The sequence below is a fragment of the Tropicimonas sp. IMCC6043 genome, from assembly GCF_004146235.1.
Classification (GTDB): Bacteria; Pseudomonadota; Alphaproteobacteria; order Rhodobacterales; family Rhodobacteraceae; genus Tropicimonas.
Genome location: NZ_SELO01000027.1, coordinates 1 through 50020, shown reverse-complemented (window position 1 = coordinate 50020; position 50020 = coordinate 1). Strand labels below are relative to the sequence as shown.

The window sequence follows — 50020 nt, the reverse complement described above, 5'->3', positions numbered from 1 at the left end:
ACGGTGAAAATGCTCCCGCCCCCCTGAAATCAGAACAGAAAGGGCCGATACTGGGCGACTTTTGCTCCGCCCGCAGCGAGAAACATCCCCGCCGCTACCGTGGTCGACTATTCCACTGCCGTTCTCAGGCTTGGAATACTTCAATGGAGATGTAATTGTTCACGGTTATGAGTCAGAGACAGGTCTGGATTGGTTCGGGGCCAGCGGCTCACCGATGTATGTGAAGGATGGCGGAGAGTATTTCATTGTGGGAATCCACTCTTCAGACGAATGGGCAACCTATATCTCACCGGCGGCATTTTCCGAGATTCAAGATTGGGTCATTGCCAATGATGAATTTGGAGGGCCCGCCCCGGATCCATCCCCTGTTTCCCTGCAAATAGTTTTCAACGGAACAAACAATGCCGACACGATTCATGGGAACGGCAAAGACAACGTGATTCGGGGCTACTTAGGAGACGACTTTATATATGGAGAGGATGGTAACGACACGCTCTACGGTGAAGGCCATGACGACACGCTGTACGGCGGCAATGACGACGACAAGCTTTTCGGAGGCTGGGGCGTAGACGTCCTGCGCGGCGGCTTGGGCAATGACTACCTGAACGGCGGGGATGGATCCGACACTCTGTATGGCGACGGCTATTGGGACACGCTTTCCGGTGGTAATGGGAACGACTGGCTGTATGGCGGTGTTGGCAACGATACGCTCTACGGTGACGGCCATAACGACACGCTCTCCGGCGGGGACGGCGCCGATCGGCTGTATGGCGGTTGGGGCATGGATGTTCTCTACGGTGGCTTGGGCGATGACTACCTGAGCGGCGGGGATGGCGCCGACACCCTATATGGCGAAGAAGATTGGGACACGCTCTCCGGCGGCAATGGCAATGACTTGCTGTATGGCGGAACTGGAAACGACATCCTCTACGGCGACGGTCTTGACGACACGCTCGTCGGCGGCGAGGGCAACGACAAGTTGTACGGCTCCTGGGGCCATGATCGTCTGTATGGCGGCAGCGGCGACAACATGATCTACGGTGAGGAGGGCTTCGACGTTGTCTACGCCGGCAGCGGCAACGACTATGTTGATGGCGGCAGTCAGGTCGATCGGATCTGGTCCAATGATGGCAACGATTATGTCAATGGCGGCACTGGCGACGACATCCTGGCGGGAGGTGACGGCGACGACAAGTTGTTCGGGCAGCTGGACAATGACAAGCTGTATGGGTCGAACGGAAACGACATTCTGCAAGGTGGGGCCGGCTCCGACCAGCTCTATGGTCAGGCGCATGACGATGTTCTTCGTGGTGAAGCTGGAAACGACCTCCTGATTGCAGGCTGGGGGCAGGACTACCTGAACGGCGGCGATGGCAATGACCGGCTGCTTGGCGAGACCGACAACGACTATCTGGTCGGCGGGTCCGGCTCGGACCAGTTCGTATTCCGGCCTGACGAAGGGAACGATGTGATCGAGGACTTCGAGGACAATCTGGACGAGATTATCATTTACGACTCGCTGCTCACGAAATCGGAAATTTTCGACGCAGCGGTGCAGGTCGGCAATGATGTCGTGTTCAACCTTGGCTCTGGAGCTGTAGCTGTCGAGAACATCACCAAGGCCGATCTTTGGGATGACCTTCAGGTCGTCTGACTTGTTCGGTGCCTTCTGCGTACATTCCGACCGTTTCACCAGGCTTTGAGTTACGGCGGAAGGATTCCGAATATCGCTACCCGTCTCAGGCCGCGAATGGTCTTGTCAAGATCGTAGGGCCTATTGGGATATGGTGCGAACAGTCCCGGGGGCGGTGATCCGGTCGACACCTAAACTGTAACATACGACTGATGGCTCTGCACAGTTGACTGGCTTCACGTTGTAATCGGTCATTGGCTACCTCAGTCGACTTCCTCAACGAGCCCGCGCATCGAGCGGAGAAGCGCAGACAGAGCCCGCCGCTCGGCGATGGCGTCGGCGGCGTAGAGGCCATGCTTGCGCGCGTTGTCATTCCCGATCGGGGCACCTGGTGACTTTCCCCGTGCATACGGCAGCGGCCGTTCGCCATCGCGGGGGACCGGCACGGGCTCCCGGACCGGGTCTTCGCCCCACAGCGGGGGCTCAGGTGCATGGGCAATCTGCTTTGCATGGGGTTGTTCCTCGATCTTGCTGTGATCCCCTCCCCCCGGTCGCTCCACTGTGCCGACCACGGCCTGGCCGCCGGCGTGGACGTGGACATGCTCGACCGTGACCTTCTGCTGGCCCTTGCCGCGATGCTTGTTCAGCGCGTCCAGCAGAGTCGCCCAGGTGCGGGAGAGCTTGTTCGCCTGGTTCAGGTTTTCCTTGCGCCCCTCGAAGGTCTGCTCGCCGATCATGGCGCGGCGGTAGCACTCCATGGCAGCGTTGTGGGCCGCGAGGAGTTGTGCTGCCATCATGCCCTCCAACTCGTCCCTGGGTGCGATCCCGCGCAATCCCGCCACCATGGAACTCGCCAACCGGTCACGGTCTGCCGCGTCCGCGTTGCTCATCCAGAGCGACCCGGCCACCTGGTTGGTGAGCATGCTGTTCCAATTGTCGGACAGCGACCCACCGAATTCCTTGAGTTTGCCCTTCCGGTCCTCCGGATCATCGGGATCAACGGTAATTGACTCGTTGCCCTTGGGTTTCCTGGTTTTCGTCATTCCACTGTCTCCCATTCCCGTGTCAGCCCATTCCAGAGCCGGCCGTCCGGCCCGTGCCGCTCCCATTCCGACAGCCGCCGCCACGCTTCGAGCGAGACGACACGGCCTGTCCAGGTGAGCGGGCTGCCCGCGACGGAGACGCCATGCGGCAAGGTCTCGGGGGTTGCTACATCCGCTACTTCTGCAACACGCCGCGCCGCGCAGTGCGGGATGGCTTCGGCTTTTGGGGTCGAGAGCGTTGCTACACCCGCTACATTCGCTACACGGACGGGCTTTGTAGCGGTTGTAGCGGTTGTAGCGGTTGTAGCAGGGGGCTGGGCTTCTGTGACGGATTTCGTCCCGCCCTCGATCTCGGCCAGCGCGGCATTCACGTCAAACCACATCGCTGCCGTCCCTCACGATGCGCCACGCCAGTTTGCGCGCGCTTCCCCTGACAATGGTTCCCGGTGCGAGCAGCGCAATCCAGCCATGACGCTCGAGGATCGCCAGCGCAGCGGCTGCCTTCGGAGTTTCGCGAAGCGCGTTCGGCCCGTACTGCACCACGTCGCGCACCGTCACCTCGGGATGCGACCAGATTTCCAGGAGCCAACGCCGCAACGTATCCGCCCGGTCGATTTCCTGGGACACGTTCGCCGCGTCGGCCAACCGCACCGCTTCGGAGAGATGGAACTGCGCAAGCGCGATGCCATTGGCCATGTCCTGCGCGGTGACGGCGGGCGCATTCAGGTCATGCCAGAGGGCCAGCACGCCTGCGATGCGCGCCGCCTGTTCCGCCACCTTCGACGCGTAGCCGCTGACATGCGCCAGGTCGCCGCCGGGAGCCTGACCGGCCTCGATGGCATCCGCGAGGCCGATCAGCAGCGCACGGGCCTCTGGCGAAAGCGGCAGGTCGCGAGGCAGGAGTTCGCGGGTGTCCTCGTCAAACGGCATCGGCGTTTCGAGAATGTCCCGCAGCCGGTTCCTGTAGACGGCAAGCGCCGCGTCATCACGCCGGGCGTTGGCATGAAGTCGGGTGCCGATGGTGCTGGGCGGCTCGCAGATCAGAAAGCGCGGCAGGAAACCGGAGTCCGACGCCAGCCGGTCGGTCATGAAGGCGCGGACGATAGTGGGTTGCGCCATCAGGTGCACGGCCAGCCGCCGCCCGTAGAGTGTGGCGTGCCCATCTCCGGCTCGGGTGCGGCGGATCGGGTTGCCCTGCCAAAGGTCATTCAGCGCGGCCAGTGTCTTTTGCCGGTTGTCGCTGTTCATCGCATGGCCGCCGAGGAATTGTCCTCCCTCGTCGCTGAATATCCCGAGCGACGGCTGCCCGGTTGCAAAGAGCCGGGTCAGACCCTCGAAGGTCGGTTCGGTCACGGTCCTGTCAGCGGCGGGCGGCAAAGGTGGCTCCGACCCCAGCGCGTCCAGGTCGGCGCGCGCGGCCAGTTTGCGTTCGCCCTTGCCTTTCTTCGCCTCAGAAAGGATGCGGTCACGCTCACCCTTCCAGAGCGCCTGCGCATTCTGCCAGCTTGCGATTTCCGCGCGCTGGGCGTGGGCCTGCTCGCGCTCGTGGTCGCGCAGCGCCGCCATGAGCGGCGCGTCGCAGCTTGATTTTCGCTCGCCGGATCGGGCGATGGTCAGCAGGTAGAGAGACAGCGGGCGTGGCCCGCCCAGGGTCTCGACATTCGCGAAGCCCTGCACGGCCAGCGATGCCACGGCCAGAGCCGATGCCGCCGGGATTGCGACCGGCGCCTGCGCCATGCCTTGCACCGCTTCCACGGCGGCGCGCAGTGGCCCGAGGCTGGCGACGGGATAGACTTCGCCGCGCGCAATCTCGCGCAGCAGCGGTTGCGGCCCCTCGGCCATGAAGGGAATTGGGTCGGGGGCGTTCATGCGGCGTTCCCCTTCATGGTCAGGACATCGTTCCAGTCGCATCCCTTGGGGGCAGGCAGGAGCGAGACCTGCCAGCCGAGCGCGTGCGCCCGTTCGGCCGGGGCAATCGCGGCATTGCGGCCCGCGTCATCGCCATCGGGCGCGATGGTCAGCCGTCCGGGTTCGGGCGGAAGCTGCACCGCCCGCATCCCGGAAGTGGAGAGCGCCGCCCAGATGGCCGCAGGCGCGCGCAGGAGACCGAAAGTGAGGCTCAGGGCCGTTTCTATGCCCTCAGCTACCGCCAGAGAACCCTGCGCCTCAGTGAGTCGCACGGCGCCGCCGGCGACGGTCCCCAGCATCGCCTTTGCAGGCTCGATCTGGGCTTTGCCGCTGCCGTCGTCCCGAAGGTAAGTCCGATGAACCGCGAAGCGCTCGGCCCCGTCCACCCGCGCCACCAACGCCGGAAAGCGCTTGGCGCTCGGGTGCCAGCAGGCCGGATGGAAGCGCAGGCTCTCGGGCAGGTCGCAGGTGATTCCGCGGCCCCGCAGGTAGCGCTCCGCGACCGTGCCGCCGATGGGCCGGGCCTCCCGCCACAGGGCGAGGGCCTGCCGCTGGCGCTTCTCGGCCTCGGCCCGGTGCTCAGCCTCGCGCTGCGCGATGACAAGCTGGTCCGGGGGCGCGTAGCCGCAGCCGGCGACACTTGCGGCTGCCAGGATGTCCGTGAAGTCGCAGCCGGACTTCTTGCAATGGGCCAGCAGCCGCCCGTTGCCGCCATCGGCAAGCGTGAGGGCGTCCTGATCTCTCCGGCCTTCCGGTTGGCAAACGGGACAGGGCGCTGTGCCGTAGCGGCCATGCCACTTGCCGCCGAGCGTGCGGGTGATGGAAGAAGCGTCCGTCATATTGCGCGCTCCCCATCGTTTACGGCCGCACAGGCGGGATTTTCGTCAGCCTCGACAGCGCCGGGCATGGCGATACCCGTGCAAGCGGGTCCGGAATTTCCGGCGCCCTGACGCGCCAGATTGAACCCCTTCGGCACGGTGCCCATGCGCAGAGGCCAGAGCGGGCAATCGGTCCGGGAGCATTTTCGCACCTTTTTCGCGTCCATGGCGCAATCGAGGCATTTCGCCCGGATGGCCTTGAGGCCGACCAGAAGGGGCTGGCCGATCCAGTTAACGGCCGGGATCTCGCGCGGGTCGCGGCCAATCAGTTCGCCGCCGTCGCTGGCGAACGGAGAGACCTGGAGCAACGGGCTCAGGAAAGCCACCTAAGCACCCGTGCTCTCGCGACCGTTCATCCAGGCAATGATGTCGCTTTCGCGCCATGCGACCGCACGCTTGCCGAGCCGGACCGGTGTCGGGAACTCGGGGTCAAAGTGCGGGCTGCGCGGGTCCATCTTGGCGTAGATGGAGGACCGGGAGAGGCCGGTCATTTCTTCGACCATCGGTCGGCGTTGGAAGCGGTCGTGCGGTTGAGCAGTGTTCGACGTCATTAACATCTCCAGCTGTCCGCCCGGAATGGTTGCGGGCGGTCGAATTGAGTGCCAGTCTGGAGGTGGACGGGAATCCTTTCAGTCCACCTGCCCCTTGGCGGCTCGGCAAAGCCGCTGGGGGGCACATCTAGGGGCACGTTCCTAGGCGTGCGCAAACTGTAGAGTCCGGCCCGATGCGGGTCAAAATGTATAAAATTGGGGATATGACGTGGGGGGCGCAGGCGAATTCCATATGCTGGATTGTGCCGTTTTAGGACCGCCAACATGTTGTGAGGATTGCGTTTTTTGCGCGGCATTGGTGACTTGCCGGTGTGGGAATTCTGCACTCCCGTCGCGGACAGGGTCAGCCAATCCTCGTAACCTTCGCGTCCGATTCGGATAGAAACGCCGCCCAACTCTCCATCATATTCCGCCGTTTCTCGAACACGTCGGAGCGGGCATAGGCTTGCTCCACAGCATCGCCGGTCTTGTGAGCCAGCGCGGCTTCGGCGACCTCGCGGGGGTAATTCGTCCGTTCCTGTGCCCACGTCCGGAAGGACGTGCGGAAGCCGTGAATGTCGGCGTCGAAGCCGAGTTCCTTCACCAGCTTGGACAGCGTCATGTCGGAGAGCGCCTTGCCGCGCACGCTCGGGAACACGAGGCCGGAGCCGTCCCGGAGCTTCGCCGCTTCCCCGAGGATTTCCATCGCGCGGCCTGACAGCGGGACGCGGTGCGGCCGCTGCATCTTCATCCGCTCGGCAGGGACTTCCCAGGTCGCCGTGTCCATGTCGATTTCATCCCAATGTGCCATCCGCACTTCTCCTGACCGACTCGCCGTCAGGATAAGGAACTCTATCGACAGCTTGGTCGCCGTCCACGCCTTCGATGCGTGAACCGTCTCGATGCATCCGGCAACCTCGGAGTAGGCGAGCGCCTTGCGGTGTTTGGGCTTCCGCTCCACCTGAGGCAACGCGAGCGCGTCGGCCGTGGAGGGATTGCCGGAACACATGCCTTCGGCAATCCCCCACTTGAACACATACGAAACCCGGTAGACCAATTTCCGCGCGACATGCGGCACCTTCTCCCTCGCCGCGAGGATGGCTTGCCTGATGTCCGCGCTGGTGACGTCTGGCAAAGGCACCGATCCGAAATGCGGGAAGATGTATGTTTCCAACGTGGACAGGAACGCCGCCCGGTCTTTCGGATTCTTCCAGGTCGGAGAAAGCTCGGCATGAGTCTTGCGGGCGGCCTCTTCGAAGGTCAGGACGGCTTTCGCTCGGCGCTTCTCCCGCAACGGATCGCCGCCGCTGCGTACCATCCGCTTGTTTTCCAGCGCCTGTTCGCGGGCCTCGGCCAGAGTGACGACGGGCGGGCTGCCAAGGCCAAGTTCCCGGCGCTTGCCGCGAATGGTGATGCGCTGAAGCCAGAACCGCCCACCCGTCGGCTTCACCAACAGGAACAACCCGGTTCCCTTGCCATCGTGATACTTTCCGGGTTCGGTGACCAATTTGACGAAAGCTGCGGTCAGGGCCTTGGGCTTCGCTAGCGTGTCGGTGGTCATACTGTCCCCTCAATCGTCCCTCCTGAAAATGGTGGAACAAGTCGGAACCTGCAAGAGTCCGCGGGACCAATCAGCCGGAAACAACGTTGTTTGACAATGTGCCGGCGAAAGTCTTCGGAAGCCTCCGGAATAGATTATGGCGCAGTCGGGGTCGCCACCGGGCCGTTTTCGCGGAGGCGGTCGGTTCCGGAGCGGCGAATCATCCGGACAGAGGGACTCTTGCCGTTTCAACGGAGAGGCGCGGGGGCGTCGGGCTGGCGCGCCCCAGTTGCCTTTGCCCCTCCGCGACACCACATTCCATACGAACGAAGCGAACGGGACTCGAGAGACCCGCAAAATGATCGACCGGATCGGGACGATGCTCCCGGTCCCGCGGCAGGCGGAAACGCCACAGCCCCCGGCCACGGTGCGCCCCTGCTCCGGGCCCGAGCCAGAGGACCACATGCCATGAGCTGGAACCCGACCCTCGCCCCCGATTGCCCGAATGCAGCGGGGCTCGACGCGATCGAGACCATGATCATCCCGCGCGCCCGCGATATCGGCGGCTTCGAGGTGCGGCGCGCGCTGCCCTCGCCGAAGCGGCAGATGGTTGGGCCCTTCATCTTCTTCGACCAGGTTGGGCCGGCGGAGTTCATCACCGAGGGCGGCATCGACGTGCGCCCGCATCCGCATATCGGGCTCGGCACCGTCACCTATCTTTTCCAGGGCGAGTTCGAACATCGCGACAGCATCGGGACGCATCAGATGATCCATCCCGGCGCGGTCAACTGGATGCTCGCGGGGAGCGGCGTCACCCATTCGGAGCGCACCAGCGCGGAGACCCGCGCGGCGCGCCACAAGCTCTTCGGCATCCAGACCTGGGTAGCCTTGCCGGAGGACCGGGAGGACATGGCGCCCGATTTCGAGCATCACGCCAAGGAGGCGCTGCCGATGCTGAGCGATGGCGGCGCGGAGGCACGGCTCATCCTCGGCACCGCCTGGGGCGAACGGGCGCCCGTTACCATGCAGTCCGAGATCTTCTATGCCGACGTGACGCTTGCGCCGGGCGCGCATCTGCCGCTGCCCGACGATCACGAAGACCGCGGCATCTATGTCATCGAGGGGGCGATCGAGATCGCCGGCGAGAGCTTCGAGGCCGGCCGCATGATGGTGTTCCGCCCCGGCGACCGGATCTCGCTGCGCGCCGGGCCGCAGGGCGCGCGCGTCATGGCGCTGGGCGGCGAGACGCTGAACGGCCCGCGCTATATCTGGTGGAACTTCGTCTCCTCCTCGCCGGAAAAGATTGAGGCGGCAAAGGCCGCCTGGTCCCGGGCCGACTGGCAGGACGGGCCGTTCCGCCTGCCACCCGGAGATGACGCGGAGTACATTCCGATCACGCCCGAGCTCGAGCGGCTGAAGCTCAAGCGCTGATCGCGCCGGGGCTACGGGTCCGACCGGGACTCGGGTCGGGCGGTTGCTTCCGTTTCGGGCGCATCCGGAGTCCCGTCCGTGCCGGCCGGGTCCGCCTCGGGAACCTCTAGCGGCTGCGCCTCGTCCTCGCCGGCGGACAGCGCCACGGTCTCCGGCGTCGCGGCCCGCGCGGGAATGCTGACCTGGAAGGCGGTCTTCTCGTCCACCGGCACCGCGGCGTTGCGGGAGATCCGCCAGAGCGTGAACCCGATGATCAGGACATGCGCGCAGATGGTGGTCAGGAACAGCCCCTGCGGGCCGACCCGGGTCATCATCATGCCGGCCAGCAGGGGACCGAGAATCGATCCGAGACCGAAGACCATCAGCAGGCCGCCCGATACCTGGATCGACGTGCCGGGGGGCGCGTGGTCATTCGCATGGGCGACGATGATCGGATACATGGCAAAGATCGCCGCACCGAACAGTCCGACAAGCGCGAGATTCGCGGCGCGGCTCTCGGGGGCGAGCAGGACAAAGCACAGATCGGCCGTGAGCGCGACCACGGCGGTGGCCACGAGCGCCTTGCGGCGATCCATGCGGTCGCTGGCAAAGCCGATCGGCACCTGCGCCAGCGCGCCCGCGAGGACGGGGATACTGGCGAAGAGCGCGATGGCGGTGAGGGTGAGGCCGACCCGGCCGGCATAGACCGCCGAGAGCGTGCCGAAGGAGGCGTTCGAGATCCCGACGAGGAACACCGCGACCACGGCCACCGGCGAATTGCGCCACAGCGCCCGCGGGTCGAGCCGGACCGAGGTCAGCGGCGTGGGCGAGGCGGAGGTCGAGAGCGCGGTGGGCACCAGCGCCATGCAATAGACGATCGCACCGATCGCGAAGAAGGTGAAATCCGTAGTGACGCCGAGCGACACGGACATCTGCCCGGCGGTGACCGCGGCAAGGTTCACCATAGTGTAGACGCCGAAGATCTTGCCGCGTGTTCCCGGTGTCGCCCGGTCGTTGAGCCAGGATTCGACGATCATCGCGGCGCCGGCGAAACAGAAGCCGGAGATGGACCGGACCGGGATCCACGCCCAGGGCGCGACGATCAGCGCCTGGATCAGGATCGACACCGCCGCGAAGGCGCACATGACGCCGAAGGTCCGGATATGCCCGACCGCGCCGACGAGCCGCGGCGCGACGAGGCAACCCGCCACGTAGCCGATCGCCCATCCGGTGCCGATCAGGCCGAGCGAACTCGCCGAGAATCCTTCGGCAGAGCCACGGACGGGCAGGATGAGGCCGTGGATGCCACCCGCGAAGAGCAGGAGCGCCGAGCCGAGAAGGAGTGCGGAAATCGGGACAAGCTGTCGAACCATGTGGCGCAAAATACTGGTTCGGCGGGAAATGAGAAGAGCGACTCGCGGGGCGCGGACATGCCGCCGCGTCGCGCTGCCCGGATGCCGCTCCGCGCGGCCGTTCGGCGTCACGCCACGGCGGCGAGGTCCTCCGGCAGGTGGCGGCGCTCCAACGTTTCCCGCCGCCAGGTGCTGGCCGAAAAGTCGTCGTCGCGCGTGTAGATCGAGGGCGTGGCGAGCACGCGGAGCCCGGCGGCGCGGGCGGCGCGGACGCCGTTCTCGCTGTCCTCGAAGGCGATGCAGGACGCCGCCGGCAGGCCGAGCCGAGCGAGCGCAAGCTCGTAGACATCCGCCGCCGGCTTCTTGTGGGCCACCTCGTCGCCGGCGGCGATCACGTCGAAAACGTCTTCGGCCGGCGCGTTCCAGCAGGCGCGGCAGAGCGTGTCGACATTCGGCCGGTTCGTGGTCGTGGCAACCGCGAGTTTGAGCCCCGCCCGGCGCGCGCCCTCGACCAAAGCAGCGACGCCGGGGCGAAGCGACAGCCCGCCCGCGCCCAGCAGCGCCGCGTATCGCCCGGTCTTCTCGGCATGCAGCGCCGCGATGGTGTCATTGTCGGGCCGGCTCTGGCCGAGATCGTCGCGATGCCGCCGCATCCGTTCCTTGCCGCCGGTGGTCTGGATCAGCGCGAAATAGTCCTCGCGGCTCCAGTGCCAGCCGAGACCCGCGGCGGCGAAGGTCTCGTTGAAGGCGATCCGGTGGGTCTCCTCGGTCTCGGCAAGCGTGCCGTCGACGTCGAAGACCAGCCCCTGAAGCCGCATCGCGCCGGCCTCAGGCGGCGTCGCGCGCGCCCTCGGCGGCGGCGCGGATGGCGCGGATATTCGCGCCGTAGACCGAGGGGCTGTCGACCGAGCCGTCTTTGAACACCGCCGAGCCCGCGACCAGCACATCCGCGCCGGCTTCGGCCACCAGCGGCGCCGTGGACGGATCGCAGCCGCCGTCGATCTGGATATGGATCGGGCGGTCGCCGATCATGCTCCGCACCCGGCGGATCTTCTCGAGCTGGGAATGGATGAACTTCTGCCCGCCGAAGCCGGGATTGACCGTCATCACAAGCACCATGTCGACCATGTCGATCAGCGGCTCGACCGTCTCGACCGGCGTGCCGGGGTTGAGCGCCACGCCGGCCTTCATGCCGGCGCCCCGGATTGCCTGAAGCGTGCGGTGGATGTGCGGGCCGGCCTCGACATGGGCGGTCAGCATGTCTGCGCCAGCCTCGGCATAGGCGTCGATATAGGGATCGACCGGCGCGATCATCAGGTGAACATCCATGAAGGTGGTCACATGGGGACGGAACGCCCTCACGGCAGGCGGGCCGAAGGTGAGGTTGGGGACGAAGTGGCCGTCCATCACGTCGATATGGACCCAGTCGGCGCCCTGCGCCTCGATGGCCTGGATCTCGCGGCCGAAATCGGCGAAATCGGCGGAGAGGATCGACGGGGCGATCTTGATGGAGCGATCGAAACTCATTCTGCGGTTCCCTTCTCGGTACGGCGGTCGATGTCGAGCCCGCCGCGGAAGACGCGGCTGGCGCGGATGTCTGGATCGGTGATCGTGGAGAGCGCCTCGGCGTCGAGCGGGCCGTTCGCCTCGTTGAAGAGCCGGTTGGCCTGCCTCAGGCGCGCGCGGTCGAGCGCGTTGCGCATCGACCGGGCATTGGCGAAATGCGGCTGCTGGCGGCGCAGCGCGACATATTCCGCCATCGCCTGCCGGGCATCGTCGTCGAGCCGGTAATTCTGGTCCCGGAGCATCACCTCGGCAATCTTCAAAAGCTCGGCGTCGGTATAGTCGGGAAAGTCGATATGATGCGCGATCCGCGACCGGAACCCCGGATTGGCAGCAAAGAACTTGTCCATCCGGTCGGCATAGCCGGCCATGATCACGACGAGGTCGTCTCGGTTGTTCTCCATCACCTGCAACAGGATCTCGATCGCCTCCTGTCCATAGTCGCGCTCGTTATCGGGCTTGTAGAGGTAATAGGCTTCGTCGATGAAAAGAACACCCCCCATCGCCTTCTTGAGCACTTCCTTGGTCTTCGGAGCGGTGTGCCCGATATACTGGCCGACGAGGTCGTCGCGCGTCACCGTCACCAGGTGCCCCTTGCGGACATAGCCGAGCCGATGGAGCAGGCCGGCCATCATCCGCGCCAGCGTCGTCTTGCCAGTGCCGGGATTGCCGGTGAAGGACATGTGCAGCGTCGGCGTCTCGTGGGCGAGACCCATCTCGCGCCGGGCACGGTCCACCAGCAGGAGCGCCGCGGTCTCGCGGATGCGCTGCTTCACCGGCGCCAGCCCGATCAGGTTCTCGTCGAGCTCGCGCAATACCTCGGCGACGCCCGAGGATTCATACTCGGCGGCGAGATCGACGGTCTTGGGGCGCTCCGGGGCGGTTTCGATCTCGGCTTCGGTTGTCATCGCGCGCTATCCTTCGCTCTCGTTTCGGTGACGCGGCCCGCCGCGGCGGGCCGCCTTGCCAGGGGCGGGCGGCGAGGGAGGCGCCGCCCGGCGGGCCTCAGCCCCGCACGTCCCAGGCGTATTTCTGCGAACGGCCCACGAAGTCGGTGCGCTGCATGTGGATGCGGGGCTCCTCCTTCGGGCGGTTGACGATGAAGGACATCTTCACCGATTCCACGCCGCGGGTGTCGTCGAAGGCGATGAGTCGGATATAGGCGTCCGGATGCGCGTTGCGGCACGCATCAAGCTCCATCATCACCCCCTTTGCGTCGCGCAGGTCGAACATCGGGTTGCCCCACATCTCCCAGTAGGTGTTGCGCGGATGCGGGTCGTCGGTGAATTCCACCCCGATCGCCCATTCGTTCCCGAGGCAGTATTCCACCTGCGCGGTGATCTGGACATCGTCGAGATCGGGCAGGAACGAGAAGCAGCCTTGTGTGATACGCATCGTGTGTTCTCCTTGCTTCGCCGGTCACATCGCGGGGGTTTCGAGCGGCACGAAGTCCGAGGTGTCGGTCGAGGTGTAGTTGAAGGTGATGTTGCCCCAGGTGTCGAGCGCAGCCTCGAGCGGCTTGCACCACTTGGCGGCCTCGCGCAGGACCTCCGGACCCTCGTTGGCGATGTCCCGGTCCTCGTTGCGGGCCAGCACCATCGCCTCGAGCGCCACCCGGTTCGCGGTCGCGCCGGCCTCGATCCCCATCGGGTGGCCGATCGTGCCGCCGCCGAACTGGAGGACCACGTCGTCGCCGAAGAGCGTCAGGAGCTGGTGCATCTGGCCGGCATGGATGCCGCCGGAGGCGACCGGCATGACCTTCTTCAGGTCGCCCCAGTCCTGTTCGAAGAACAGCCCGCGCGGCAGGTCGATCTCGTTGCGGCTCTCGCGGCAGACATTGTAGTAGCCCTGCACGGTAAGCGGGTCGCCCTCGAGCTTGCCGACGGCGGTGCCGGTATGCAGGTGGTCAACGCCGGCGAGGCGCAGCCACTTGGCGATCACCCGGAAGCTGATGCCGTGGTTCTTCTGGCGCGTATAGGTGCCGTGGCCGGCGCGGTGCATGTGCAGGATCATGTCGTTCTGCCGGCACCATTCGGAGATCGACTGGATCGCCGTCCAGCCGATGATCAGGTCGACCATGACGATCACCGAGCCGAGCTCCTTGGCGAACTCGGCGCGCCGGTACATCTCCTCCATCGTGCCGGCGGTGATGTTGAGGTAATGGCCCTTGATCTCGCCGGTGACGGCGGAGGCGTGGTTGACGGCCTCCATGCAGTAGAGGAAACGGTCGCGCCAGTGCATGAAGGGCTGCGAGTTGATGTTCTCGTCATCCTTCATGAAGTCGAGCCCGCCCTTGAGCCCTTCGAAGACCACCCGGCCGTAATTCTTGCCCGAAAGCCCGAGTTTCGGCTTGGTGGTGGCGCCGAGCAGCGGCTTGCCGAACTTGTCGAGGCGCTCGCGCTCGACGATGAGCCCGGTGGGCGGGCCCTTGAAGGTCTTCACGTAGGCGACCGGGAAGCGCATGTCCTCGAGCCGCGCCGCCTTGAGAGGCTTGAAGGAGAACACGTTGCCGATGATCGAGGCCGTCAGGTTGGCGATCGAGCCTTCCTCGAAGAGGATCAGGTCATAGGCGACATAGCAGAAATACTGCCCCTCCTGGCCCGGCACCGGCTCCACCTTGTAGGCCTTGGCGCGGTAGCTGTCGCAGGCGGTGAGCCGGTCGGTCCAGACAACGGTCCAGGTGGCGGTGGAGCTTTCGCCGGCCACGGCAGCGGCTGCCTCGATCGGGTCCACCCCCTCCTGCGGGGTGATCCGGAAAAGGGCCAGAAGGTCGGTGTCCTTGGGCTCGTAGTCACCGTCCCAATAGCCCATCTGGGCGTATTTCAGGACACCGGCGGCATAGCGCTTTTTCTTGTCCTTGATTTCCTGCGGATTGGAATGTTCGTTCATTTCCGGTCTCCTCCTATCTGGTGTCTCAGGCGGCACGGGCGGTGGCGATCTGCGGGTCAAGCGCGCCCGAGGCGTAGCGCTTGGCCATGTCGTCGAGGGAAATGCGGGTGATCGAGCTTGCGTGCCCGGCGGTTCCGAAGCGCTCGAAGCGGTCGCGGACGAGCGCCTCCAGCTCCTGCATCGCCGGGATCATGAACTTGCGCGGATCGAACTCGGCGGGGTTCTCGGTCGCAACCTTGCGGAACTGGGCCGTCATCGCCATGCGGCAGTCGGTGTCGATATTGACCTTGCGCACGCCCATCTTGATGCCGCGCTCGATCTCCTCGACCGGGACGCCATAGGTCTGCGGCATCTCCCCGCCATGGGCGTTGATCAGGTCCTGAAGCGCCTGCGGCACCGAGGAGGAGCCGTGCATGACGAGATGCGTGTTCGGCAGCTTTTCGTGGATCGCGGCAATCGTGGCCATCGAGAGGATGTCGCCGTCGGGCTTGCGCGAGAACTTGTAGGCGCCGTGGCTGGTGCCGCAGGCGATGGCCAGCGCGTCGCACTTGGTCGCGGTGACGAAATCCACCGCCTCGTCGGGGTCGGTCAGGAGCTGCTCCTGGCTCAGCTTGCCCACGGCGCCCGAGCCGTCTTCCTCGCCGGCCTCGCCGGTCTCGAGGCTGCCGAGAACGCCGAGCTCGCCCTCGACCGAGGCGCCGACCGCATGCGCGGCGCGGGTCACGGCGCGGGTGATGGCGACGTTGTACTCGTAGGAGGCGGGTGTCTTCATGTCCTCCTCGAGCGAGCCGTCCATCATCACCGAGGTGAAGCCGCGGCGGATCGCCGTCAGGCAGGTGGCCTCGTTGTTGCCGTGGTCCTGGTGCAGGACGATCGGGTTCTTCGGGAACATCCGCGACAGCGCCTCGACCATCGAACTCAGCATGATGTCGCCGGCATAGGAGCGCGCGCCGCGGCTCGCCTGAAGGATCACCGGCGCATCGTAGGCCTCGGCCGCGCGCAGGATCGCGAGGCCCTGTTCCATGTTGTTGATGTTGAACGCCGGGACGCCGTAGCCATGCTCGGCGGCATGGTCGAGGAGCTGGCGAAGGGTAATCAGGGGCATCTTGGGTCTCCTTCGGGATCGGGCGGGCAGGGTGCAGGCCGCCGGTGCCGGCGGGGCCGCCGGCCTGTTGCGTGGGATCGGGTGAGCGTGTCGGGCCCGCCGCGCCGGGGTGCGGCGGACGCCGGGATCAGGGAATGGGCGCGAGAACCCGCGCCTTCGCGGCGGCGGCGACCGCCTCAGCGGTGATGCCGAAATGGCGGTAGAGTTCTTCGGCCGGCGCCGAGGCACCGAAGCCCGTCATGCCGATGAAGCCGTCGTCGCGGTCGAGGAAGAGGTCCCAGCCCTGACGGATCGCGGCCTCGACGCCGATCCGCGGGGCGCAGCCGCGCACGGCGTCGCGATAGGCCGCGTCCTGCTGCGCGAAGAGCTCGAAGGAGGGCGCCGACACCACGGCGGCGCGGATACCTTCCTGCTGGAGCAGATCCGCCGCCTCGAGTGCCATCTGCACTTCCGATCCGGTGGCGATCAGCGTCACGTCCCGCCCGCCCGGCGCCTCGTGCAGCACATAGGCGCCACGGGCGACGAGGTTGGCATCGACATGGGAGGTGCGGAGCGTCGGCAGCCCCTGCCGCGAGAGGCAGAGCAGGGTGGGCGTCGCCTCGGATTCGGCGGCGATCTGCCAGGCCTCGGCAGTTTCCACCGCATCGGCCGGGCGGATCACGGTGAGGTTCGGCATGGCGCGGAGCGAGGCGATGGTCTCGACCGGCTGGTGCGTCGGGCCGTCCTCGCCGAGGCCAATGCTGTCGTGGGTCATGACATAGGCGACCGGCAGGCCCATCAGCGCCGAAAGCCGGATGGCCGGGCGGCAGTAATCGGCAAAAGCGAGGAAGGTGCCGCCATAGGTGAAGAAGCCGCCATGCAGCGCGATGCCGTTCATCGCCGCGGCCATGCCGTGCTCGCGAATGCCGTAATGGATGTAGTCGCCGGAATAATCGTTGCGGGCGACCGGGCGCATTTTCGAGGTGATGGTATTGTTGGAGCCCGTCAGGTCCGCCGATCCGCCGACGCTGTTGGGCAACGTGCCGTTGAGGATCTCGAGCGCCATTTCGGACGCCTTGCGGGTCGCGACTTTCGGGGCGTCGGCGGCGAGCCGGGCCTTGTAGGCGCCGAACACGGCATCGAGCGTGCGCTTGTCCGGGCCGGCAAGCGAGGCATCGAACGCCTCGGCCTTCGGGTGGCCGGATTTGCGGGCCTTCCAGGCAGCGCGGGCTTCGGCGCCGCGGGCGGCGACGGCGCGCCAGGCGTCGCGGACCTCCTCCGGAACCTCGAAGGGCGGCAGGCTCCAGCCGAGCGCGTCGCGGGTCGCCGCGACTTCCTCCTCGCCGAGCGGCGCACCATGCACCTTGTGGCTGCCCGCCTTGTTGGGCGCGCCCTTCCCGATCACCGTCTTGCAGGCGATGAGGGAAGGGCGGTCCTCCGCCCGTGCCGCCTCGATGGCGGCGGCGATGGCTTCCGGGTCATGCCCGTCGACCGCCTGGACATGCCAGCGCGCGGCCTCGAAGCGCTTCATCTGGTCCATCGAGGTCGAGAGATCGGTCGACCCGTCGATCGTGATGCCGTTGTCGTCCCAGAAGACGACCAGCCGGCCGAGCCCGAGATGGCCAGCGAGGTCGATCGCCTCGTGGCTGATCCCCTCCATCAGGCAGCCGTCGCCGGCCAGCACATAGGTCCAGTGGTCGACCAGCGCGTCGCCGAAGCGGGCATTGTGCATCCGCTCCGCGAGCGCCATGCCGACGGCGGTCGAGATCCCCTGGCCGAGCGGGCCGGTGGTGGTCTCGATCCCCTTGGCGTGGCCATATTCCGGGTGGCCGGCGGTGCGGGAGCCGAGCTGGCGGAAATTGCGGAGCTGCCTTGCGTCCATGTCGTCATAGCCGAGCAGGTGGTTGATCGAATAGACCAGCATCGAGCCGTGGCCCGCGCTCATCACGAAGCGGTCGCGGTCGGGCCAGGTCGGGTCTGCCGGGTCGATGGTGACGAAGCGGTTGAAGAGCACGGTGGCGACGTCGGCGAGGCCCATCGGCGCGCCGGGATGGCCGGAACTCGCCGCCTGGACGGCGTCCATCGAGAGCACGCGGATGGCACTGGCCATCACCGTTTCCCGGGCGTTCGGAGGGGTCTGAACGTTCATGGCGTCCTCCTCAGGCGCGCTTGGATTCGTTGACGAGGCGCAGGATCATCGGCGTGAAGATTAGCTGCATGGCGAGGTCGATCTTGCCGCCGGGGATGACGAGGCTGTTGGCGCGGGTCATCCAGCTGTCGTGGATCATCGACATGAGGTAGGGGAAGTCGATGCCGCGCGGACTCTTGAAGCGGATCACCACGAGGCTCTCGTCGGCGGTCGGGATCCAGCGGGCGACGAAGGGGTTCGAGGTGTCGACCACCGGGACGCGCTGGAAGTTGATGTCGGTCTCGGAGAACTGCGGGCAGATGCAGTTCACATAGGCGGTCATGCGGCGCAGGATCGTGTCGGTCACGGCTTCGGTGGAGTAGCCGCGGCTGGCGCGGTCGCGGTGGATCTTCTGGATCCACTCGAGGTTGATGACCGGAACCACGCCGATCTTCAGGTCGGCGATGGCGGCGAGGTTCACCTCGTCATTGACCACCGCGCCATGCAGGCCCTCGTAGAACAGCAGGTCCGAGTCATCGGCAAAGGTCGCCCAGTCGGTGAAGGTTCCGGGCGCGGCGCCGTAGAGCTCCGCCTCGCGGTCGTCGTGGATGTAGTGACGCGTCTCGCCCTTGCCCGTCTCGCCATAAGTGCGGAACACGTCCTCGAGCTTGGCGAGCTCGTTGGCCTCGTAGGAGAAGTGGCTGAAGGTCTGGTCGCCGGTCTCGGCGCGACGGGCAAGCTCGGCCTTCATCGCAGCGCGGTCAAAGCGGTGGAAGGCGTCGCCCTCGATCGCTACGGTCTTGATGCCCTCGCGACGGAAGATCTGGTCGAAGGTCGTCTTGACGGTCGTGGTTCCGGCGCCGGAGGAGCCGGTCACGGAGATGATCGGGTGTTTCTTGGACATGTCTTACTCTCTGATCAGGCGCGGAACAGGCCACGGTTGCCGAAGAGCGCGGACACCTCGTGCTCGGGCAGGTCATGATAGGTGGCGACGCGGTCTACCTTGTCGGCGGTGCCGAAGACGAAGGGGGTGCGGGCGTGTAGGCTCGGCGGCACCTTGTCGAGGATCGGTACCATCGCGTCGGTGGCCTTGCCGCCCGCCTGCTCGACCAGGAACGCGATCGGGTGGCATTCGTAGACCATGCGCAGGCGGCCCTGGCCGTAGCCCGTCCGGTCGTCGGAGGGGTAGAGGAAGATGCCGCCGCGGGCCATGATCCGGTGGGTCTCGGCGACCAGCGACGCGACCCATCGCATGTTGAAATTCTTGCCGCGGGGGCCGTCGATGCCGGCGATGCAATCGTCGATATAAGCGCGCACCGGCTTCGACCAGTGGCGGTAGTTCGAGGCGTTGATCGCGAATTCCTTGGCCTGGGCAGGGATCGGGTCGAGCCGAGGCACCTCGCGGAACGATCCGGCCCGGCGGTCGAGAACGAATTCGCGGACGCCGGCACCGAACGTCACAACCAGCAGTGTCTGCGGCCCGTAGATGAAATAGCCCGAGGCGATGATGCCGCGCCCGTCGCGCAGGAAGGTTTCGGGGCCGGTCTCCAGCGCCGGCCGGAGGCAGAAGATCGTGCCGATCGACACGTTGGCATCGATGTTCGAGGAGCCGTCGAGCGGGTCAATGGCCAGCCCCAGCGTGCCGTCCGCGTCGATCTCCTCGACATCGTCGCGCTCCTCGGAGGCATACCAGCGAACGCCGGTGCCTCTCAGGGCCTCGCGGAACGCGTCGTCGGCGATCACGTCAAGCGCCTTCTGCGCATCGTTGTCGGCATTGGAGCCGACCTCCGCGCCGAGGTCGCCGCCCAGCGGTCCGCGCGAGATGCGGTCCGAGAGCGCGACGGCCACGCCGCAGAGCGCGGTCATGGCGTCCTTCAGTCTCTCGGGGATCGGGGCCCCCGCAATTGGTTCCAGCATTCGAACCGGCCTCCCTGCCCAGTTCCAGAGTTGCTTTGATATTCATGAAAATGAATGATAAGAAAACTTCGGAATACTTACTCAGTTGTCAGGAAAATTTATGCATCGCCGGGATCAGATGACCCTTCGCCAGTTGCGCGCGCTGAAGTCTGTTGGTGCGCTGCACAAGGTGACCGCGGCCGCCGAGGCCCTGAACCTGACCGCGCCGGCTATCCACAATCAGTTGAAAAACTTGGAGGATATCATTGGCGCGCCACTGCTCGAGCGCGAATCCAAGGATCGCGCCGTGCTGACGCTGCACGGACAGGCGCTGGTGCGGGCCTATGAGGAGATCCAGGCGACCTTTGACCGGACCTTGGCCGAGATCGATGCGCTCGACCGCGGGCTTTCGGGCAGCGTGCGGCTCGGCGTGGTCAGTACGGCGAAGTATTTCGCGCCCAGAATCATCGCGCTGCTGGCACGGGAAATGCCCGAGGTCGACGTGCAGCTCGAGATCGGCAACCGTGGCGAGGTGGTCGAGGCGATGGCGCATGGCGCGTATGACCTCTGCGTCATGGGGCGGCCGCCGCGCGAGCCGCTCGTCGACGCGGTGCCGGTGGGGCCGCATCCGCATGTCATCATCGCCCGGCCGGACCACCCTCTCGCCGGCCGGACCGGGCTCAAACCCTCCGACCTCGCGGGCGACCGCTTCGTGATCCGCGAGCCGGGTTCCGGCTCAAGGATGCTCGCCGAACGTTTCCTCGTCGATGTGACCGACGGGCTTCCCGTGGCCACCATCGCGATGTCGTCGAACGAGACGATCAAGCAGTCGGTGCTTCAGAATCTCGGCATCGCGGTGATCTCTGCCCATACCGTCGCCTACGAGCTCGCGGTGGGGCGGCTCGTTGTGCTCGACGTGAAAGGGATGCCGATAAACCGGACCTGGTATCTGACCGGATCGCCGGACCGGGTGCGAAGCCCGGCGGTGGAGCGGGTACGCGACTGGCTGCTGGCGAACGCGCATCGCTACCTGCCGGATCTCTCCGGCCAGAAGGGCACCGCCTGATTCCGGGGCTCACGCGTTGCCTGCGTCGGGTTCCAGAACAGTCGCGGCCTCGTCGAGGATCTCCTCGAGGCGGGCCTTCGACACAGGCTTGAAGATGTTGCGCCCGACGGTGAGGTCGCGCGCCGAGGCGATCATCCGGGCGGCGATGATCGGGGCATCCGCGCCGCCGGTCATGAAGCGCACGAGCAGCCGCCGGTCGAGATCGACAATCTCCTCGATCGCCTCGATCCCGTCGAGCACCGGCATGTTGATGTCGAGCAGCACAAGCGCGGGACCGCGCTCCTCGCGCAGAGTGTCGAGAAGCTGGCGTCCATTCTCGCAGGTGACCGCGTCCCAGCCGGCCTGCCGCGATACGACGGCTACGAAAGTCGCGAATTCGTGGTTGTCGTCGGCGATATAGACTTGTGGCACCGTCTTCTCGGCGTTTCCTGCGCCGCTCCAAATCCAAATGGCCGCGCGGCGCACGGCCCTCCATCGCTCCGTCCCGACGAGGCAAACCGGCATTCCAGTCCCGTCGGGAGAGATCCCCTTATGTTACCGAAATGCTGGGTCATTTCCAGAGACGCCGCGGCGGCTGCGGCAATCGATCCGGTGTGTCCGGCTCGGATGTGAACAGCAACGAGCGTGTCGCGCGTCCTGCCGCGACGGTGTGGCCGGACGACCCGAGCGACGCAAATGGAAACGGCCCGCCCCTTTCGGGACGGGCCGCCAAAACATCCTGGGAAGGCGTTACTCGTTGCGGCCGTTGTCCGAGGACTGGATCGACTTCAGGCGGACCAGTTCGGCCAGCGAATACTCGGCCGGATCCACATTCAGCGAGGCGGCAAGCTGCGCCCGGCCGGCGGACACGCCGCTCTTGGTCGAGGCGCTGAAGCCGTCCCGCACGCTGCCGGTGTCGAGAAGCGCACGCGCAGTGGCCTGTTCGTTGTTTTCACGGGCACTGCGGAGGGCGGCGATGGTGGCAACGCTGCTCGATCCGTCAAGGCCCACCGACGCTGCGAACTGTGCCGGGCTCGGCGTGGCGCCATCGGTCACGGTGCCGGCGAGAATCGCGTTGGCCTGGGCCTGGTGGCCGTCTTCGAGCGCGGACCGGAGCTGGATCAGCTCGGCGGTGGAATAGGCGCCCGGGGCGACGCCGAGCGAGCCGGCGATTTGGTCGGAGGCCAGTGCGGGGCCGGCAAGTGCCAGGGCGAGGGCGGAGGTAAGAGCGATACGGGTCATGGTCGGTCCTTTGTTCTGTCTTGTCGTGTCGCGATCTCGCGACGTGATTGAGTTCGTGGCGTTGCGCCTTCGATGACTGACAGGTAGGGGGACGGCCGCAGAGATTGTATTGCGAAACCTTGCCGTGGGTTTTGCGCATTTCTGCACATCACTGGCTCGTGATTGCCCTTGTTCTGCAAATTAGAAGACAGGGTGCGTTTGCCACTTGGCCTCTGCAAGGGCGGGTCTTTGGGACGCTCGACGGCGACGAGGCCGAGCTGACCGGTCGCGGTGAGCGAGAGGACGGCGCGGTCGCGTCTCTGTGGCTCCTGATAGCGGCGGATTGCCGACCGCGTGGCTGGCGATCTGCGGGCGCTCCTCGAGCCGGGCAGAGGGGCGGGTTTCACGCCATGGCGCGGTTCCGCGCCGGGACAAACCCGCTGTCAGGCGGGCCCGCCGGGCTCGAACCCTGGGTCGAGCAGCGCGTCGAGCATGTGCGAGATGTCCTCGATCTGTTCGGCGACCACATGGACAACCTCCTGCTCGCGCTGGATCCGGCCGGTCACCCGAAGCATCCGCCCGGCGATCACCGCGCGGCGGAACCGCTCGTAGACCTTCGCCCAGACCACCACGTTGCAGACCCCGGTCTCGTCCTCCAGCGTGACGAAGATCACGCCCTTGGCGGTGCCCGGCCGCTGCCGCACCAGCACCAGCCCGGCGACGCAGACCCGCGCCCCGCCGGGCGGCAGGTTCAGGAGGCCCGCGGGCAGGCAGGCGGGCGGGCGCGGCCAGTCGTCGGGGCGGGGTGCGGGCACGGGCGGATAGCTCATGAGAACAAATATAGAACGAATATCGCGCCCCGCCAAGCCGTGCCGGCGGCCGGTTCGGCTCTGGCAATGACCCGGCGCATGGCCTATGTCAGCGGTTGGAAACGCCCAAGACGACGGCAGAAGGAAGGACGAGACCCGTGCCCAAGATCACCTATGTCGAGCATTCCGGGAAGGAACATGTCGTGGATGTCGCCAGCGGGCTGACCGTGATGGAAGGCGCGCGCGACAATGGCATCCCCGGGATCGACGCCGATTGCGGCGGCGCCTGCGCCTGTTCGACCTGCCACGCCTATATCGACGAGGCCTGGGCCGACAAGCTGCCGCCGGTGGAGGCGATGGAAGAGGACATGCTGGACTTCGCCTACGAAACGAAGCCGGGCCAGTCGCGGCTGACCTGCCAGCTCAAGGTGACCGACGCGTTCGACGGGCTGGTCGTCCGGCTGCCCGAAAAGCAGATCTGATCCATGCGCGGGGCGGCCCTCGCCCTCACTCTGGCGCTTGCGTTCGCAGCGCCGGCCCTTGCCTGCAACGGGCCGATCACCCGGGCGGACTACGCGCAGCCGACGGGGCGCTACCCGCATGGCGTCCTCGGCGACGCGGAGGAATGGGGCGCGCTGCGCCTGACCTGCGGCGGAAAGCGCGTCACGCTGGTCCTGCCCGAGGATCTCGTTTTCGAGGATATCGCGCCGCGCCTGGCCGATCTCGACCGAGACGGGCAGCCCGAGGTGATCGTGGTCGAGAGCCACCGCGACCGCGGCGCACGCCTGGCGGTCTGGGGGCGTGGCCCGGAGGGCGTCGGACGGCGCGCCGCCACCCCCTTCATCGGCACCCGCTTTCGCTGGCTCGCGCCGCTCGGTGCAGCGGATCTCGACGGCGACGGGACGCTCGAGGTCGCCTATGTCGACCGCCCGCACCTCGCGCGGATCCTGCGCGTCTGGCGCTACGAGGACGGCGGGATGACCGAGATCGCCGCCGCCCCCGGTTTCACCAACCATAGGATCGGCGAGACCGACATTGCCGGCGGTATCCGGACCTGCGCCGGCGCACCGGAGATGATCCTGACCGACCCGGACTGGACGGCGATCCTCGCGGTCCGGTTGCAGGACGGCCGGCTGGTCGCGCGCGAGATCGGCCCGCACCGCGGACGCGCCTCCTTCCGCTCCGCGATGGCCTGCCGCACGCCGTGAGATTTCGGCCGCCTGCGCCATTGGGTCCGCGTGACAAACCCCTGACGATCAACGAGGATCGGCCCGGCAAGACGGCGCCCGCCCGGGCGGAGTTTTTGCCTTTTCCGAGACGGTAGCGGAGGTGCCATGACCTGTCTTCTGGGGATCGACAGCGGCCTGACGGTCACCAAGGCCGTCCTTTTCGACGCGGATGGAACAGCGCTGGCGGTGGCCCGTCGCGAGGTGCCGCAACTGATGCCAGAGGCGCGCCATGTCGAACGCGACATGGACACGCTCTGGCGCGAGAGTGCCGCGGCGATCCGTGAGGTGATCGAGCGGAGCGGCCGGTCGGCCGGCGAGATCGCGGCTGTCGCAACCACCGCGCATGGCGACGGGATCTACCTGCTCGACCGCGCCCGCCGCCCGCTCGGCGCCGGCATCCTGTCGCTTGACAGCCGCGCCGGCGACGTCATCCGCGACTGGGTCGGAGACGGCACGTCCGACCGCGCGCTGGACCTCACCGGCCAGTCCCCGCATGTCGCCGCGCAATCGGCGCTGCTCGCCTGGATCCGGCGACATCAGCCCGAGCGCTTCGCCGCCATCGGCACCGCGTTCAGTTGCAAGGACTTCCTGCGCTTCTGCCTGACCGGCACGATCGGAACCGATCGCACCGAGGCCAGCTCCGCCTTCACCGATTACCGCAGCCAGGACTATTCCGACGACGCGCTCCGCCTCTATGGCCTGGAGGCGCTCGCGCACGCGTTGCCGCCGGCCTCGCATTGCGCCGAGATCGTGGGCCACGTGACGGCGGAGGCCGCGGTGGCAACCGGGCTCGTCCAGGGCACGCCGGTTGCAGCGGGCATCCACGACGTCACCGCCTCCGCGCTCGGCATCGGCGGACACAAGCAGGGCACGGTGGGGATCATCGCCGGCACCTACTCGATCAACGAGGTGGTCTCGGACGCTCCGCGGATCGACGCGCGCTGGTTCTGCCGCAACGCGGTCGCGCCGGGGCTCTGGAACAGCCAGGCCATCTCGCCCTCCTCGACGACCAATTACGAGTGGTTCCTCACCACCTTCTGCGCCGCCGAGCGTGCCCGCGCCGAGGCCGAGGGCAGCAGCATCCACGCGGTGCTGGCGCCCGAGATCGAGGCCGCGATGGCGCGCCCCTCGACCCTGCTCTACCAGCCCTTCCTCTTCGGGTCGCCCTATGGAGAGATTGCCTCCGCCTCATTCCTCGGGCTGCATGGCTGGCACACGCGCGGCGACGTGCTGGCCGCCCTGCTCGAAGGAATCGTCTTCAACCACCGCCACCATGTCGACGCTCTGCGCGAGGGCTTCCCGGTGACGACCGGGCATCTGACCGGGGGGGCTTCGCGAAACCCGACCGTGGCCCAGCTCTTTGCCGACGTCATTGGCCTGCCGATCCTCGTGACCGAGACCGACGAGGCCGCCGCCTGGGGCGCGGCGCTCTGCGCCGGCGCGGCCGTGGGGCTCTACCCCGCCTTCGACGCGGACCCGCGGGACCTCGCCGCGATCACCAGGACCTATCTGCCAGATCCCGCCCGGCAGGCCCATTACGATGCCCGCTATGTGGTCTATCGCGAGATCGCCGACGGGTTCGCGGAGACCTGGGAGAAGCTCGACGCGCTCGGCCGGGGGACGGACGGCGCAGGAAGGACAGCCAGATGACACGGACGGATTTCGACGTGGTGATCCTCGGCGCGGGGGTCAACGGTGCGGGCTTGTTCCGCGACCTTTGCGAACAGGGCGTGCGCTGCCTCCTCGTCGACAAGGGCGATTTTGGCTCGGGGACATCCGCGGCACCATCGCGGTTGATCCATGGCGGGCTGAAATATCTCGAGACAGGCGAGTTCCGCCTCGTCGCGGAATCGACGCTGGAGCGCAACCTGCTGCTGCGCAACGCCCCCCATCTGGTGAAGCCGCTGCAATGCGTCATGCCGATCTATTCCTGGACCAAGGGGATCGGCGCGGCCATCCGGACCTTCTTCGGCGCGACGACGGCGCCGCGCAGCCGCGGGCGGCTGCTGATCAAGACGGGGCTATGGCTCTACGATTTCTACGGCTCGCGCGAGAAGGTCATGCCGCGCCACGGGATGATGGGGAAGGCCGCGGCGCTCGAAACGCTGCCGTCGCTGACGCCAGCCATCGTCGCCGCCGGAACCTATTACGACGCGACGGTGACCGCGCCCGAGCGGCTCGTGCTGGAACTCGTGAAGGACGGGCTGCGCGCCTGCCCCGGGTCGCGCGCGATGAACTGGACCACGCTGTCGAAGGAGGCGGACGGAACGCTTGTATTCGCAGGCCCGGATGGCGAGACGCTCGAGACCTGTCCGAGGCTCGTCGTCAACGCCGCCGGCCCCTGGATCGACCACGTCAACGCGGCGCTTGGCCATGAAACGCAGCTGATCGGCGGCACAAGGGGGTCGCATATCCTGCTCGATCACGACGCGCTGCTGGCCGAGCTCGACGGGCGGATGATCTATTTCGAAAGCGACGACGGGCGGATCTGCCTCGTCTTCCCCTATCACGGCCGCGCGCTGGTTGGCTCGACGGACATTCCCGACGACGATCCAGATAAGGTCGCCTGCGACGACACCGAGATCGCCTATTTCCTCCAGGCGCTGCGCAGCCTGCTGCCGGGACAGACGTTTTCGGAGGAGCAGATCGTCTATGCCTATTCGGGCATCCGCCCGCTGCCGAACTCCGAGGGCACCGCGCCCGGCCTTATCAGCCGCGACCATTCCGCACCGCGGCTTGAACCGGAGCCGGGCCGGCCCTGGCCGGTGATCTCGCTGGTCGGCGGCAAGTGGACCACGTTCCGGGCATTCTCCGAGGAGATCGCGGAGCAGGCCGCGGACCTGCTCGGCACGGAACATGCGGTCTCGACTCGCGCGCTGGGTATCGGCGGCGGGCGCGACTTTCCCGCAACGCCGGAGGCGCGCGCTTCCTGGGTCGCGGCGGCGGCACGGGAGACCGGGGCCGCGCCGGAGCGGGTCGGGCTGTTGCTCGACCGATATGGCACGGTGGCGCGGGAGGTGGCCGCGCATGAAGCGGCTTGGGACGGAAACCGGCCGATCGCGCCGGAGGCGGATGTGACCGAGGCCGAGATCGACTGGATCGCACGCGGCGAAATGGTCTGCAGGTTGCAGGATATCGTGCTGCGGCGGACTCAGCTCGCGGTGTCGGGGCGGCTGACGGCGGAGGGGCTCGATCGGATCGCGGCGGTGGCCGCCGCCGCGCTCGGCTGGGACGAAGAGCGGGGCGCGCGGGAGATGGCGGAGACGCGGGCGCTGCTCGAGACGCGGCACCGGGTGCGGCTGGGGTGAGGAAGGGGCGGAGGTTCCATCTTCCGCCGATTTGCATCACTCCGGAAGAGGGGGTCGAGCCGGACCCGAGGCGCGGAGCAGCGGCCGCAGGCCTCGACGCATCGCTCCGATGCTTTTCGGAAACCTCGTGACAAAGCGACCTGAAACACTGTCGGATCGCCGCGCCGCGGCCCTGCGATGGCACGGCTCCGCGCCAGGTTTAGCGGCGGATCGCAACTCCCGCCCCTAATCCTCCGCCAGCGCCCGTGCGGTGCGTTCGTCCGTGATCAGGCCCGAGAGCCAGCCGCCCCTGAGCACGGCGCGGATCGCCCCGACCTTGTCCGGCCCGCCGGCAAGCGCGACGATCTGGTCGTCGCTGTCGGCTCGGAACGCCACGGAGAGGGTGCGGGCCGAGAGCGTCGTGTCGATCCGATTGCCCTCCGCGTCGAAGAAATGACCGAGCAGCTCGCCGACGCCGCCGGCCTCGGCGACCTCCTCGATCTCGCTCTGTTCGATCATGCCGGAGGCGACGAGCTGGGTCTCGCTGTCCACCGTTCCGATCCCGACGAATTTCAAAGGCGCGGCCTGCGCCATGTCGAACACCTCGCTGACGCCGCGTTGCGCCAGCAGCACCTCGCGGTCCTCGGTGGTGTTGGCAAAGAACGGAACCGGCATCACATAAGCATGCGCGCCGGTCTTCTCCGCCAGAAGGTGCATCACGTCATGCGGGTTGGCCGCGAAATTCCGGGTCAGCCCGCCGAGCAGCGAGACGAAGCTGCACCCCTTCGCCGCGAAGCGCGGCAGGGTGCGCACGACGGCGGCGAGCGTTCGGCCGTGACCGATGCCGATCACCGTGTTTTCGCAGGAATCGAGCCGGCGGCGGATGAAGGCTGCGCCCGACATGCCGAGCGTGCGCAGCGGCAGCCCCTCCTCGCCGAGATCCGGCGCGACGCGGCAGATATCGAGGCCGTAGCGCTCCGACAAGCGCGCCTCGAGTTCGATGCATTCGATGATATCGCCGTCGATCGTGACCTTGACGGCCCCCTCGGCCACGGCCCGCGCGATCAGGCGGTGCGCCTTGACAGAGGGCAGGCCGAGCTTCTTGGCGACCGCCGACTGGGTCAGCCCGCCCACGTAATGCAGCCAGGCCGCGCGGATCGCGAGGCTGGCCTCTCCGGGCTGTATCTCTCTCTCGCGCGCCATGGCTCCCCCTTTCCGGGATCTGTGGCTACCCCTCAGACCTTGAGATCTGCCACCCCGGTATCGATATGCGGTGCCCAGAAGGCAACGCTTTCAGCGATCTGCGGCACGACCTCGCGGTCGTTCGGTTCGCGCTCCTTGAAGCTCAGCTCGAGGCAGATCTCGTTGTCCACCGCGCCTCCCTCGGCGAAGGCGGCCAGGAGTGGTTCCGGCTGGATCCGCCCCTTGGCGTTGAACGCGGCGGTGAAGGGGCGGTGGCCGCCCTTGTCCATCAGGCTCTGCTTGATGTGGATGATCGGCGAGACCTTGGGCACGGCGCGCGCCCAGGCATAGGGGTCGTAATCGTCGGGGTTCGCGGAGGTCACGTCGCCATGGTCGATATCGGCCATCATCCACATCGGGATCGCCATATCCGCCGCTGTCAGACGGTCCTGCAACGCCATGCAGCTCTCGATCGTGTCGCCGAACTCGCGGCCGACGCTCATCGGCTCCCAGAAGACGAAATCGAGCCCGGCGGCCTTTGCGTGTTCGGCGACCTCGGCCCAGGAGTCGATGGCGATCTCGATCAGCTCCTCGCGGCGCTTCGAATCGTCGAAATCCTTGAAGGTGAAGATGGCGAACTGCGTGCCGACCGAGTGGCCGCCGAGATCGCCGGTGATATCGGCGAAGGTCTTGAACCAGTCGATGTAGTAGCGGCGAACGTCCGGATCGGGGTGGCCGAAATGGTTGAGCCGGCCATAGGGGCCAGTCATGCCCGAAGTCACGCGCGCGCCCGTGCGAGCCAGCGCCGCCTGCATGTCGCGCGTGAGCCGGCGGATCACCGGCGCAGGCCAGGAGGGGTTGATGAACTCATGCGTGAGCTGGATGTCGCGCAGGCGGATGTCGCGCGCGATCGTGTCGATCAGGTCTGCCGGTTCGGCGAAGCGGTTCACCAGCGGGTTGGTGTTGAGCGAAAGCGTCAGTCCCATGTCAGGCCGCCTCGGCCACGTGTCCGTCGAACCATTCGGCGAATCGTGCCTGCTCGTCCTTGGTCAGGTGCAGGATATGCTTGGTTCGACGCCACAGGATGTCTTCGACCGTCTTCGCCCATTCCTCTCGGATCAGGTAGCGCGCCTCGGCCTCGTAGAAATCACCGCCAAAATGCCGCCCCAACCCCTCGACCGACGTCGCCTCACCGACGATCCGGGTGATCCGCGTGCCGTAGACCCGCGCGTAGTGGCGCCGGAGCGACATCGGCATCCAAGGGTAGTCGTATTTCAGCTTGTTGCGGAAGCTCTCGAAATCGGCGTTCTCCATGTCGCCGCCCGGCATCGGAACGCCCAGTGTCCAGTCGCCGCCCATCTTCGGAAAGAACTTCTCGATCCGCTTCAGCCCGCGCTCGGCGAGCTCGCGATAGGTCGTGATCTTGCCGCCGAAGATGTTGAGGAGCGGCGCGCCGCCGGTCTCGTCGATATCGAAGACGTAGTCGCGGGTCACCGCCGAGGGGTTGCCTTTGCCGTCGTCGAAGAGCGGGCGGACGCCGGAGAAGGAGACCAGCACATCCTCGCGGCGGAGCTTTTCCTTGAAGTAACGGTTGCAGGCGTTGATCAGGTATTCGATCTCGCTCTCCTCGCAAACGACATCGTCGGCATCGCCTTCGTAGTTGATGTCTGTCGTGCCGATCAGAGCCTTATCGCCCTCGTAGGGGTTGATGAAGATCACCCGCTTGTCGGTGTTCTGCACGAGGTAGGCGTTATGGGTGTCCCAGAATTTCGGGACGATGATATGCGAGCCCTTGACCAGCTTGATATTGCGTCGCGAGTTCGAGCCGGCCACGCGGTTGATGACGTCCATCACCCAGGGGCCGGCGGCGTTGACGACCATCCTGGCCTCGAATTCCCGTTCCTCGCCGGTCATGCTGTCCCGGGTCTTCAGCCGCCACACGCCGCCCTCGCGCCGCGCCGAGATGCAGGGAGAGCGGGTCAGCACCGTCGCGCCGCGCTCGGCGGCGTCCACGGCGTTGATCAGCACGAGCCGCGCATCGTCCACCCAGCAGTCGGAGTATTCCAGCCCGCGGCGGTATTTGTCGACGATCGCCGCGCCTTCGGGGTCGCGCCGCATGTTGAGCCGCCGCGTGCCCGGGAGCCGCTTGCGCCCGCCGAGGTGGTCGTAGAGGAAGAGGCCGAGGCGGATAAACCAGAATGGCCGGTCCTCGGGCGAATGCGGCAGCGCGAAGCGCAGTGGCCAGATGATATGCGGCGCGGCGTTCATCAGAACTTCGCGCTCGATCAACGCCTCGCGCACCAGTCGGAACTCGTAATATTCGAGGTAGCGCAACCCGCCATGCACCAGCTTGCCCGAGCGGGAGGAGGTTCCCTGGCCGAGGTCGTCCTTTTCGCAGAGCACCACGCTCAGGCCCCGTCCGGCGGCATCGCGCGCGATCCCGGCGCCGTTGATGCCACCGCCGATCACGAATAGGTCGACCTTAGGAATGTCCGTCATCTGCTTTCTCCCGTCGCCGCGCGTGACCGCGGCCTGTCTGTTCGTCCGTGACCTCAGCGGCCCGGCGCACGGCTGGCGGCGAGCTCGTCCCAGACGGGTTCGAGGCCGATCCGCGCCGCGCGATAGGCGGCAAAGAGGGTGTCATAGGTACCGACCAGTTCGGGGTCGGGGGGCTCGGGCGCACCGAGCAGCGGCGTCGTCCAGTCGGCGATACAGGCATCCATCGACGGGTATGCGCCGATCGCCACGGCGGCCATCATCGCGCAGCCGGCCGCGCCGGCCTCCTCGCGCGCGGAGACGCGGACCGGCGTGTCGAGCGCGGCGGCGAGCACCCGGCGCAGCGCGGCCGACCGCGCCGCGCCGCCGGTGATTCGCAGCTCGCGCGGCATGTCGCTCATCGCCGCGTAGCAGTCCCGCGCCGCCATCCCGAGCCCCTCGATCACGGCGCGCAGGAGCACCGGGAAACGGTGGTTGGCGTTGAAGCCGGTAAAGCCGGCCCGCGCGTTGGCGTTGACGAAGGGGCCGCGTTCGCCGGCCTCGGAGATATAGGGGTGATAGACCACACGGCCGGGCCGCGACCGCGCCATCCACTCGTCGATCCGGGCGACCAGGTCGGCATGGCTTGGGGTCTCGCCGAACTCGCCGACAAGGTCCGCGGCGAGCGCCAGCGCCCAGTCTAGATTGAGCGTCGCGGCCATGTTGGTCTGCACCTGAGTCACGAGGTCCGGCACCGGCAGGCAGATCACGTAGCCCGTGCCCTTGGCGTTGAGGGTCACTTCCGCCGGGGTCACCGCGCGCATGTGGACACCGGTCGAGCCGATCGTGGAACAGGCCGCGCCCGGCGTGCCGGTATGGACGCCGGCGCCAAGCGCGGTCATCACCATGTCGACATAGCCGAGCGAGACCGGCGTGCCGGCGCGCAGCCCGGTCGCGGCGGCCGCCTCCGGGCTGAGCGGGCAGGTTACCTCGCTGCCGTCGAGCACCTCCGGCAGCAGGTGGCGGCGATGCGCGAGGCCGAGCGAGTCGATCGCGGTGTCGGAATAGGTCCGGGTGCGGAAATCACCGAAGGTGAAGCTCATCTCGGACGGGTCGGTGGCCCGAACGCCGGTAAGGTTCAGGAAGAGCCAGTCCTTGCAATGGAGCGCGACGTCCGCGGCATCGAGCAGGTCCGGGAAATGCCGGTCCATATGGGCGATCTGTGCGCCCTGCTGGCAGGTGTTGAGGCCGGTGCCGGTGGCTTCGAACCGCGCCCGGTCGGTCGGTTTCGCCGCCAGTTCGGCGACGGTCGGCGCGGCGCGGGCGTCGAGCCAGATCCAGGCGTCGGCCACTGCCGCGTTGTCGCGATCCGCGAGCCAGGTGCCGTCGCCTTGCGCGGTGACGGCGATGGCGGCTGTGCGGGCGGCGAGGTCCTCGACGGTTTCCGCGAGGCCCCTCAGCGCCGTGACGCAATCGTTCCAGGTGCGCGGCATCGACTGGGTGACGGCGCCGTCGCCGGTCGAGTCGTAGGCGTTGCGCACCGCGGAAATGCCGATCTGCCGGCCCGCCAGATCAAAGGCCACCGCCTTCAGCACCGAGGTGCCAGCGTCGATTCCGATGATGATGTCGCTCTTCGCCATCGCCCCTGATTCCTCCCCGACCGCCGCCCGCATCGCGGCCGGTGATTCGCCGTGTCCGGAGGCCCCGTATCGCCTCAGTCCGCAAGGCCCGGTTCGCGCCGGACCTGGCCGGGAACGGCTGTCTTCTCCTGACGAAGTCATAGCACGTTTTCTCGCCTTGGGTGATTTTTTTTGCAGACAGAGCAAAATTTTTCATTTATGGTTCGATCAACCGGAGGCGGCCCATGGCTGCGAACCGGGGCCCATCACGACGCCGTGCGGAGGAGTAAGGCGGCCGTCGACCGGGTCGGGGAGGAGATCGGCCGTGCCGTGGGAACGAGGCGGACGGCCCTCTCTGCGAGAAAGGTTTTCGCCGCCATGTCAGGCGGTTGGGGAGGCGGGCCCGGTGTTTCCGGCGGCTCGTCGCGCCGCGATGTAAGGCACTCGCGGGGCATCAAGAGGGGACAGTTCGACATGGCGGCAACCGATTCCAACGCGCGCAGGGCCTCCAGTTCCGGTCGCACCAGGTGGATCCTCGGGGCCGTGATCGTCCTCGTCCTGGGCGCGATCGCCTTCGATACCAAGGTTGTCACCATCGGCGGCGAGGAGGATCTGCGCCAGCAGGCGTTCAACCCCGATCGCTATGGCACCGAGCAATTCCCGCGTATCCGCGACGACGTCGTCGAGCGCGCGCCGGATGCCGCCCAGCTCGCCACCGAACTCGCTGAGGACAAGAAGGCGACGATGGCGAAATACGGCACGCCGACGAGCATCGGCGCGGTGATGCCCGTCACCTTCACCGGCGTCGTGGGTGAGGGCAAGTCCGGCATCTTCGACGTCAGCGTCGCGGGCCTGCCGGAGGGCTCCAAGGTTCGGGTGCAAACCGGCCCCGCGATCAACGGAACCGACCTGCGCGATTTCCCCGGCGACATCGCCTTCGGTCAGTTCAAGAACCAGATCGAGTTCCAGAACGCCGGCTCCGGCATCAACCGGGCGATGGCGGCCGAGGTGCTCGACGGGCTCGACCGCGACGCGCTGCCGGGCAAGACCGTGACGGTGAGCGGCGTCTTCAACCTGATCAACCCGAAGAACTGGCTCGTCACCCCCGTCGCATTCGAGGTGCAGGGATGACCCGGCAGGGCGAGATCGACATGGCCGACGGCACACCGGTGGCGGGCGACGTCGTCCTCTCTGCGCATGACGTCTCGAAATCCTGGGGTGCGGTGAAGGCGCTCAAGAAGGTGAATTTCGAGGTCCGCCGCGGACAGGTGACCACGCTTTTCGGCGAGAACGGCGCCGGAAAGTCGACGCTGATGAAGATCCTCTCGGGCGTTTATCAGCCGACCTCGGGCGAGCTGAAGCTGGAGGGACGTGTCATAACGCTCAACTCGACGGTGGAGGCGCGCGATCTCGGCATCTCGATCATCCACCAGGAGCTGAGCCTCGCGCGCAACATGAACGTGCGCGACAACATCTTCATGGGGCGCGAGATTCCCGGTCCCGCCGGCGTCGATTTCGCCGAGGAGGAGCGCCAGACCCGGGCGCTCATGCAGGAGCTCGAGGAGGATATCGATCCGCGGACGCCGGTCGAGGACCTGCGGTTGGGCCAGCAGCAGATCGTCGAGATCGCCCGCGCCCTCTCGGTCAATGCCCGCATCCTGATCATGGACGAGCCGACCTCGGCGCTCTCGGCCTCCGAGGTGGAAGTCCTGTTCAAGGTGATCCGCGACCTGAAATCACGCGGCGTCTCGATCGTCTACATCTCGCACCATCTCGAGGAGGCGTTGCAGATCACCGACCACGCGGTGGTCCTGCGCGACGGCAACATGACCGCGAAGGCGCCGCGCGCCGAGATCGACCTCGAGTGGATCGTGCGCAACATGGTCGGCGAGAATTTCGACCTTGGCTCGCCCCCTTCGGGCTACGAATTCGGCCCGGTTGCGCTGCGACTCGAAAACCTCTCGGTGCCGGCACCGGGGCGCCAGGGCTATTCGGTCGTTGACCGTCTGTCGCTCGATGTGCGCCAGGGCGAGATCGTCTGCATCTACGGGCTGATGGGCGCGGGCCGGACCGAGCTCATGGAATGCGTCGCTGGGCGGTTGGCAAGCTCCGGCGGGCGCGTGCTGCTGCATGACGAGGATCTCGCCGGGCTGTCGATCGCGCAGCGGATCGCCAAGGGCCTTGTGCTGACCCCGGAAGACCGGCAGCGCGACGGGCTGGTGCAGACCATGACGGTCGGGCGAAACCTTTCGCTCGCCAGTATCGGCGCCTTCACCCGCGGCCTCTTCACCTCGCGCAAGGCCGAGGAGGCGATCATCGACAAGACGATCCGCGAGGTCACGATCAAGACCAGCGGCGGCGGTGCCGCCATCGGCTCGCTCTCGGGCGGCAACCAGCAGAAAGTCGTGATCGGCAAGATGCTGGCAACCGGCCCCGGCGTGGTGCTGCTCGACGAACCCTCCCGTGGCATCGACATTGGCGCCAAGGCGGAGGTCTTCGGCCTTCTGGCCGAGGGTGCGAAAAAGGGGCTGGCGGTGCTGTTCTCGACCTCCGAGGTCAACGAATGCCTGTCCATCGCCCATCGCATCATTGTCATGCACAAGGGCCGGATCTCGGCCGAGTTTGGCCCGGACGCGACCAAGGAACAAATCATGGCCGCGTCGGGAGAGGTCGACCTCCGGCAGCACCTGACCGAGACCTTCGGCCTCGAGATCTGTGAAGTGGTGAGCGACCTACACCAGAACGAGCTTCCGCTCGGGCCGCTGGGGCAGGCCGGCGGGGCGTTCATCGCCGAGCAGATTGCGGCCACGCCCGGGCTGGTGATCGGCGCCGGCCATGGCCGCACCCTGCTTGCCTGCGTCGAGACGATGCCGGCGCGGCGTGCTCCGAAGCTGAAGCTGGTGTCGCTGATGGGCGGGCTGACGCGCAGCGCCGATGCCAACCCGCACGAGATCGTCCACCGCATGGCCGGGCTCACCGGCGCGGCGGCCGAGGCGATGCCGTTGCCCTTCATGGCCAACAGCGAGGCTGATCGGGCGGTCCTGCTCGGTCAGAAGGAGGCGAAGCGCGCCTATGATCTGGCCGGTGAGAGCGACCTGCTGCTGGCGGGTATCGGCACCACGGCCGGCGAGGCCGAACTGGTGACGACCGGGATGATGGAGCCGGACGAGATGCAGTCCATCGCTGACGCCGGCGGCGTCGGCGAGTTGCTCGGCCATTTCTTTGATGCCGCCGGACAGCCGGTCGAGACGGAGGCGACGCGGCGCGTCATCACGCTGCCGCGCGATGTCCTGCGCACCCGCCGGATCGTGGCCATCGCCGGCGGTCGCATCAAGGTCGAGGCGATCCGCGCCGTCCTGAACACCGGCCTTCTGAACGGATTGATCATCGACGAACCCACCGCACGCGCCATCGTCGACATGGACCGGGACACCGGTCCGTCGGCGCCGCACTGATACGGAGCACGCACCATGACCGACGTCACGACAGACAAGAAGCGCGCGGGCGGTGGCCTTTCGGCGCTGTTTGGCGACAATTTCAGCCTCGTGCATGTTCTGCTCGAGGGCCGCGCCTTTTTCGCGCTGATCGCCATCATCGTCACCTTCTCGTTCCTGTCGCCCAACTATGCCACGATCGGCAACTTCCTGATCATGGCCAACCACGTGGCGATCTTCGGCCTGCTGGCGATCGGCATGATGCTGGTCATCCTGAATGCGGGCATCGACCTCTCGGTGGGCTCGGTGCTGGGCCTTTCCGGCGTCTTCGCGGGGTTCCTGCTGCAGGGTGTGGAACTGCAATGGGCCGGTGTCATTCTCTATCCGCCGGTCTGGGCCGTGGTGGTCCTGACCATCGCGCTCGGTGCCTTCGTCGGCGCTGTGAACGGCGTGCTGATCGCCTATTTCAAGGTGCCCGCCTTCGTGGCCACGCTCGGCTCGCTCTATGTTGCGCGCGGCGTGGCGCTGCTGATGACCAACGGGCTGACCTACAACAACCTCTCGGGCGATCCCTCGCTCGGCAATACCGGCTTTGACTGGATCGGCTTCAACCGTATTGCCGGTGTGCCGATCGGCGTCATCATCCTCGCGATCATCGCGGTCGCCACCGGCCTGCTGCTTACCCGCACCGCCTTCGGCCGCTGGCTCTATTCCTCGGGCGGCAACGAGAATGCGGCCGAGCTTTCGGGCGTGCCGGTTAAGCGCGTGAAGATCATCGTCTACATGCTCTCGGGCGCCTGTGCTGCCATCGCCGGTCTGGTGCTGAGCTCGCAGCTCACCTCTGCCGGCCCGACCGCGGGCTTCACCTACGAACTGACCGCGATCGCGGCGGTCGTGGTTGGCGGCGCCTCGCTGATGGGCGGGCGCGGCACGGTGCGCGGCACCATGCTCGGCGCCTTCGTCATCGGCTTCCTGTCTGACGGCCTCGTCATCATCGGCGTCTCGTCCTACTGGCAGACGGTTTTCACCGGCGCTGTCATCGTGCTCGCCGTGATGCTGAACTCGATCCAATACGGCGGAAGGGCCGGCCGCTGAGCCGGTGCCCCGCCCCGATACCACCAGTTTTCGCGCCCAGGAGGTCGGAGGAGGCCCCGGGCGCGGAAAGCATCGCCGGACACCCGGTGTTTCGCAACCAAGAGGGAGAGGACCCCAAATGATGAAGATTACCAAACGCACGCTGCTCGCCGCCGCTGCCGCGCTGCCGCTGATGGCCGGCTCGGGCTGGGCAGAGGGGCTTATGTCGATCATCGTGACCGACCCGGCGAACCCCTACTGGTTCACTGAGGGCGAGGTGGCCAAGGCGACCGCCGAGGAACTGGGCTACGAGGCCAACGTGTCCGCGCACAAGGGCGACACCAATGTCGAGAGCAACCTGATCGACGCCGCGATCACCAACAAGTCGGCCGCGATCATCCTCGACCCGGCCAATGCCGACGGTTCGATCGGTGCGGTGAAGAAAGCCGTCGACGCGGGCATCCCGGTCTTCCTCGTCAATGCCGAGATCAACGAAAGCGGCCTGGCGATCGGCCAGCTCGTGTCCAACAACGCGCAGGGCGCGGCCATGGGCGCGGTGCAGTGGGTCGAACTGGTCGGCGACGAGGCCAAATATGTCGAGTTCTTCGGCAACCCGGCCGACAACAACGCCGCCACCCGCTCGAACGGCTACGAGACGGTGATCAGCCAGTATCCGGGCCTCGAGAAAGTCGCCGAGGAAGTGGCCAACTGGGATCGCACCCAGGGCTACAACAAGATGCAGTCGATCATCCAGGCGAACCCGGACTTCACCGCCGTGATCTCCGGCAATGACGAGATGGCACTTGGCGCCATCGCCGCGCTCAAGGAAGCCGGCATGCTCGACAAGGTGACGGTCGGCGGGTTCGACGGTTCGCCCGATGCCGTCGAGGCGATCAAGGCCGGCGAGATGGCCTATTCGGTCCTCCAGCCGGTCGCCGTCTTCTCGGCAGAGGCCGTCAAGCAGGCTGACTACTACATCAAGAACGGCACACCGATGGTCGCCGAAGAGAAGCAGCTTTTCGACTGCCTGCTGATCACCCCGGACAACGTGGACAAATACACCGGTCCCTTCGTCCTCTCCGAGTGATCGCGTCTCACCGAAACAAGATCGAAAGCGCCGGGCTTCCCGGCGCTTTTCTTTTCCGGCAGCCGAATGACGGCGTCAGCGCGACGAGAAAGGCCCCGACGGTTCTGCCGTCGGGGCCTTTTCGATCATGTGTCTGGACTCGGGCAGAGGGCGGATCACGCCGCCAGATTCACGATGGTGTGGTAGCCGAGATCATCGCTGCTGCCGCCGGTGGCGGCACGCAGGAATTGAAGGCCCAGGATCACCGGGTTTCGCGGGCTGGCCCAGATTGCGGCCTCCCGGAATGTCAGCCTCAGAAGAATTGCGCGCTCGGCCTCGACAGGGCTCTCGCCGTCGAAGAATGCCGAGGCGACCGGAGTCCAGAGTTCCGTCAGCCGGTCCTCGTTCTCCACCTGCTCGATCGGCCCGACGAGGCTCAGATAGATGTCCTGCGCCTTTGTCGTGACGGTGAACCGCGCCTCCGCGCCCTGGCCGACCGCCCCGACAAGGTCGGTATAGCGGTCGGCGATGAACCAGAGCTGGCCGCCGACGCGATCCAGATGGTGCGTCATCGGCTGCGGATGCAGGTCGCTTCCCTCGACGTGGAGCATGCCGGCGCGCGTCGCGTCGAGCGCGTCGAGCACCGCCTTCTCCGGGGATTGTCGAACGGAGTCGAGATCGGCCATGGCTCAGGCCTCCGCCATCCAGCGATCAACCGCCTCCCGGGCCTCCTCCTTGGTGTTGCCGTATTTCGTCTGCAACAGGCCCTCGAGCTTCTCGCGGTCGCCCTTGGCCTCGGTCAGTTCGTCGTCGGTGAGCTGACCCCATTTCTCGAGCGCTTTGCCCTTCATTTCCTTCCAGTTGCCTTGGATCTGGTCCCAGTTCATTGTCTTTCCTTTCGGTTTTCGTTGTCGGGACGCCGGCCCCGCGACGGGGCGGCGTGCCGTTCCTGTGTCGGTTCGTGTGATGCCGGTCTACGCGGCCGCGATCGAGCGCAGCATCCAGGCCGCCTTCTCGTGGAACGCGGCGCGCGCGGTGGCGAGGTCGGCGGTGACCGCGTCCTTCCGTGCTTCCGCGATCTCGATCAGCGCACGCAGCCTGTGGGCGACGCGCTCGTGATCGCCGGCAAGATCGCTGGCCATGTCGCCGGCCGACGGGGTGCCGTCCAGATCGGTGATCACCGAGGTCTCGACGATATCCGCAATCTTCATCGGCGCGAGGTGGCCCAGGGCTCGGATGCGCTCGGCCAGCACGTCGGTGGCCTCGAACATGTCGCCATACTGCTCCTCGGTGAGGTTGTGCATCGCGTAGAAGAGCGGACCCTCCACGTTCCAGTGATAGGCGTGGGTCTTCAGAAGCAGCGAATAGGTGTCGGACAGGATGTCGGCGAGCCCCTTGGCGATCGCCTCGGAGTCGCGGATCCCGGTTTTGACGTCGGTGTCGGTTGGGATGATCTTGAGCGCTTCGCTCATGATGTACCTCCTTTATCAATTATTTTGGTTTTCGGGACGCAACTCGCCGGCCCGGCCCAAAGGGCCGAACGGCGAGATCCCGGATTTCGATGGACTGGTGCGGCCGGTCGGACCGCGGGGCGTTACGGCGTGCGGCCGCGCAGCGCCCGGGCGACCATGGCGACGGCAAACAACACCAGGAAGATGACGAACAGGATCTGCGCGATGCCTGCCGAAGCGCTGGCGATGCCGCCAAAGCCGAAGACCGCGGCGATCAGTGCGATCACAAGAAATGTCAGGGCCCAACCAAGCATGGCGTTTCTCCTTCGGTCTGTTGAGTTTCCCTTGCGGGCTGTGCAGTGACAACGGAGCGGGCGGGGGATTGTTCCGGATTTTTTCCGAAGCCAGTCGGACGGGCGACGCCGACATGGCCAATTTCAACCTTTTCTTTCCCGTTTCCGTGGCTATAGTCGCCGGCATGACGTTGATCCGGCATATCCCTCTGGCCGCTGCCCCCGCGCAGCCGTGCCCGCTTGCCGGCCTCCTTCTCCTTAGCCGCCTCTGAGCGTGCCCTTCCGGCGCGTCCGCTCAGAGGATCTGGCTACCGCGCCTCGGATTGAAGGACATCAAGGACCCAAGACATGACTGACACCCAAGACCGCGTCGTGATTTTCGACACGACCCTGCGCGACGGCGAACAGAGCCCGGGCGCGACCATGACCCATGACGAGAAGCTGGAAATCGCCCAGATGCTCGACGAGATGGGCGTGGACATCATCGAGGCCGGCTTCCCGATCGCCTCGGAGGGCGATTTCGAGGCGGTGCGCGACATTGCCGAGGTGACGCAGAACGCCGTGATCTGCGGCCTCGCCCGCGCGAATTTCAAGGATATCGATCGCTGCTGGGAGGCCGTGCGCCATTCCGAGCGGCCGCGCATCCACACCTTCATCGGCACCTCGCCGATGCACCGAATGATTCCGAACCTGAACATGGACGAGATGGCCGAGCGGATCCACGAGACGGTCACCCATGCCCGCAACCTTTGCGACAACGTGCAGTGGTCTCCGATGGACGCGACGCGGACCGAGCATGATTACCTGTGCCGAGTGGTCGAGATCGCCATCAAGGCCGGCGCCACCACGATCAACATCCCCGACACGGTGGGCTACACCGCGCCGCGCGAGAGCGCGGACCTGATCCGGATGCTGCTGGAACGTGTGCCGGGCGCCGACGAGATCATCTTCGCAACCCATTGCCACAACGACCTCGGCATGGCGACGGCCAACTCGCTGGCCGCGGTTGAGGCGGGCGCGCGGCAGATCGAATGCACCATCAACGGGCTCGGCGAGCGCGCCGGCAACACTTCGCTGGAAGAGGTGGTGATGGCGATGAAGGTCCGCAACGACATCCTGCCCTACACGACCGGGATCGACACCACGAAGATCATGAACATCTCGCGCCGCGTTGCCGATGTCTCGGGCTTCCAGGTGCAGTTCAACAAGGCCATCGTCGGCAAGAACGCTTTCGCCCACGAGAGCGGCATCCACCAGGACGGGATGCTGAAGAACCCGCTAAACTTCGAGATCATGCGGCCCGAGGATGTGGGCCTGTCGGCGACCAACCTGGTGATGGGCAAGCATTCGGGCCGCGCGGCGCTGCGCGCCAAGCTGCACGATCTGGGCTACGACCTGGGCGACAACCAGCTGAAGGACGTCTTTGTCCGCTTCAAGGAACTCGCCGACCGCAAGAAGGAGGTCTATGACGACGACCTGATCGCGCTGATGCGCGACGCCGGGAGCGAGGTCGACGACCACCTGAAGGTGAAATTCCTGCGGGTGATCTGCGGCACCCAGGCGCCACAATCGGCGGACTTGGTGATGAGCGTCGACGGGGTGGACCACATGGTCTCGGCCTCGGGCGACGGGCCGGTCGATGCGACCTTCAACGCGGTGAAGCAGATCTTCCCGCACAACGCGCATCTGAAGCTCTACCAGGTCCACGCGGTGACCCGCGGCACGGACGCGCAGGCGACGGTTTCGGTGCGGCTCGAGGAGGACGGGCGGATCGTCACCGGCCAGTCGGCCGACACCGATACGGTCGTCGCCTCGGCCAAGGCCTACGTCGCCGCGCTCAACCGTCTGATCGTGCGGCGCCAGAAGACAGGCACCGATCAGAAGGAGATCACCTATCGCGACGTGGTGAGCTGAGGCCCAGCACCAGACTACCTTTCATGAGAGGAGACCGCGCGACGCGCGCGGTCTCCTTTTCTCATAAGCTCGGCTCATCAGGCTTGGATGAAAGACGGTGCGGGATCTTGGATCTTCCGTCAGCTCAAGCGGTGCCCCGGAGCTGGGGCTCTCCTCGAAGACGTCGCGAGGGTCTGCGATGAGGGTCGGCTCGTCGAGCGCGCCGGCATCCGGCGCCGGCGTCCCGGCGCAGACCTCCGGGTGGCAGAGCCACGCGAATTGTTGAAAGATGCTCCAAGCTTGCGGTGGAACCGGGGAGAGGCCCATGCTCAAGGACATCAACCTCAACGCGATGCGCCATTTCGAGGCGGTCGCGCGGCTTGGCCGGGTGTCGAAGGCCGCTGCGGAGCTTCAGGTAACGACCTCGGCGGTGAGCCAGCAGATCCGGCTTCTGGAACAGCAGTTCGGCGTGCTTCTGTTCCGGCGCGACAACCGCCGGCTGGTGCCGACGGAGGAGGGCGAGCGGCTCTACTACTCGGTCTCGCGGGCCTTCCGGATGGTGGCGGACGTGCATTCGGCGATCGTTCGCCAGCACCAGCAGCGCCAGTTCATCATGCGCGCAAGCCCGACTTTCGGCGTGCGCTGGCTGGGTCCGCGGATCAAGTCCTTCCTCGAGAAACACCACGACTGGAGCGTCCGCGTCGATGCGACCCCGGAATTCAGCGACTTCGAGACCGAGCTGGTCGATCTCGACCTGCGCTACAGCTACTTCGCCGAACCGGGCATGCACGAGACCGTCGTGATGCGAGATTTCGTCCTGCCGCTGGTCTCGCCGGGGTATCTCGCGGAATTGCGGGACCGCGCCACCGATCCGATGGACCAGATCGCGCAGGCGCGGCTGATCGACAGCGTCAAGACCTTCGTCCGCTGGGATGCCTGGCTCACCCATCGCGGGGTCAGCGAGGTCCCCTCGGTCTATTCGCTGCGTTTCGACCGCTCCTCGATGGCGATCCAGCTTGCCGCGGATGGCGCCGGCGTGGCTCTGGAGAGCGCGACACTTGCCTGGCGCGAACTGTCGGAGGGCCGGTTGGTGCCGCTTTCGCCCGACCTCGCGGTGATCGAGTTTCCGGGCTACCGGATCGTCTGCCCGCCGCGCCACATGAACCGGCGGATCGTCCGGCTCTTCACCGACTGGGTGGTGGCGGAAGGCGCCCGGCACGAGGCCGAGATCCGGACCTTCCTAAAGGCGGCGGGATGTCGCTTCGACGGGGTGGGCGGGCCGGTGCCGGTGGGAGAGAACGGCATGGCGGGGTCCGGCCCGCCCGGTTGACCCTCTCCCTAGTAGAGGGTGAGGGCCGGCACGTAGGAGATCAGCAGGAGCACGATGATCGCGACTCCGTAGAAGGGAAGCAGCGCCCGCACCGTGTCGCCGATGCGGCAGCGCGCGATCGCTGTCGAGATGAAGAGCGTCGTGCCCACTGGGGGGGTGTAGAGGCCGATGGCTAGGTTGACCACCATCATCAGCCCGAGCTGCACGAGATCCAGCCCGATCGACTGGGCAATGGTCACGAAGAGCGGGCCGAGCAGCAGAACGGCGGCCGGCAGGTCGAGGAAAGCACCGACGATGAGCATCACGACATTGAGCGCGATGATGACCATCCAGGGCTCGGAGAAGGTCGCGGCGACCCAGACGGCGAGGTCCTGCGGCACGCGTTCTGCGGTCAGCACCCACTGGATGGTCGAGGAGGCCATGATGATGAACATCACCGCGCCCGTCATCATCGCCGTCTCGACGGAGGCATCCCAGATGCCCTTCCACGTCAGGTCGCGGTAGAGCAGGCCCGAGACGAGGAGCGCATAGGCCACGGCCATGACTGAGACCTCGGTCGGCGTGGCAATGCCGAAACGCAGGGTGCCGATGACGAAGACCGGCATCAGGAGGGCCGGGATGGCGATGAAGACCTGGGACTTGAACGCCTTGAAGCCGCCGGGCAGGGGCGAGCGGGGCAGGTTGATCGCGCGGGCCACGAGGCCGACGGCGACGAACATGCCGACGCCGAGCATCAGGCCGGGCAGGATGCCTGCGACGAATAGGTCGACGATGGAAACGTTCGAGACGAGCCCGAAGAGGATGAGCGGGATCGAGGGCGGGATCAGCACCGAGACGGTCGAGGCCGCGGAGTTGACCGCCGCGGAGAACCCGCCGGGATAGCCCTCTTTCTTCTGCACCGGGATCAGGGCGTTGCCGAGCGCGGAGGCGTCGGCCACTGCCGAGCCCGACACGCCGCCGAACATCACCGAGCCGATGATCGTCACCTGGCCGAGACCGCCTCGGAAGTTGCCGACCAGGAGGCGGGCGATGTTGACGAGATAGACGCCGAACTTGCCCGACATCATCAGCGAGCCGGCCATGATGAAGAAGGGGATGGCGAGCATCGGGAAGGATTGCGTCGGCGTATAGAGTCGCTGGACGATGACCGCGAGCGGCTTGCCGTCGACGATGAGCGCCGCGGCGACGCCGCCGAGCATCGCATGCGCCACCGGGACGGAGAAGGCCAGCAGGCCGAAGAAGACCCAGATCAGGGGGGCGGTCATTGCGGTTCCTCCGTTAGCTAAGGCTGGTGGTTTCGTAGTCGGTGGCGTGCAGGTCCTCGCCCGCGAAGGTGCGGATGATGTCGACCACGGCGATCACCGCCATGCCGGCGAAGGCGTAGAACAGGCTGAGATAGCCCCAGTACTGCTTGACGCCGAGCGTCGACAGCGTCTGGAATTTCGAGGCGTTGAGGATCGGCGTGCTGGATCTCAGCACCTCGACCGAGATGACGAGGATCACGACGTTGATCGCAAGGGACAGGATGCGCCGGGCGTTCTGCGACAGCAGGTCGGGCATCAGCGTGATCGCGATGTTGCGGCCGCGCGCCGCGGCGATGACGATCCCGCCGCCGACGAGCCAGGGCAGCAGCAGGGCGTGGATCTCGTAAGCCCAGGCGATACCGGAGCCGAAGGCGTAGCGCAGCGTGACATTGGTCAGCAGCGTGACGAAGATGAAGCCAAGGCAGATGGCGGCGATGATCCGGCCGCTCCAGTCCAGGAGGGACGAGATCCCGGTCACCCAGGCGAGGAAGGGGCGTTGCCGCCCCTCCCCGTCGCGTTCCGGGGACGGTGTGTCGCCCCTGGTCATTCGAGACCCGCGGCCTTGCGGAGCGCGGCGACCAGCTCAGGATAGGTCTCGGCATACTTGTCGTAGACCGATTGCGTCGCTTCCTGATAGGCGGCCTTGTCGGCATCGGCGAAGGTGGCGCCTTCGGCTTCCATCTTCGGCTTCAGCTCGGCGTCGGAATCCGCAACCATCTGGCGTTGCATCTGGCCGGCTTCCGCGGTGGCTTCGAGCACGCAGGCCTGCGTGGCCTCGTCGAGGCCCGACCACCAGCCGAGTCCCGCGACGACCGGGGTCGTCTCGTATTTGTGGCCGGTCATGGTGACGAAGGGCGTGATCTCGTGCAGCTTGGCCGAGTAGATGTTCACGAGCGGGTTCTCCTGCCCGTCGAACACGCCCGATTCCAGCGCGGTCGGCAGTTCGGACCAGGCGAGCGGAGCCGGCGCGGCGCCGAGCGCCTCGAAGATGTCGACGGTCATCTGATCCGGGGGCGTGCGGATCTTCATGCCGTCGAGATCCGCCGGGCTGGGCACGTTCTTGGTCAGATGGGTGATGTTCCGGATGCCGTTGTCCCAGAAGCCGATGATCTTGAGCCCGGCATTGTTGGCGCGGGCGTCGAGCGTCTCGCCGACCTCGCCGTCGAGCACGGCCCAGGCCGTTGGCAGGTCATTGAACAGGAAGGGCAGGCCGAGCAGCCCGATTTCCGGCACGATCTGGGACATCGCGCCCTGGCTGTTGGCGGTGATCTGGATCACGCCGGCAGAGGCCGAGGTCAGCATCTCGGCATCGTCGCCGAGCGTCGCCGAAGGTGCGACGTTGACGGTGTGCGCGCCGCCGGTGCAGGCGGTGAAGAGCTCGGCCCATTTCTCGGCCGCGACGTAGCGCGGGTTTCCGGGGTTGGAGCCATGGGCGAAGATGACTTCGTCGGCTTGCGCCGCGCCTGCCAGCATCGTGGCGCCCATCAGGGCCGTGATAAGCGTTCTCTGCATTGAGTTTCCTCCTCTGGATGTATGTGTGGACCGCGGCCTGTCCGCCGCGGGGTCTTCCGGTCCGCCGCGCATCCTCCTCCGGACGCGCGGCGGCGCTGTCGTTCAGTGAATGAGCGAGCCGCCGTTCACGTCGACCTCGGTGCCGGTGCAATAGGCAGAGAGGTCTGAGGCGAGGAACAGCGCGCAGCCTGCGACGTCCGACGCCTCGCCGGCGCGGCCCATCGGGATTCCTGCGAGAACCTGCGCCTTCATCTCCGGCGTCAGCTTTCCCTGGGTAATGTCGGTGGCGATGAAGCCCGGGCAGATCGCGTTGACGCGTACATTGTCCGGGGCAAGTTCGCGGGCGCTGGCCTTGGTCAGGCCGAGCACGCCGGCCTTGGCCGCGGAATAGTGCGGACCGCCAAAGATGCCGCCGCCGCGCTGCGCGGAGACCGACGACATGTTGACGATCGAGCCGGACTTGCGGGAGCGCATATGCGGCACCACCGCCTGCGTGCAATAGAGCGTGCCGCGCAGGCTGACATCGGTCACCGCGTCGTAGTTCTCGGGCTCGATTTCCATGAACTTCAGCGGCTGGGTGATGCCGGCATTGTTCACGAGAATGTCGATCTGGCCCCATTTGGCGATCAGCGCGTCCATGACCTGCTGCGTCTGTGCCTTGTCGACAACATTGCAGGCCATCCCGACATGCTGCGGGCCGAGATCGGCCGCGGCGGCTTCCGCCTGTGCCTCATCGAGGTCGAGAATGGCAACGGTCGCGCCATGCTCTGCGAACAGTTTCGCGGTGGCCTTGCCGAGGCCGCGTGGCGAGGCGGCGCCGGTGATGACGGCAAACTTGCCTTCAAGTAGTCCCATCTATCTTCTCCGTTCTTGCTGGGCTCTCAGAGCCAGCCCTTGATCTGGTCGGCCACCGCGCGGCGGCTGATGCCATACATGTCGTGCAGCGTCGGCAGGGCGCCGGCTTCGAGGAATTCATCCGGCAGGCCGATCTGGCGGAAGACCGGCGCCACGCCCGCCGTCAGCAGCGTCGTGGCAACCGCCTCGCCCAGACCGCCGAGCTTGGTGTGGTTCTCGGCCACGACGCAGAGCCGTCCCTTGCCGGCCTCGGCGAGGATGGTTCCGGCGTCGAGCGGCTTGATCGTCGGACAGTGCAGGACGGCGACGTCGATGCCGTCCTTCGCGAGATCCTCGGCCGCATCGAGTGCGCGCATCGTCATGATGCCGGTCGAGATCACGAGGACGTCCTTGCCCTCTCGGATCATCTGCGCCTTGCCGAGCTTGAACCGGTAGTCCGGCTTGTGCTTCGTGAGCACGCTGGCCACATTGCCGCGCAGCAGCCGGGCATAGGCAGGCCCGTTCCAGGCCACCAGTTCGGGGACCATCTGCGCCACGTCCGTCGCATCGCAGGGATCGACGATGGCAATGTCGGGCAGGCCGCGGAAGATCGCGATGTCCTCGGTCGCCTGGTGGCTCGGTCCGTAGCCCGAGGTCAGGCCGGGCAGGGCGCAGCAGATCTTCACCGGGAGGCCTTCCTCGGCGATCGTCTGGCTGACGAAATCATAGGCCCGGCGCGAGGCGAAGACGGCATAGGTCGTGGCGAAGGGGATGAAGCCTTCATGCGCCAGCCCTGCCGCGGTTCCCATGAGCAGCTGTTCGGCCATGCCGATCTGGTAGAAGCGGTCCGGGTTGGCCTTGGCGAAGATGTGCAGGTCGGTGTATTTCGACAGGTCCGCGGAGAGGCCGACGATGCGCTCGTCCTTCGCGGCCGCGGCGTTCAGCGCGTGTCCGAACGGTGCGGCGACGGTCTCGTAGCCTTCCGCCTCGAGCGAGGCGATCATCGCGGAGGTCGCTTTTTGGCCCTGCGGCACACTGCGAGCCTCGTATTTGCGGGCGCGGGTTGCGGCACTCATTCCGGAGCCTCCTCGTCAAGCACGGCCAGGGCCTTCTGCCATTCGTCGGGCTCGACCCGCACGAAATGGGTGATCTCGCGTTCCTCGAGGAACGGCACGCCATTGCACATCCGCGTGTCGCAGACGATCACGCGCGGCTCCGGCCCGTCATGGGCGCGGGCGGCGTCGAAGGCCTTCACGAGGGCCGGGATGTCGTTGCCGTTCACCCTCTGCGTGAACCAACCGAAGGCGGCGAACTTCGCGTCGATCGGTTCGGCGGAGAGCATGCCGGTGGAGGCGCCATCGGCCTGCTGGTTGTTGAAGTCGACGATGCAGATGAGGTTGTCGAGCTTGTGATGCGCGGCGCCCATTGTCGCCTCCCAGGTCGACCCCTCGCCGAGTTCGCCATCCGACATCAGGTTGAAGACCAGCGCCGGGTTGCCCTTGCGCTTGAGCCCGAGGGCGCGACCGACGGCGACCGAGAGGCCGAGACCGAGCGAGCCGCCGCTCATCTCCATGCCGGGAGTGTAGCTCGCCATGCCGGACATCGGCATCCGCGAGTCGTCCATTCCGTAGGTGCCCAACTCCTCTTCGGGGAGAATTCCGGCCTCCATCAACGCCGCGTAGAAGGCGATGGCATAGTGACCGATGGAAAGCTGATACCGATCGCGCCCTTCCCACTCGGGCTCTTCCGCGCGGTATTCGACCGCGTGAAAGAATGACACGGCCAGAACATCCGCGACGCCGAGCGCCTGGCCGACATAGCCCTGCCCCTGAACCTCGCCCATCTGGATGGCCTTGCGGCGGATATTGTAGGCGCGGCGCGCCAATGAGACATTCGACCGCCTGTCGGCCAAAGCTTCGATCGCCATTGCTCCTCCCTTCGGATGCGTCTTTGCATCCGGTGGAGACGATCATGCCGTTTCCGGCGCGGCGCCGAAACAAACGAGAATTACAAAGTTGTTTAGGAGAGCTACATATTCAAGTGCGACCCTTTTGTTCCAGAAGACGAACCGGCTTGCATGGCGCCGATGACGATATAACGTATACGCTGTTGTATACTCATCTGCGGCGCCCCGCGGAATGGACGGAGGAGAAAATCATGCGCCTTGGCCTTGGGAGTTATGCCTATCGCTGGAACATCGGGATCAAGGATCAGGTGCCCGCGCACCCGATGACCCCGTTCGACGTGCTGGAAGCCGCCGAAAAAATGGGGCTGGACCTGATCCAGTATGCCGACAACATGCCGCTCGAAGCGCTCTCGCCCGAAGATCTGGAGCGGCTCGCGGCGATGGCCCGCGAAAAGGGCATCACGCTCGAGGTCGGCACCCAGTGCTTCAACGCCGAGCAGGTGTCGCGCTATATCGAGATCTGCAAGGTCATCTCCTCGAAGATCCTGCGTGTCGCGCTCGATGCCGCCGACGCGCAGATCCCGGTGCCGGAGCTCGCCGAGCAGCTTCGCCCGCTGGTTGAGGATGCGAAGGAAGCGGGAATCCGGATCGCCATCGAGAACCACTTCAACTACCCCTCGCCGCGCATGGTGGAGTTGCTGAAGGCGGTGGACGATCCGGCGCTCGGCATCTGCCTCGACGTGGCGAACTCGATCTGTGCCAAGGAATGGCCGGAAGAGACCATCGCAATGCTCGCGCCCTATACGATCAACCTGCATCTCAAGGACTACGTGATCGAGCCCGATCCCTATGGCGTCGGTTTCCGCATTCGTGGCGTGCCGCTCGGCACCGGACGGGCCGACATCCCGTGGATCCTCGACCAGCTCGCCCATTGCGACAAGGACATGAGCGTCCTCGTCGAACATTGGCTGCCGCTCGGCAATTCGCTCGAGGAGGCGATGGCGCAGGAGCAGCCCTGGCTCGACCAGACAGTGGCCGCGGCCCGCAGATTCATCGAAGGCCGCTGATACGCGCAGGGAGGAAGACGGCATGAGCGAGACGCACACGAAGAAGCTGATGAACGCGCCCGAGGCGATCATTCCGGAGATGATCGAGGGGATGGTTCTGGCGCATCCGGAGATGCTTCGGGTGGAGGGGGCGAC

At 66.3% G+C, this 50020-nt stretch carries 48 protein-coding genes; 15 read left to right on the top strand and 33 right to left on the bottom strand.

The genetic code is table 11. The annotated features are described in order from the left end of the window. The first annotated feature begins 130 nt into the window (after positions 1-130). Positions 131-1654, top strand: coding sequence for a calcium-binding protein (locus tag EU800_RS19225; RefSeq protein WP_129634764.1), 1524 nt, complete (start codon positions 131-133; stop codon positions 1652-1654). A gap of 85 nt (positions 1655-1739) precedes the next feature. On the opposite strand, the gene EU800_RS29045 is transcribed toward EU800_RS19225, so the two are convergent. Next, a complete protein-coding gene (locus tag EU800_RS29045) occupies positions 1740-2126 on the bottom strand; it encodes an HGGxSTG domain-containing protein (RefSeq protein WP_305798588.1) in 387 nt (128 codons plus the stop codon). Between EU800_RS29045 and EU800_RS29040 the strand changes: the two genes are divergently transcribed. Further along, complete coding sequence (locus EU800_RS29040) at positions 2125-2643, top strand: hypothetical protein (RefSeq protein WP_305798587.1); 519 nt, start codon at positions 2125-2127, stop codon at positions 2641-2643. The two genes, EU800_RS29045 and EU800_RS29040, sit on opposite strands and share 2 nt — an antisense overlap. A 405-nt stretch (positions 2644-3048) precedes the next feature. On the opposite strand, the gene EU800_RS19210 is transcribed toward EU800_RS29040, so the two are convergent. The 5 genes from EU800_RS19210 to EU800_RS19190 all read right to left on the bottom strand — a co-directional run bounded on the left by EU800_RS19210 (position 3049) and on the right by EU800_RS19190 (position 7553). Continuing rightward, positions 3049-4545 carry a YfjI family protein gene (locus tag EU800_RS19210; RefSeq protein ID WP_165354741.1) on the bottom strand — a complete coding sequence of 499 codons (1497 nt, stop codon included), beginning with the start codon at positions 4543-4545 and terminating at the stop codon, positions 3049-3051. Then, on the bottom strand, positions 4542-5423 hold the full coding sequence (locus EU800_RS19205; RefSeq protein WP_129634760.1) for a toprim domain-containing protein: 882 nt from the start codon (positions 5421-5423) through the stop codon (positions 4542-4544). Before EU800_RS19205 ends, EU800_RS19210 begins: the two co-directional genes overlap by 4 nt. Beyond that, positions 5420-5788, bottom strand: a complete 369-nt coding sequence (locus EU800_RS19200; RefSeq protein ID WP_129634758.1) for a hypothetical protein — start codon at positions 5786-5788, stop codon at positions 5420-5422. Before EU800_RS19200 ends, EU800_RS19205 begins: the two co-directional genes overlap by 4 nt. Further along, the gene (locus tag EU800_RS19195; protein WP_129634756.1) at positions 5789-6013 is read right to left on the bottom strand and encodes an AlpA family transcriptional regulator; all 225 of its coding nucleotides are present in this window, start codon (positions 6011-6013) and stop codon (positions 5789-5791) included. Between the two features lie 343 nt (positions 6014-6356). Beyond that, complete coding sequence (locus EU800_RS19190; RefSeq protein WP_129634753.1) at positions 6357-7553, bottom strand: site-specific integrase; 1197 nt, start codon at positions 7551-7553, stop codon at positions 6357-6359. Between the two features lie 447 nt (positions 7554-8000). Here EU800_RS19190 and EU800_RS19185 point away from each other — a divergent pair, with 447 nt between their 5' ends. Further along, positions 8001-8963 carry a pirin family protein gene (locus EU800_RS19185; protein WP_129634751.1) on the top strand — a complete coding sequence of 321 codons (963 nt, stop codon included), beginning with the start codon at positions 8001-8003 and terminating at the stop codon, positions 8961-8963. Between the two features lie 11 nt (positions 8964-8974). Here EU800_RS19185 and EU800_RS19180 read toward each other — a convergent pair whose 3' ends face one another. The 10 genes from EU800_RS19180 to EU800_RS19135 form a co-directional block, all read right to left on the bottom strand. After that, a complete protein-coding gene (locus EU800_RS19180) occupies positions 8975-10315 on the bottom strand; it encodes an MFS transporter (protein WP_129634749.1) in 1341 nt (446 codons plus the stop codon). Between the two features lie 107 nt (positions 10316-10422). Then, positions 10423-11112: an HAD-IA family hydrolase gene (locus EU800_RS19175; RefSeq protein ID WP_129634747.1), complete on the bottom strand. Its 690-nt coding sequence runs from the start codon at positions 11110-11112 to the stop codon at positions 10423-10425. A gap of 10 nt (positions 11113-11122) precedes the next feature. Beyond that, positions 11123-11821 carry a ribulose-phosphate 3-epimerase gene (gene rpe, locus EU800_RS19170; protein ID WP_129634745.1) on the bottom strand — a complete coding sequence of 233 codons (699 nt, stop codon included), beginning with the start codon at positions 11819-11821 and terminating at the stop codon, positions 11123-11125. Beyond that, positions 11818-12765: a CbbX protein gene (cbbX, locus tag EU800_RS19165; RefSeq protein WP_129634743.1), complete on the bottom strand. Its 948-nt coding sequence runs from the start codon at positions 12763-12765 to the stop codon at positions 11818-11820. The genes rpe and cbbX overlap by 4 nt, the downstream gene beginning before the upstream one ends. Before the next feature lie 97 nt (positions 12766-12862). Beyond that, the gene (locus EU800_RS19160; RefSeq protein WP_129634740.1) at positions 12863-13252 is read right to left on the bottom strand and encodes a ribulose bisphosphate carboxylase small subunit; all 390 of its coding nucleotides are present in this window, start codon (positions 13250-13252) and stop codon (positions 12863-12865) included. Positions 13253-13276: 24 nt separating this feature from the next. Beyond that, a complete protein-coding gene (locus EU800_RS19155) occupies positions 13277-14746 on the bottom strand; it encodes a form I ribulose bisphosphate carboxylase large subunit (RefSeq protein ID WP_129634738.1) in 1470 nt (489 codons plus the stop codon). 25 nt (positions 14747-14771) lie between these two features. After that, positions 14772-15851 carry a class II fructose-bisphosphate aldolase gene (fba, locus tag EU800_RS19150; protein WP_129634736.1) on the bottom strand — a complete coding sequence of 360 codons (1080 nt, stop codon included), beginning with the start codon at positions 15849-15851 and terminating at the stop codon, positions 14772-14774. 127 nt (positions 15852-15978) lie between these two features. Then, positions 15979-17979: a transketolase gene (gene tkt / locus EU800_RS19145; protein ID WP_129634734.1), complete on the bottom strand. Its 2001-nt coding sequence runs from the start codon at positions 17977-17979 to the stop codon at positions 15979-15981. A gap of 10 nt (positions 17980-17989) precedes the next feature. Then, on the bottom strand, positions 17990-18862 hold the full coding sequence (locus tag EU800_RS19140) for a phosphoribulokinase (RefSeq protein ID WP_129634732.1): 873 nt from the start codon (positions 18860-18862) through the stop codon (positions 17990-17992). A 14-nt stretch (positions 18863-18876) separates the two neighbouring features. Further along, on the bottom strand, positions 18877-19875 hold the full coding sequence (locus EU800_RS19135; protein WP_129634730.1) for a class 1 fructose-bisphosphatase: 999 nt from the start codon (positions 19873-19875) through the stop codon (positions 18877-18879). Positions 19876-19975: 100 nt separating this feature from the next. Here EU800_RS19135 and EU800_RS19130 point away from each other — a divergent pair, with 100 nt between their 5' ends. Then, positions 19976-20920 (top strand): LysR family transcriptional regulator, encoded by a 945-nt coding sequence (locus tag EU800_RS19130; protein WP_129634728.1) that lies wholly within the window; start codon positions 19976-19978, stop codon positions 20918-20920. A gap of 9 nt (positions 20921-20929) precedes the next feature. On the opposite strand, the gene EU800_RS19125 is transcribed toward EU800_RS19130, so the two are convergent. The 3 genes from EU800_RS19125 to EU800_RS19115 form a co-directional block, all read right to left on the bottom strand. Next, positions 20930-21331: a response regulator gene (locus EU800_RS19125; protein WP_165354740.1), complete on the bottom strand. Its 402-nt coding sequence runs from the start codon at positions 21329-21331 to the stop codon at positions 20930-20932. 318 nt (positions 21332-21649) lie between these two features. After that, positions 21650-22141, bottom strand: coding sequence for a hypothetical protein (locus EU800_RS19120; protein ID WP_129634724.1), 492 nt, complete (start codon positions 22139-22141; stop codon positions 21650-21652). A gap of 422 nt (positions 22142-22563) precedes the next feature. Further along, on the bottom strand, positions 22564-22950 hold the full coding sequence (locus EU800_RS19115; RefSeq protein WP_129634722.1) for an OB-fold nucleic acid binding domain-containing protein: 387 nt from the start codon (positions 22948-22950) through the stop codon (positions 22564-22566). Positions 22951-23087: 137 nt separating this feature from the next. Here EU800_RS19115 and EU800_RS19110 point away from each other — a divergent pair, with 137 nt between their 5' ends. The 4 genes from EU800_RS19110 (at position 23088) to EU800_RS19095 (ending at position 27466) form a co-directional block, all read left to right on the top strand. After that, complete coding sequence (locus EU800_RS19110; protein WP_129634720.1) at positions 23088-23411, top strand: 2Fe-2S iron-sulfur cluster-binding protein; 324 nt, start codon at positions 23088-23090, stop codon at positions 23409-23411. A gap of 3 nt (positions 23412-23414) precedes the next feature. After that, positions 23415-24137, top strand: a complete 723-nt coding sequence (locus EU800_RS19105) for a VCBS repeat-containing protein (RefSeq protein ID WP_129634718.1) — start codon at positions 23415-23417, stop codon at positions 24135-24137. 126 nt (positions 24138-24263) lie between these two features. Continuing rightward, positions 24264-25808, top strand: a complete 1545-nt coding sequence (locus EU800_RS19100; protein ID WP_129634716.1) for an FGGY-family carbohydrate kinase — start codon at positions 24264-24266, stop codon at positions 25806-25808. Beyond that, positions 25805-27466, top strand: coding sequence for a glycerol-3-phosphate dehydrogenase/oxidase (locus tag EU800_RS19095; protein WP_129634714.1), 1662 nt, complete (start codon positions 25805-25807; stop codon positions 27464-27466). The genes EU800_RS19100 and EU800_RS19095 overlap by 4 nt, the downstream gene beginning before the upstream one ends. Before the next feature lie 225 nt (positions 27467-27691). Here the strand turns inward: EU800_RS19095 and EU800_RS19090 are convergent, their stop codons facing one another. The 4 genes from EU800_RS19090 to EU800_RS19075 are packed head-to-tail and all read right to left on the bottom strand — an operon-like array spanning position 27692 to position 32742. Beyond that, positions 27692-28648 (bottom strand): sugar-binding transcriptional regulator, encoded by a 957-nt coding sequence (locus EU800_RS19090; RefSeq protein WP_129634712.1) that lies wholly within the window; start codon positions 28646-28648, stop codon positions 27692-27694. Between the two features lie 32 nt (positions 28649-28680). After that, on the bottom strand, positions 28681-29613 hold the full coding sequence (locus EU800_RS19085; RefSeq protein WP_129634710.1) for a sugar phosphate isomerase/epimerase: 933 nt from the start codon (positions 29611-29613) through the stop codon (positions 28681-28683). 1 nt (position 29614) lies between these two features. Then, positions 29615-31126, bottom strand: coding sequence for a glycerol-3-phosphate dehydrogenase (locus tag EU800_RS19080; protein WP_129634708.1), 1512 nt, complete (start codon positions 31124-31126; stop codon positions 29615-29617). 53 nt (positions 31127-31179) lie between these two features. Further along, complete coding sequence (locus EU800_RS19075) at positions 31180-32742, bottom strand: FGGY-family carbohydrate kinase (protein WP_129634706.1); 1563 nt, start codon at positions 32740-32742, stop codon at positions 31180-31182. 453 nt (positions 32743-33195) lie between these two features. On the opposite strand from EU800_RS19075, the gene EU800_RS19070 reads away from it, so the two are divergent. From EU800_RS19070 to EU800_RS19055, 4 genes are all read left to right on the top strand, one after another. Next, the gene (locus EU800_RS19070; RefSeq protein WP_129634704.1) at positions 33196-33852 is read left to right on the top strand and encodes a DUF2291 family protein; all 657 of its coding nucleotides are present in this window, start codon (positions 33196-33198) and stop codon (positions 33850-33852) included. Then, positions 33849-36176 (top strand): sugar-binding domain-containing protein, encoded by a 2328-nt coding sequence (locus EU800_RS19065; RefSeq protein WP_242500635.1) that lies wholly within the window; start codon positions 33849-33851, stop codon positions 36174-36176. Before EU800_RS19070 ends, EU800_RS19065 begins: the two co-directional genes overlap by 4 nt. Positions 36177-36191: 15 nt before the next feature. Further along, positions 36192-37250, top strand: coding sequence for an ABC transporter permease (locus EU800_RS19060; RefSeq protein WP_129634702.1), 1059 nt, complete (start codon positions 36192-36194; stop codon positions 37248-37250). 121 nt (positions 37251-37371) lie between these two features. Beyond that, positions 37372-38316, top strand: a complete 945-nt coding sequence (locus EU800_RS19055; RefSeq protein ID WP_242500634.1) for a D-ribose ABC transporter substrate-binding protein — start codon at positions 37372-37374, stop codon at positions 38314-38316. Positions 38317-38471: 155 nt separating this feature from the next. Here EU800_RS19055 and EU800_RS19050 read toward each other — a convergent pair whose 3' ends face one another. The 4 genes from EU800_RS19050 to EU800_RS19035 all read right to left on the bottom strand — a co-directional run bounded on the left by EU800_RS19050 (position 38472) and on the right by EU800_RS19035 (position 40060). Further along, entirely contained in the window at positions 38472-38981 is a 510-nt protein-coding gene (locus EU800_RS19050; protein WP_129634698.1) for a pyridoxamine 5'-phosphate oxidase family protein, read from the bottom strand. Between the two features lie 3 nt (positions 38982-38984). Continuing rightward, entirely contained in the window at positions 38985-39182 is a 198-nt protein-coding gene (locus tag EU800_RS19045) for a CsbD family protein (RefSeq protein WP_129634696.1), read from the bottom strand. 87 nt (positions 39183-39269) lie between these two features. After that, positions 39270-39767, bottom strand: coding sequence for a Dps family protein (locus EU800_RS19040; RefSeq protein ID WP_129634694.1), 498 nt, complete (start codon positions 39765-39767; stop codon positions 39270-39272). Between the two features lie 122 nt (positions 39768-39889). Beyond that, complete coding sequence (locus EU800_RS19035) at positions 39890-40060, bottom strand: DUF1328 domain-containing protein (RefSeq protein ID WP_129634692.1); 171 nt, start codon at positions 40058-40060, stop codon at positions 39890-39892. Positions 40061-40387: 327 nt separating this feature from the next. Here EU800_RS19035 and EU800_RS19030 point away from each other — a divergent pair, with 327 nt between their 5' ends. Next, the gene (locus EU800_RS19030) at positions 40388-41953 is read left to right on the top strand and encodes a 2-isopropylmalate synthase (protein ID WP_129634690.1); all 1566 of its coding nucleotides are present in this window, start codon (positions 40388-40390) and stop codon (positions 41951-41953) included. 304 nt (positions 41954-42257) lie between these two features. Then, entirely contained in the window at positions 42258-43262 is a 1005-nt protein-coding gene (locus tag EU800_RS19025) for a LysR substrate-binding domain-containing protein (protein ID WP_129634688.1), read from the top strand. 8 nt (positions 43263-43270) lie between these two features. Here the strand turns inward: EU800_RS19025 and EU800_RS19020 are convergent, their stop codons facing one another. The 6 genes from EU800_RS19020 to EU800_RS18995 all read right to left on the bottom strand — a co-directional run bounded on the left by EU800_RS19020 (position 43271) and on the right by EU800_RS18995 (position 48839). Then, complete coding sequence (locus EU800_RS19020) at positions 43271-44527, bottom strand: TRAP transporter large permease (protein WP_129634686.1); 1257 nt, start codon at positions 44525-44527, stop codon at positions 43271-43273. 13 nt (positions 44528-44540) lie between these two features. Next, positions 44541-45113, bottom strand: a complete 573-nt coding sequence (locus EU800_RS19015; RefSeq protein WP_129634684.1) for a TRAP transporter small permease — start codon at positions 45111-45113, stop codon at positions 44541-44543. Continuing rightward, positions 45110-46078, bottom strand: a complete 969-nt coding sequence (locus EU800_RS19010) for a TRAP transporter substrate-binding protein (RefSeq protein WP_129634682.1) — start codon at positions 46076-46078, stop codon at positions 45110-45112. The genes EU800_RS19015 and EU800_RS19010 overlap by 4 nt, the downstream gene beginning before the upstream one ends. Positions 46079-46180: 102 nt before the next feature. Further along, positions 46181-46933: an SDR family NAD(P)-dependent oxidoreductase gene (locus EU800_RS19005; RefSeq protein WP_129634680.1), complete on the bottom strand. Its 753-nt coding sequence runs from the start codon at positions 46931-46933 to the stop codon at positions 46181-46183. A 26-nt stretch (positions 46934-46959) separates the two neighbouring features. After that, positions 46960-47988 carry a transketolase family protein gene (locus EU800_RS19000; protein ID WP_129634678.1) on the bottom strand — a complete coding sequence of 343 codons (1029 nt, stop codon included), beginning with the start codon at positions 47986-47988 and terminating at the stop codon, positions 46960-46962. Then, complete coding sequence (locus tag EU800_RS18995; RefSeq protein WP_129634676.1) at positions 47985-48839, bottom strand: transketolase; 855 nt, start codon at positions 48837-48839, stop codon at positions 47985-47987. The genes EU800_RS19000 and EU800_RS18995 overlap by 4 nt, the downstream gene beginning before the upstream one ends. A gap of 230 nt (positions 48840-49069) precedes the next feature. Between EU800_RS18995 and EU800_RS18990 the strand changes: the two genes are divergently transcribed. Further along, positions 49070-49885, top strand: coding sequence for a sugar phosphate isomerase/epimerase (locus tag EU800_RS18990; RefSeq protein WP_129634673.1), 816 nt, complete (start codon positions 49070-49072; stop codon positions 49883-49885). Positions 49886-50020 lie beyond the last annotated feature (135 nt).

Bases quoted from the DNA above. Each gene is read 5' to 3' on its own strand.
- cbbX (WP_129634743.1), bottom strand. From the start codon at position 12,765: ATGACAACCGAAGCCGAGATCGAAACCGCCCCGGAGCGCCCCAAGACC.
- EU800_RS19000 (WP_129634678.1), bottom strand. From the start codon at position 47,988: ATGAGTGCCGCAACCCGCGCCCGCAAATACGAGGCTCGCAGTGTGCCG.
- EU800_RS19055 (WP_242500634.1), top strand. From the start codon at position 37,372: ATGAAGATTACCAAACGCACGCTGCTCGCCGCCGCTGCCGCGCTGCCG.
- EU800_RS19205 (WP_129634760.1), bottom strand. From the start codon at position 5,423: ATGACGGACGCTTCTTCCATCACCCGCACGCTCGGCGGCAAGTGGCAT.
- fba (WP_129634736.1), bottom strand. From the start codon at position 15,851: ATGCCCCTGATTACCCTTCGCCAGCTCCTCGACCATGCCGCCGAGCAT.
- EU800_RS19140 (WP_129634732.1), bottom strand. From the start codon at position 18,862: ATGTCCAAGAAACACCCGATCATCTCCGTGACCGGCTCCTCCGGCGCC.
- EU800_RS19035 (WP_129634692.1), bottom strand. From the start codon at position 40,060: ATGCTTGGTTGGGCCCTGACATTTCTTGTGATCGCACTGATCGCCGCG.
- EU800_RS19190 (WP_129634753.1), bottom strand. From the start codon at position 7,553: ATGACCACCGACACGCTAGCGAAGCCCAAGGCCCTGACCGCAGCTTTC.
- EU800_RS19105 (WP_129634718.1), top strand. From the start codon at position 23,415: ATGCGCGGGGCGGCCCTCGCCCTCACTCTGGCGCTTGCGTTCGCAGCG.
- EU800_RS19045 (WP_129634696.1), bottom strand. From the start codon at position 39,182: ATGAACTGGGACCAGATCCAAGGCAACTGGAAGGAAATGAAGGGCAAA.
- EU800_RS19185 (WP_129634751.1), top strand. From the start codon at position 8,001: ATGAGCTGGAACCCGACCCTCGCCCCCGATTGCCCGAATGCAGCGGGG.
- rpe (WP_129634745.1), bottom strand. From the start codon at position 11,821: ATGAGTTTCGATCGCTCCATCAAGATCGCCCCGTCGATCCTCTCCGCC.
- EU800_RS19015 (WP_129634684.1), bottom strand. From the start codon at position 45,113: ATGACCAGGGGCGACACACCGTCCCCGGAACGCGACGGGGAGGGGCGG.
- EU800_RS19090 (WP_129634712.1), bottom strand. From the start codon at position 28,648: ATGGCGCGCGAGAGAGAGATACAGCCCGGAGAGGCCAGCCTCGCGATC.
- EU800_RS19120 (WP_129634724.1), bottom strand. From the start codon at position 22,141: ATGACCCGTATCGCTCTTACCTCCGCCCTCGCCCTGGCACTTGCCGGC.
- EU800_RS19005 (WP_129634680.1), bottom strand. From the start codon at position 46,933: ATGGGACTACTTGAAGGCAAGTTTGCCGTCATCACCGGCGCCGCCTCG.
- EU800_RS19130 (WP_129634728.1), top strand. From the start codon at position 19,976: ATGCATCGCCGGGATCAGATGACCCTTCGCCAGTTGCGCGCGCTGAAG.
- EU800_RS19195 (WP_129634756.1), bottom strand. From the start codon at position 6,013: ATGACGTCGAACACTGCTCAACCGCACGACCGCTTCCAACGCCGACCG.
- EU800_RS19050 (WP_129634698.1), bottom strand. From the start codon at position 38,981: ATGGCCGATCTCGACTCCGTTCGACAATCCCCGGAGAAGGCGGTGCTC.
- EU800_RS29040 (WP_305798587.1), top strand. From the start codon at position 2,125: ATGGGCAATCTGCTTTGCATGGGGTTGTTCCTCGATCTTGCTGTGATC.
- EU800_RS19060 (WP_129634702.1), top strand. From the start codon at position 36,192: ATGACCGACGTCACGACAGACAAGAAGCGCGCGGGCGGTGGCCTTTCG.
- EU800_RS19070 (WP_129634704.1), top strand. From the start codon at position 33,196: ATGGCGGCAACCGATTCCAACGCGCGCAGGGCCTCCAGTTCCGGTCGC.
- EU800_RS19075 (WP_129634706.1), bottom strand. From the start codon at position 32,742: ATGGCGAAGAGCGACATCATCATCGGAATCGACGCTGGCACCTCGGTG.
- EU800_RS19010 (WP_129634682.1), bottom strand. From the start codon at position 46,078: ATGCAGAGAACGCTTATCACGGCCCTGATGGGCGCCACGATGCTGGCA.
- tkt (WP_129634734.1), bottom strand. From the start codon at position 17,979: ATGAACGTTCAGACCCCTCCGAACGCCCGGGAAACGGTGATGGCCAGT.
- EU800_RS19065 (WP_242500635.1), top strand. From the start codon at position 33,849: ATGACCCGGCAGGGCGAGATCGACATGGCCGACGGCACACCGGTGGCG.
- EU800_RS18990 (WP_129634673.1), top strand. From the start codon at position 49,070: ATGCGCCTTGGCCTTGGGAGTTATGCCTATCGCTGGAACATCGGGATC.
- EU800_RS18995 (WP_129634676.1), bottom strand. From the start codon at position 48,839: ATGGCGATCGAAGCTTTGGCCGACAGGCGGTCGAATGTCTCATTGGCG.
- EU800_RS19030 (WP_129634690.1), top strand. From the start codon at position 40,388: ATGACTGACACCCAAGACCGCGTCGTGATTTTCGACACGACCCTGCGC.
- EU800_RS19160 (WP_129634740.1), bottom strand. From the start codon at position 13,252: ATGCGTATCACACAAGGCTGCTTCTCGTTCCTGCCCGATCTCGACGAT.
- EU800_RS19115 (WP_129634722.1), bottom strand. From the start codon at position 22,950: ATGAGCTATCCGCCCGTGCCCGCACCCCGCCCCGACGACTGGCCGCGC.
- EU800_RS19155 (WP_129634738.1), bottom strand. From the start codon at position 14,746: ATGAACGAACATTCCAATCCGCAGGAAATCAAGGACAAGAAAAAGCGC.
- EU800_RS19210 (WP_165354741.1), bottom strand. From the start codon at position 4,545: ATGAACGCCCCCGACCCAATTCCCTTCATGGCCGAGGGGCCGCAACCG.
- EU800_RS19180 (WP_129634749.1), bottom strand. From the start codon at position 10,315: ATGGTTCGACAGCTTGTCCCGATTTCCGCACTCCTTCTCGGCTCGGCG.
- EU800_RS19135 (WP_129634730.1), bottom strand. From the start codon at position 19,875: ATGCTGGAACCAATTGCGGGGGCCCCGATCCCCGAGAGACTGAAGGAC.
- EU800_RS19020 (WP_129634686.1), bottom strand. From the start codon at position 44,527: ATGACCGCCCCCCTGATCTGGGTCTTCTTCGGCCTGCTGGCCTTCTCC.
- EU800_RS19100 (WP_129634716.1), top strand. From the start codon at position 24,264: ATGACCTGTCTTCTGGGGATCGACAGCGGCCTGACGGTCACCAAGGCC.
- EU800_RS19080 (WP_129634708.1), bottom strand. From the start codon at position 31,126: ATGACGGACATTCCTAAGGTCGACCTATTCGTGATCGGCGGTGGCATC.
- EU800_RS19085 (WP_129634710.1), bottom strand. From the start codon at position 29,613: ATGGGACTGACGCTTTCGCTCAACACCAACCCGCTGGTGAACCGCTTC.
- EU800_RS19095 (WP_129634714.1), top strand. From the start codon at position 25,805: ATGACACGGACGGATTTCGACGTGGTGATCCTCGGCGCGGGGGTCAAC.
- EU800_RS19025 (WP_129634688.1), top strand. From the start codon at position 42,258: ATGCTCAAGGACATCAACCTCAACGCGATGCGCCATTTCGAGGCGGTC.
- EU800_RS19040 (WP_129634694.1), bottom strand. From the start codon at position 39,767: ATGAGCGAAGCGCTCAAGATCATCCCAACCGACACCGACGTCAAAACC.
- EU800_RS29045 (WP_305798588.1), bottom strand. From the start codon at position 2,126: ATGCACCTGAGCCCCCGCTGTGGGGCGAAGACCCGGTCCGGGAGCCCG.
- EU800_RS19175 (WP_129634747.1), bottom strand. From the start codon at position 11,112: ATGCGGCTTCAGGGGCTGGTCTTCGACGTCGACGGCACGCTTGCCGAG.